Below are 56,550 nucleotides of genomic sequence, written 5' to 3'. Positions count from 1 at the left end.
GACTGTTTTACTGCGCGATAGTTTTCACCGAAACGCCACGTTCAACCGGCGTCGAGCGCCCGTAGATGTCTTCGAAACGTTCGATATCGTCTTCGCCCAGGTAGCTGCCCGATTGCACTTCGATGATCTCCAACGGGATCTTGCCCGGGTTGCGCAGGCGGTGCACCGAGGCGATCGGGATGTAGGTGGATTGGTTCTCGCAGAGCAGGAACACGTTCTCGTCACAGGTGACTTCGGCGGTGCCGCTGACCACGATCCAGTGTTCGGCGCGGTGGTGGTGCATTTGCAGCGACAGGCACGCGCCCGGCTTGACCGAGATGTGCTTGACCTGGAAGCGGCCGCCCATGTCCACCGAGTCGTAGGAGCCCCACGGACGATAGACTTCGCAGTGGTTCTGGGTTTCGCTGCGGCCCTGTTCGTTGAGGGTGTTGACCATCTGCTTGACGCCCTGGACCTTGTCCTTGTGGGCAATCATCATCGCGTCCTTGGTTTCCACCACCACGATGTTTTCCAGGCCGATCACCGACACCAGTTTGCCGTTGCCGTGGATCATGCAGTTCTTGCTGTCCTGGATCACCACGTCGCCCTTGGTGACGTTGCCGTTGGCGTCTTTATCGTTGACCGCCCACAGCGAGGCCCAGCAACCCACGTCGCTCCAACCGGCGCTCAACGGCACCACGCAGGCGCGCTGGGTTTTTTCCATCACGGCGTAGTCGATGGAGTTGTCCGGGCAGCAGGCGAAGGTGGCTTCGTCGAAGGTCACGGTGTCGGCATCTTGCACGCTGCGCTCCAGGGTCAGCACACAGGTGTCGTAGATGTCCGGATCGTGCTTTTTCAGCTCTTCCAGGAAGCGGCTGGCGCGGAACAGGAACATGCCGCTGTTCCAGAAATAACCGCCGCTTTTGACGAACTCGACGGCGCGTTTTTCATCGGGTTTTTCCACGAACTGCTGCACGCGGCTTACGCCTTCGGGCAGCAGCGAATCGTTGGTGGACTTGATGTAGCCATAACCGGTTTCCGGACGGGTGGCCGGCACGCCGAACAGCACCATCTCGCCACGCTCGGCGGCCACGGTGGCCAGGGCCAGGGCGCGTTGCAGGGCTTTCTGGTCGTCGATCACGTGGTCGGCCGGCAGTACCAGCATCAGTTCGTCACGACCTTCGTTGACCAGCATCATCGCGGTCAGGGCCACGGCCGGCGCGGTGTTGCGGCCGAAGGGTTCCATCAGGATGCGCTGGCACTCCAGCTTACGGGTGCTCAGTTGCTCATTGACGATGAAGCGATGGTCCTTGTTGCAGACCACGATCGGGGAGTCCATGCCTTCGAATACCAGGCGTTCCAGGGTTTGCTGGAACAGCGTGTGCTCGCCGGTCAGGGCCAGGAATTGTTTGGGGAACTGTTTACGGGAAAGCGGCCAAAGACGTGAGCCGCTACCACCGGAAAGGATTACTGGGATCATGTGTTTCTCCTTGAATCAATTTGGGTCAGAGCTACGAAGGTTTGTCGTTTCACTCTTGTTTTTGTCTCGTGTCCGGGCCGGCCGCAGCCGACCCGGAAAATTCATTCAGCGGGTCGACACCGGGCGTTTTACCCAGACTGGCGAAATGCTCGAACCCGAACCGGTGACGTACAGCACCGCTGCTTCACCGCGCTCGAGGGCCACTGGCTTGACGTCGCCGACTTTCTTGTCGCCGTCATACAGCGCCAGGCTGACCTTCACCGGGTTGATTTCGCGCTCGCCACGGCCTTTGGCGGCCACCGACTTGACCACGTCGGTCTTGCCGTCGGCGGTTTTCAGGGTCAGGGCCTTGTCGCTGAGGTTCTGCACGCGCACCAGGGATTTCTGCTTGTTCTTGAACGGCGGTTCTTCGATCAGTTGTGGCTGGCCGCTGTTGTTGTTGACCAGGGTGTAGTAGTGATCCGGCGCGAGTTTGACCGGCACGGTCTGGCTGCCGATCTTGGCGCTGTAGTCGCCGCCGGGCATGAAGCTGAAGTCACTGCTGGCCAGCGGGGCCACTTCGCTGAGGTTGGTGCTGCCGACTGTCGCGCTGACTTCCTGGTTGGAGGCGTTGTAGACACGCACGAAACTTGAGCCTTTCGGTGCGACTGGGCCGTACAAGGCAGCGTCACCGGCGAAGGCGGACAGGGATACCAAGCTCATACCGGCAGCCAGGGCCAGAGTCTTAGCGAGACGACGCGGAGTAGTAGTGAAAGTCATGTGAGTTACCTCTCTTTCAGTTTTGCGCCCGGTCGGGCGTCTCGGATTTTGGGTTTTTAGCTGGGGTGTTCAGTGCCATGTTTTGTTGGCGCGAACCGGCTTGTTTAAGTTGCGCAACCCACGATGGGTCGGCATCACCGATTTCGTTGTTCACGGGCAGATAGCGTTCAGGAAACTCCCAGATCAGCACCTGTGGCGGGCTGTTCTTGAAGTCGTCACTTTTCAGGTAGCTGAGCATCGGCAGGATCGGGCCGTGGCCGTCTTCGGCGTAGCTGACCACGTCGCTGCCCAGGGCTTGCTTGAGGGCGCCGACGAAGTTCCAGTTGGGGTTGGCGCTGTAGCTGGTGCCCACCAGTGCCACCGGGGTTTCGCTGTCGCTGAACAGCGCGTCGTCGCCTTTGGTTTCGGCCAGGTGCGTGACGCGCTTTTCCAGCGGCTCTTTCGGCGGCATCAGGTTTTCGAACAGCGGGTCCAGGGGCAGGAACAGACGCAGGTCGCCTTTATGCGGCTCGGTCTTCTCGGCCTCGGTGACAAAGCGCTGCGGCTCGCCATGGAGCGGGGTCTTGGCGGCGATGGTTTTAGCCAACTGCTTGGCAGCGATTTCGGCGCCGTCCGGGGTCCAGTGGGTGTCGGTGCGCAGGAACACCTGCTTGCCGCCCAGCTTGGCCTGTTGCAGCGGGCCGAGCAGGTCAGGAGCGATGATCTTGTCGGCAGCGACACGGGCGTGGAAGTCCTGGTACAGGTTGGCGTGGATGCTCGCCGGTTTCACTTCACCCAGGTGTTCCGGGTACAGGCGCACCTTGGCCGGCACGATCGCCATCACCAACTGGATGCCCTGGGCCTTGAGCTTCTGGCGTACGCCTTCGACCAGCGCGTAGTTGCCCTCAAGGTTCTGGTCTTCGTTGACGGCGGGGTTGAACTCTTCGTCGCTGTACAACCAGTGATCGCGGCCCAGCACCACGCCAGGGCGGCCTTCATTGAACAGCTTGTAGTCCAGCGCAGCCCAGAGGTTGGTGCCCAATCGCTTGATCGGGAACTCCTCGTCGTAATGGGTCTCGACGGCCTTGGTCCAGCGACCGTTGAGCACGGTCGCGTCGGCGTTGGTGCTGAAGCCCAGAAAACTGCGCAGCGACCAAGCGCCCAGGGCCAGCAACACCACCAGAAACAGGCCGATATAGAGGACGCGTAATGAACGGGTCATGGTCGGCTCCCTCAGAATTGGAAGTAAAGGAACGGCGAGAAACTCTGCGCCGACAGTTTGAGAATCGACGCCACGAACAGCAGCAGCACCGCAGCGCGCATGGCGTAGCGTGGCCAGTCAGCGGTCCAGTAGGCCGGTTGCACGGCAGCGTCACGGCCAACGGTGAAACCTGGCTCGTGGATGCTGCCCGGGTTGTCGCCCGGCACGGCCTTGATCAGGCTCGGGTCGGCCGGCTTGGTTTTTTCCGCAGGGCGGTTGGTGTAGAAGTCGCGCAGGCCGAAGAACGCCAACGTTGCGTACGCCACCACCAGGGTTGCCACTTGCAGGCCGGTGAGGTTGGCGCGATTGAGTTCCGACAGCGACCACTCGCCAAAGCTGAACATCGCACCGTACATACGGCCGGCGACGTGCAGGTTTTCGGAGCGGAAGATCACCCAGCCCATCACCACCAGCAGGAACGTGAAGGCCCAGCGCAGGACGTTGAAACTGCGTGGCGCGGTGTTGAGGCCGATGGCTTTTTCAATCGCCAGCCACATGCCGTGCCAGGCACCCCACACGATGTAGGTGATGTTCGCACCGTGCCACAGGCCACCGAGCAGCATGGTCAGGAACAGGTTGCGGTAGGTGGTCAGCGTGCCTTTACGGTTGCCGCCCAACGTGATGTACAGGTAGTCACGCAGCCAGGTGGACAGGCTGATGTGCCAGCGGCGCCAGAACTCGGTGATCGACTGGCTGATATACGGCTGCTTGAAGTTTTCCATGAAGCGGAAACCCATCATCAAGCCCAGGCCGATGGCCATGTCGCTGTAGCCGGAGAAGTCGAAGTACAACTGCGCGGTGTAGGCCAGCGCCCCCAGCCAGGCATCGCCGGTGGTGGGGTTTTGCAGGGCGAAGCAGTGGTCGGCCACCACCGCCAGGGTGTCGGCGATGAAGACCTTCTTGATGAAACCCTGCATGAACCGCGTGCAGCCCTCGGAGAACTTGTCGAGGGTGTGGGTGCGGTTATTGAACTGGTCGGCCAGGTCGCGGAAACGCAACACCGGGCCGGCGATCAAGTGCGGGAAGATCGCCACGAACGCTGCGAAGTCGATGAGGTTGCGGGTCGCCGGGGTATCGCCACGGTACACGTCGATGATGTAGCTGATGGACTCGAAGATGTAGAACGAGATCCCGATCGGCAGCAGCACGTGGGTGAGGATAAACGGCTCCAGGCCCGCCGACTTCATCATCACGTTGATGCTGTCGACACCGAAGTTGGCGTACTTGAAGTAGCCGAGGATGCACAGGTCGACCACCACGCCGAGCAGCAGCCAGCGCTGGGCCGGTTTGGTACGCACGCCGGCGGCACCGACCTTGAGGCCGATCCAGTAGTTCCACAGCGTGACGGCGGCGAACAGCGCCAGGAAGTCCACTCGCCACCAGGCGTAGAACACATAGCTGGCCAACAGCAGCAGCAGATTGCGATAGCGTTGCCCGCTCAAATAGTACAAGCCGAGAAAGATCGGCAAGAACAGAAACAGGAACACATTGGACGAGAAAACCATCCCGATCTCTCCATGTTTAACCAACAGTCAAGGGCCAGAGCCCCCCCAAACCCCCCACGAAAAGACGGGGAGGGCGGTACAACATTCCTACTGACGAAACCGGCTCAAACTGTGGGAGGGGGCTTGCCTCCTCCCACATTTCTAACCGAGTTTGCTCAGGAACCTTTGTTGCCTTTTTCATGCGTCGGGTCGTAGACCTTGGTCAGGTCACCCCCGAGGCGGAAGGTCTTGAACGGCTGCATGCCATGCTTGCGCTCGATCACATCCGGGGCGCAGGTGTAGAGGGTGCAGAAGGGTTCGAGCCAGGCGAATTTCATGTCCTGCTTCAAGTCCTTCATGTCCTGCTCCTTGCCGTTCTTCTGTTCGAAGATCTCCGGGTCCTTGACCCCAGCCAGCACTTTGTCGCCCAGGCGCTTGAGCGCACCGTTGTTTTCCTGGCGCAGATCAACCCCGTTGACCAGGGCAAAACTGGCGATCATCGCCAGCGGCGGCAACGCGTAGTTGTGGTACGACAGGGCACGTTGTTGACGCTTCAGTTCGTTAGGCAGGAAGCCTTGGTCGTCGACCTGGTTGGCGCCGACCTTGTATTCCTTCACGGCCCAATCAAACAGGTCGCGACGGTTGGTGGCGATGGAGGTTGCCATTACCGACCAGGCGGCCCAGTAGGAGTGGTTGTTGGTTTTTTCCAGCGGCAGGTTGTCCCAATCGCTGACGACCTGATCAGCCAGTTTGTTGAACCAGGCTTCGATCAGTTGCGATTCCTGCTGGTGATTGGCCAGCGGGCGGGACTCGGAAAACTTCAGGCGTACATAGGCCGAGGCCATGCTGCCCAGTGCCCATTTGCGCATGGACTTGCCGGTGTGGTTGAAGTCCTTGGACATCAATGCATCGGCCTTGGCCCAGCTGGTCAGCCAGTTGAGCGTGCATTCCAATTGTTCCGGACGACCGTCGCGCATGAACTGCATCACGCGCTTGCTGGTGTCTTTTTCCAGCTTGGTGATGTCGGCGGTGCTGTCGCGAAAGGCTTTTTCCGACTGAACATTCAGGGTGGAGCGGGCCTTGTCCGAACCTTCGTACTTGCTGCGAAATTGCAGCGAGCCGGTGTACGGCGCGGGCATGGCATCGCAGTCATTCTTGAAGTCGCCGGTCTTGAACGCTTCAATCGGTGCGAAGTAGCCCTGGGGCGGACGCAGCGGGGCGGCGGCGTTGGCTGCACCGGCGAAGATCGCCAGGCCCAGCAACGATGGAATCAATAACTTCTGCATAAGTAACCTCATTGCCCTGTCGAGGCGGTCTGTTGACCACCCGCTGGGAATACGTTGCGTGTGCAAATTTTCGCTTCGACCTTCTGCGCAGCAGCGCCCGCTTCGGGGCCCTGCACTTCCACGGCCAGCAAGTTCTGCGAGGCCCAGTCTTCATCGGTGCGCAGTTCAAAGGCGAAACGCCCGTCTGTATCGGATGTTTCGGGTTTCTCGATCTTGATGTCCTCGTGGCGCCCGTTCATGTACCAGAGGGTGGCTTGCAAGGTTTTCACCGAGGGGTCGGCGAAGCGGATATCAACCTGATGGTTGGCGTTGCGCAGGTCTTTATTCGAACTGTTAACCATCAATTCGTTCTTGCCGGGTTTCAACGTGGTGCTGGCGCTCATCTGCGCGCTCTTGCCTTCGCAGCCGTTGTCGAGCAGCGACATCATCTGGCGGTAGATGGTCTCCTGGTCCAGGCGATACAGCGGCGAGAATTCCCAGATCAGGATTTTCGGCGGGCTCTTCTGGAATTCGTCGCTGCCCAGGTACTGGATCATCGAGCCTTCCAGGCCGCCGCCGGGGAAGGCGACGTTGAGGATGTCGGCACCGATTTCCTGTTCCAGGAAGCCGGCGAAGTTGTAGTTCTTGCCGCTGTGGCTGGTGCCCACCAGGGTGATCTGCGGGTTGCCCGAATCGCCGAACAGGTCGCCGTCACCGGCTTCGCCTTTCGGCTCGGTGGTGAACTGGTCCATGTACTGGATGGCGTAGCTGGTGCCACACAATTGCCCGGCCATGTTGTGCAGGGTGCCGGTCTTGCCCATGCGCCCGGAGCGTTTGGTCTCGAATTCGCGCTTGGGAATATCGGCGAACTCAGGCATTGCACGCACCTTGGCACCGACGATTTTCGCCGTGCGCTGGGCGCCGTACGGGGTCCAGTGTTGGTCACCGCGGAAGTAGAAGTCGTGGGCCGGCAATTCGTCCGGCAGTTGTTCGTTGGTCAACGGCGACAGGTCCGGCACTACGTAGCCCATCTTGGCGAAACGGCCGAGCATGGTCTTGTAGTTGCCCAGGGCCTTGTCGAAATCGAACTTGGCTTTCTCTTCCGGGTTGAGCTTGTTGCGGTTCACCAGGCCACGGGTCGGCTGGTAGACCACCACCAGTTCCACGCCCTTGGCCTTGAACGCATCGTGTAGCTGCTGCATGCGCTTGTAGCCGGCCGGGGTGGTGTCGAATTCGGTGCGCAGGTCTTCCTGGGTACGGAACAGCCAGTCGCCCTGGGCTTGGACCAGGGTGGTGAAGTTCTGCTGGTAGCGCGTGGTGTAGTTCTTCGCGTCGTGGGCGGCCGGGCACAGGCTGCAGCACGGTTCGGCGGTGAAGGTCGGGGCCTTGATTTCGTCGGCGCGCACGCCCTGGCTGGCTGCGAGCAGGCCGAGGGTCAGACCCGAGAGGCTCAGCAGTTTGATCATGTGTGGGTGCATAAGGGTCATCCTCAGTCCTGCATTTCGGTCTGGCGTTCGACAGGGTCGATCAGCACGGCTTTCTGCTGGCGCACCAGCAGGTCGAGAATTTCTTCCTGACGATCGCCCAACACGCCGGAGAAGCTGATGCCGCTGGATTTGGTCGGCGCCAGCATCGATACGCGGTACAGCTCGATACTCAATGGCGAGTCGATGGACAGCGGCCCGCTGCCGTTACCCGCCAGTTCACCGCCGACCACGATCAGCGAGACCTTGGCGTCGAAGGGGTCGAGGGCGATGTCGCGGTCGGTGTCGGTCAAATCCTTGATGTGGCCGTACACGCCGGTCAGGCCGTTGGCCATGGCGGTGTTCTCGTACAGCTTGATGTTCACGCTGTTACGTATGCGGATGCCGTGGCGACGGTTGCTGATCACTTTGTTGCCCCACAGCAGGTTGTCGCCGCTCTCATAGAGGGTGATGCCGTCGGTGTGATTGCGGTAGATCTCGTTGTCGGCGATCAGGTTGTTCACGCTGTTACGGTCGATCACCAGGCCCGAAAGCTTGTTGTCGTAGCTGCGGTTGTTGAAGATGAAGCTGTCGTTGACCTCACGGGAAATGATGATGCCGTGCTTCTTCTTGGTGCCGTAGACGGTGTTGTCCGCGATGATCAGGCCGTGGGAACGGTCATGGGGGTCAATGCCGTAGACGATGTTGTCTTTGTAGGTATTGCCCTTGATCACGAAGCCCGTGGTCTCGTAGCAGTAGAAGCCGTACCACATGTCCGAGAACTCGGAATCGATGATCCAGCCGGTCGGCTCAGGGCGCTTGAGCACCTTGGCCATGTTCGGCGTGTACTGGGAAATACTCACCCCGTACGACTTACTGTTGGCATAGCCGAAGCTGGCCATCTTGGTCTTGGAGACGTAAGTCTCGGTGCCGCCCCAGGCCAGCAGGAACGGGCGGAATTCCTTGGGCGACTTGAACAGCGCCGGGCCGTTGGCTTTTTCGTCCCAACCGGTGATCTTGGTGTCACGCACAAACAGCTGGCCGTCGTTGATCAGGAACGAACCGGCTTGCTGGGACAGGCGCAGTTCCTGGGTGTTTTTATCGATGTCCAGTATGCCCTTGCGGCCGACCACGATCGGCAACTTGGCCAGGAACACGCCCGGCGAGGTTTCGCTGAAGTACTGCTTGGGCACTTTGCCGAGCAGGTCCTTGAGGTTCATGTAACCGTCGTCGACAAAGATCGCCTGGGGAATACCGTGCTGACGCACCACCCATTCGGCCATCTTGTTGTCGCCGCCGATAAAGTCCTTCAGGGCGTCTTCCTGCATCATGCGGCGGATGCTGATCTTGCCGGGCTTGGTGCGTACGATCTTCTTTTCCATGGCTGCGGCGGTGTAGCCCGACAGGTCCGGCAGGGCTGGCTTGGCCATTTCCAGCGGCGCGGTCGGCGGGCTGGAAATGGTGTAGGTCTTGGCCTGTTGCAGTTCCTTGGCGATGGTCGGCGCCTTGGCCGCCGTATCGGCAAACGCTGTGGCACTGGCCATCAGCATTGCCGCGACGAGTAGGCTTTGAGCATTCATTGCGCAGGCTCCCATCAGAATTTCCAGATCACGTCGACAAACGCGCGGTGCATGTACGAGTCGACCTGGCTGCCGTAGGCATCACCTGGCTTGAACACACCGGCACGGAAACGCACCAGGGCCGACGGCTCGTCGATCGACTGGCTGAGTGCGGCTGGCAGCAGGCCGGTCTTGAAGTACTTGGTGACGACCAGGTCCATCTCCTGGCCCAGGTCTTTCTTGCCGTCTTCAAGGGGCAGGGAAGTGCTGGACAGGATCGCGCCGGTGACGTCATCGGTGTTGTTCTGCACGGCGTCGATGCCGTTGCTGCCGACTGGCTTGTTGCCGTCGACGCGCCAGAACTTGTGGTACACCAGGCTGGCGTCGTAGTCCTCGCGCAGCTGCCAGGAACCGAACAGGCTCATGGACTGCATGTTGTTCATCTCGCCACGAAACGCTTCGCCGAAACGGTGCACGCGGGACTGGGTGCCGGTGAAGTTCGAACGGTTGCTTTGCAGGCCGTTCTGCTCGTACTCGGCACTGGCGCGGGCATAGGCCGCACCCACTTGCCATTGCGGGTCCAGACGCAGGCGGATACCCAGGTCGGTCGCCCAGCCACTGACGTCATCGCTGCGCTTGGCCTCTGTCGGGCGGGTGCCGTCGGCGTTCAAGGCATTGACCGAGTCGCGGTCGCCTTTCATGCCGGTGACGCTGGCCCAGTAGTTGACGGTGTTGGTGTTGCGCCAGTTGTAGGCGTCGCTGTTGGCTTCGATGCCGAGCCAGGTCAGGTCACCGTTCTCGCGCTTGTCCAGGGAGTCGGTGGCCACGCCCGGTTCCGGGTAGTCGAGCTTGCCGTTGTCATGGGTGTGGTGGCCGCGCAGGCCAATCCACTGGCCTGGCGTCCACTGGTAGGACGCGTCGGCGTAGAGGTGCTGACGGTCCTTGTCCTTGGGCGACAGTTCCTTGAGGTCGGTGCGGTATTCGCTGAAACGTTCGGCGACGCCGACGTTGGCCTTGAGCAGGGTGGTGTCGAAGGTCCAGTTCAGCGCTTCGATGTTGGTGTCGCGCCATTGGCCATCGTCGTTGCGCAGGCGTTGGCGACCGAGCTTGAGGATCTCGCCGGGGTAGGGCGTGAAGCCGCTGTAGCCAACCCAGAACTCACGCATGGCCAGGTAGTTTTTCTTGGTCTTGCGGTCGTTGTTGGTGGTTTGCTGGTTTTCGTCATCCGCCGACTGTTGCAGGGTGTCGGTCTCGATGATGTCGCTCGAAGCCACCGCCTGGCCCATGGCATAGGCGCTCCAGTTGCCGCTTTCGCCGTAGATCCACGGGCGCAGGTCGAGGCCGATGCCGTTGACGTCGCCGCCTTTCTGGGTGCCGAGGTCGCGGTCATCTTCGGACTGCGCGGTGGCTTTGACTTCCAGGCCGAAGTTCTTGGCTTCGGTCAGCGCGGCCAGGGTCGGGCACGACCACAGCAGGGCGAAGGTCAGGCCGATGCCGGCCTGCACGAATGGATTGAGCTTCATAGGGATTCCTCGCCGTCTTCTTCTTCCAGGGCGTGCAGTTGCAGTGCGCTCTGGGCCAGGGTGCCGCGCGCGGCCAGTTCCTGTTGCACCAGGCGTTGGCCTTGGGCGCGTTGTTCTGGTGTGAGCGGGGCTTCGAGCTGCGTGGCCAGGTCATTGGCCTCTGGCGTGTCCTGGGCTTTCGCCAATTGGCTGAAGACATAGGCATTCAATGGGTCGGGCTTGGTGCCCTTGCCTTGGGAAAACAATTGGGCGATGGCGAAGTCGGCGCTGTTCTGGCCGTTGCGCGCAGCGGTCAGCAGGTGGTCCAGGGCCTTCTGGGAATAGACCTGGCCCAGGTAACCACGGCGGTAGATCTGGCCGAGGTAGTAGTCGGCAGCCACTTCGCGGCCCACGGCTTTCTGGAAGTGCGCTTCGGCCGCCTTGGCGTCCGCCGGCACCCACTTGCCTTCGTAGTAGAGCTTGCCCAGCAACAGCTCGGCGCGCGGCTGGTCGGCGGCGCGGCCGTTGTCCAGGTACTTCATCATCTGGTCGACGTCGCCCAGTTCGGGGAAGTCGTAGAGCAGTTGTGCCAGGCTGACCCAGGAAGCGGGGTAGCCGGGGGCGATTTTTTCCAGCAGGGCCTGGGCGGTTTTCTCGTCGGTCTTGCCCAGTGTGGCGTCGCCCAATACGCGGGCTACGCTGTCGACGCGTTGGGCGGTGACGGTGCCGCGGCTGTAGCCGGCTTCCATCTGCTTGAGCAGTTCGGCCTGTTTTTCCGGCTCGGCTTTTTTCTGGTAGACCGTGGCCAACTCGACATAGCAGATGTCGGTGGTGTTCAGCGCGGCCTTGCAGATGCGCTCAACGTCATCCAGATGCTGGTCGTAGGTGTCCTGGGTGCGATACAGCAGCACCTGGGCCAGGCCGGCTTCCGGGTAACCGGCCGCCTGCCACTTGCTGATCTGTTGCTGGGCATTCACGTTGGGGAAGCTGTGCGGGTATTGCAGGTACAGCATCGCCAGCGGGATCAGGGTGTTGCCTTCGCCATTGGCAAAGGCTTTTTTCAGCAGGCCTTCGGCTTCATGGTGTTCGGCTTCAGTGGAGCCTGGCTTGGCCACCAGCAGGCGACCAAGACGGGCCTGGGCGCGCGGCGAGGTATCCGCCGCAGCGCGGTAGGTGGCCTCGGCCTGTTTGATTTGCGCCGGATCGCGGGTGCCTACCTGGATATCGGCCAGGCCCACTTGGGCCTCGCTGTAGCCCAGGTCTGCCAGTTGCTGGTAATTCTGCTGCGCGGTGACGGTATCGCCACGCTTGAGCGCTTCATTGGCCAGGCGTTGGTCGGGCAGGCCGGCGCAACCGGCGAGGGCGATGGCCAGCGCCAGGGGCACCGGCAGGGTTCGAAGGGCGCTCATGATTAAAGACCTGCAGCCATGGCTTTATCGATCAGCCAGTTCAGGGATGGGCCACGGTCGCTGGTCACTTCCACCGGGCGACCGGCGTAGGCGCTGTCCAGCGGGGCGTCAGGCTTGATCTGGACGCGGATGTCGGAGGACAGGTCGGCGCTGTTCAGGCTGGTGCTGCTGACGATGGTGCCGGTGCGCACTTGTTCTTCGTCGGCCACCTGGAAGCTCACCGGGGTACCTGGGCGCACGTCACCGAACTGGCGATAGGTAAAGCGAGCTTCGACGTTAGCCTGGCTGCCGCGTGGCACCAGTTGGAAGATCACATCGCCTTTGCTGGCGTACTGGCCGTCGGCGACCAGTTGCTGCGCCACCACGCAATCGCATGGGGAGGTGAGCGTGCCGGTCATTTGCTTGCCGAACAGTTCTTCGACCTTGGCCGGTTGCAGTTGGTCTTCGTCCAGATGGCCCTTGAGCACATCCAGCATGCTGGTGCTGAAGGTCGCCAGTGGCGCGCCTTTGGCTGCAATCGCGTCACCCTTGAGCAGGCTTTGCACGGTGCCGTCGCGCGGCATGGTCACGTTCATGCCAGGCACGCTCACCAGGCCGGCCTGGGCGTGGCTGACGAAGTACATGCCATACACCGACTTGAAGACAAACCCGAACGCGGCGAGGCCGACCAGGAAGATCGCCAGGCTGAACGTCACGGCGCGCAGGCGGCCGAAGGCGCTCATGTTGCTGCCGCCGTCCTTGACCTTGCGCGCCTTGGTGAAGTTGTCGCGTTGCAGGGTCGCCAGCACGTCACCCATGGTCACGATGTCGCCCGACAAGTGCGAGGTGATCAGGTGGCGCAGGGTGGAAATATCCTGGGCGTCGAGGTTCTGGAACTGGCAACCGGTGCGGCCGCTCTGGCGGTCGTAGGAGCGGATCTGCAGCTCCACATCCATGGCCAGGCCGAGGTTATCGATGACGAATTGCAGGCGACCCTTGTGCACTTCACCCACGGTCAACGGCTGGGTGGCGGTGAACGCCAGGCCGCCGGCCGAGAGGTCGATCACCCGTGCTTCGGTCTGGGTGCGGTCGGTGTTGAAGAAGCGCAGCTTGGCCGGGATTTTGACCCGGGCATGTTGGCGCTGTGCTTCGGATTCGTGGACAACGTTGGCGTTTACTTGACTGTTTATGCTCATTAGGGATAGCTCCTTGGTTAATTCAGGCTTGGCTGTCAGACCATCATCAGCAACACGGCAACGAAGATGCTGCCGGCGGAGAAGGTCATGGTCCGAGACGACCAGGTGTTGAACCAACGTTGAAAGCTGGCCAAATCGCGGGTCAGTTTGGTGTCCTGGCGGGTCCAGGACTGTTGATCAAGGCGGAAGAACACGTAGATCTTCACCAGCGCGCCCATGATCTGGTTGTAATAGAGAATCACCGGGTACGCCGGGCCGATCTTGTGGCCGGAGCACGACAGCAGCAGGGTCAGGATCAGGCGGGTGATGCCGATCCACAGCAGGTACGCGAGGATGAACGCGCCGCCGTACTTGAAGGTGGCGATGATGGCCACGGTCAGGCCGAGCAGGGAGGTCCACATCGACACGCGCTGGTCGAACAACACGATGCTGGTGAACAGGCCGAGGCGGCGTACACCCAGGCCGAGGGCGCGGGAGTTCTGGCGTAGGTTGTTGCCGTACCAGCGGAACATCAGCTTGCGGCTGGCCTTGATAAAGCTCTTTTCCGGCGGGTGTTCCACGGTGTGGATCGCCGCGTCAGGCACGTAGAAGGTGTCGTAGCCCAGGCGCATCAGGCTGAACCAGCTGGACTTGTCGTCACCGGTGAGGAACTTGAAGCGGCCCAGGCGCCAGTGTTGCAGCGAGTCGCTTTCCACGTCGGCGATAAAGCCGGGGTCAGTCACGACGTTGGCACGGAACACCGACATGCGACCGGTCATGGTCAGTACGCGCTTGGACAGGGCCATCGAGCACATGTTGATGTGGCGCTGGGCGAAGCGCAGTTTGTGCCACTCGCTCATGATGTAGCCGCCGCGCACTTCGCAGAACTCGTTGGTGGTCAGGCCGCCGACGTTGCCGAACAGCTGGAACCACGGCACGGTCTTGCGCACGACGCCTTCGGCGAGCACGGTGTCGCCATCGATCACGGCAACCACGGCACGGTCGTCCGGCAGGTGGCGCGAGATGGCGCGGAAACCGAAGGCCAGGCCGTCGCGCTTGCCGGTACCGGCGATCCGCACGAAGTCGAGCTTGACGTGGTCCGGCGGGTTCATGCGTTCCCACAGGCTCTTGACCAGCAGCTCATCGGACATTTCCACCAGCGAGCAGACCACGGTGGTGGGGAAGCCGCATTCGATGGCCTCGCGAATCACCGAGCTGTAGACCTGCGCGGTGGTCAGCGCATCGATACGGAAGCTGGTGACCATCAGGAACACATGGGACGGGTCGGCAGCCTTGCCCAGCTTGCGCACTTTACGGCGCAGGTGGGGGTAGACCACGTACAGGAACAGCATGCCGCGAAAGAAATGCGTAGCACCCATCGAGTAGCGCCAGATACCGACGGCGCCAATCAGGAAAATAAAATTCTTCGACTCGGAGTCGAACGTACTCGCCGGCAACAGCAGGGCGAGACCCATCAGCAGGCTCAGGAAGAACAGCCAGCCGGCGGAGTGGAGCAGTACGTGTTTTAACTTGGACATAAGCGTCATCCGAAGGTGAAGAAGGCTTCGAGCTGCAAGCGCTGGGGATTGGTACGCCTGCAGCCCGAAACTTGCCGTTGCTGTTACCAGCAAATGCCTTCGGTACGGCCGGTCGCACAGGTGGCCTTGGACATGAAGCCCACCAGGTCGATCACTTGCTTGCCGTGCGGTGCGTTCTGCGCCAGGGCACGGAACTTCTCATCGCGGTTGCCGAGGATGATCACGTCGGAGTTGTTGATCACTTCGTCGAAGTCCGAGTTGAGCAGGGACGACACGTGGGGGATCTTGCCTTCGATGTAGTCCTTGTTCGCGCCGTGGACACGGGCGTATTCGACGTTGCTGTCGTAGATGCTCAGGTCGAAGCCCTTGCCGATCAGCATTTCCGCCAGCTCTACCAGCGGGCTTTCGCGCAGGTCATCGGTACCGGCCTTGAAGCTCAGGCCCAGCAGCGCGACTTTGCGTTTGTCGTGGCCGGCGACGATGTCGAAGGCGTTCTGCACCTGGGATTCGTTGCTGCGCATCAGCGAGTTGAGCAGCGGCGCTTCCACGTCCAGGGAGCTGGCGCGGTAGGTCAGGGCGCGTACGTCCTTCGGCAGGCACGAGCCGCCGAAGGCGAAGCCTGGGCGCATGTAGTACTGGGACAGGTTGAGGGTCTTGTCCTGGCAGACCACTTCCATCACTTCGCGACCGTCGACGCCGACGGCCTTGGCAATGTTGCCGATCTCGTTGGCGAAGGTCACTTTGGTGGCGTGCCACACGTTGCAGGTGTACTTGATCATCTCGGCAACGGCGATGTCCTTGCGGATGATCGGTGCGTCGAGCTCTTCGTACAGGGACTGCAGGACATCGCCGGAGGCTTTGTCGAATTCGCCGATGACGGTCATCGGTGGCAGGTCGTAGTCGGCAATGGCGGTGGATTCGCGCAGGAATTCCGGGTTGACCGCAACACCGAAATCGACGCCGGCTTTCTTGCCGGAGCAGTCTTCGAGGATTGGGATGACCACGTTGGCCACGGTGCCTGGCAACACGGTGCTACGTACGACGACGGTATGGCGGGTGGCTTTGTCACGCAGGACAAAACCGATCTCGCGGCACACGGCTTCGATGTAGTCGAGTTCCAGGTCGCCATTTTTCTTGCTTGGCGTGCCGACGCAGATCATCGACAAGTCGGTATCGCGGATGGCGTCGGCGAAGTTGGTGGTGCCGCGCAGCCGACCGGTCTCGATACCCTGGCTCAACAGCTCGCCCAGACCTGGCTCAACGATTGGCGATTTGCCTGCATTGATCAGGTCGATCTTATCCTTGGAGATGTCTACGCCGACCACTTCGTGGCCACGGGCAGACAGGCAACCGGCACACACTGCGCCAACGTAACCCAAACCAAATATGCTGATGCGCATCGCAATTACCTCTGTATTTAAATCATGCCATTAGATGGCTGGAGTTCATGTTTGCAAACGTCACAAATGCCGCGAAAGTTGGGCGAATAGACGCCGACTTGCCGCGTACAGGCATGTTGAATAACGAGTGACTAACTATTGCACTCAAGTTGTGCGCAACTTGGCCTTGTTATTGGGGCCTGCCCTGAAATGCAGCCAGCCTTCCTGGGAGAAGGGCCTGGCGCCAGTGCCGCAGGGCTTTGATAGAGGCCGTAAGCCTTTAAGTATCAATGCCTTGGGTTGTCTCACTGACCCATTAGGGTAAGCACAGCCTTGGCCTTATAGTTCGTGGCAATTAATCCTTATCGCCGCTCTCAACTAATCGGTTGGTGATGTGACCACTGAGTCAAAGTTCAATGTGACAACTTTGCTACTTCCGTTGGTCCGCCTTGTAAGTCATCTCCTACAGAAACAGAGAATTTCGTTACCGGTGGTATGAGCGGTGCTTTAGGACGAAGTTCCTGGCCGCTCATCCTGTTTGCGGAAATTTCTTGAAATATTAGCGAAGATGGCACTAGTACTATATTGATAGCACTTGCTATTTGGGCCAGTAGTTGTGGGGAGTTGGCGCGCAGGGATAGTTTTGTGCCACTACTGATTTAAAAAAGTGGTGCCACTACGAAAAAAAATCGGAAATGTCGAGTGAAAAAAATGTTAGGGATGCGCGTGTGTGTTTTTTGACGTCAAATAATTGGCTTATCTTGGTTTGAAGCGCGGGCAAATGTGGGAGGGGGCTTGTCCCCTCCCACAGTTGGATTTCATCGTCTGAAAGAGGCTGGTACGGCCTTATTCCGGTGTGTGATCGCGCAAAAACACCAGATTATCCGGCTTGGACTGCTCCGCATTGAAGCGATAGCCCTGCACATCGAACTGCTTGAGCTTGGCCGGATCGTTGATGCGCTCTTCGATCACGAAGCGGCTCATCATGCCCCGGGCCTTTTTGGCGTAGAAGCTGATGATCTTGTACTGGCCGTTCTTCAGGTCCTTGAACTCGGTGTTGATGATCCGCGCGTTCAGGACCGTGCGCTTGACCGCCGAGAAGTACTCGTTGGAGGCAAGGTTGAGCAGTACGTCGTCGCCTTGTTCGGCCAGGGCTTCGTTCAGCCATTCGCTGATGCGCGTGCCCCAGAAGGCGTACAGGTCCTTGCCACGGGCGTTGGCGAGTTTGGTGCCCATCTCCAGGCGGTACGGCATCATCAGGTCCAGGGGGCGCAGCAGGCCGTACAGGCCCGAGAGCATGCGCAGGTGGTCCTGGGCGTAGCTGAAGTCGGCATCGGTGAAGGTGTCGGCGTTGAGGCCGGTGTACACGTCGCCCTTGAACGCCAGCAAGGCCTGCTTGGCATTCTCTGGGGTGAAGGCCGGGGTCCAGCTGCCGAAGCGGGCGGCGTTGAGGCCGCCGATCTTGTCGGATACGTGCATCAATTCGCTGATCTGCGCCGGGCTCAGCTCGCGCAGTTGCTCGATCAGCACCTGGGAATGGTCCAGGTACTGTGGCTGGGTAAAGCGCTGGGTCGCCGGCTTTGACTCGAAGTCGAGGGTTTTGGCGGGGGAAATCACCATCAGCATGAAGTCGTCTCCTGTAATCGTGCGGGGATTCTAGGGGTTGGGGCGTTTTGACTCCACCTATGATGGCGATAGGCGCGATCCGCTATGATGGCCGGTGACTCTGGAGAGGGAGACCCTGCGTGCGAATAGCGCTTTTGTTGTCGGCTTGCCTGCTGTGCCTGAATGCCCAGGCGGCGCCGGTGGATGTAGCCAGCCTGGACCGTGGCACCTGGCCGGAAAAACTCAGCAGCCCGGCGCTGTTCGATGTGGCCTCGCGCGCGGAAATCCTGATGTTCGCCCACAGCCTGCTGGCCAGTGAAGCCCTGGATGAAGCCGCACTCAAGCAGCGCCTGGGCTTGAAGATCATCAACCTGGCCGCCATCGACGACCTGCGTCGCGAGCTTTGGCAGCGGTTGTTGGAGAACTACACCTTCGCCCAGCAGAGTTGCGAAGTTGACGCTTCGTTCTGCTACCTGGTGGAGAGCATGGACGACCTGCGGGAGCAGGCCGGCAAGTTGGCGATCAGCGAAGACTCTTTCTATATAGGCTGGGCAGCCCCCAGCCATGCCTTCCATGAGCGTTACCTGGACGAACTGCTGCGCAAGGCCGCGCTGTTTCCGCAGATCAGCAGCGAAGTTGCACGCTTTGGCGACCATGAGCGTAATGGCGACGAGTTCAACGACCGTCTCTTCCTGCTGACCTTCGACGGCGGTCCGGCGCCGGTCAGCGGCAATACCGACTGGCTCGCCGACTACCTGCGCAAGCAGAAGATGAACGCCACCTTCTTTTCCCTCGGCAGCAGCCTGCAAACCCGCGTGGAGCGCAGTTCCGCCGCTGAGGTGGAGGCGTTGTACCAGGGGCAGTGCGTCGGCACCCAGGGCTGGCAGTACCGTTCCCATAGCCATTGGGTCGACTGGCAAGGCTCCATTACCCGCAGCGCGCAGTTGGTGCAGAACCTGATGCCGGAAAACTACGTGCCGCTGTTCCGTCCGCCTTACGGGCAACGTCGCGCGGACAGCCAGGGGTTTTTCCAGTCCCAGGGCTTGCAGGTGGCGTTATGGGACATCGATTCCCAGGACGAGCCGGGCAAGCTCAAGGCGGATGAGTCTGCGCAGCGGGTGCTGACGTTGATGCTGTTGTGGCGCAAAGGCGTGATTGTGTTTCACGACACCCAGGACAAGGCGCGGGTGGCATTGCCGATGTTGCTGCAAGCAACGGCGCAAAGTGGGCTGGGTTGGCAGGACTGCCGGGAAGCATTTCGTTAAAAAGATGAAGTGCCCGGCCCTGTTGGGTGCGAGGCATTTTTGCGCTGATTTTTTGCAACATTTCGATGCAGGCGGACTTCCGACTTTAACGGTGCATCGGGCACTCGGCTAGTGCTATTCGTCATCCTGAAAAATAAACTTCAAAAAAGCGTCAAAGTGCTTTTTCCTGTCATGGGTTTTGCGGTATTACGAAGTCAGATCGCCGAAACCTGCAACACAGGTGGCGTCTTCCAAGACTCCTCATGTGGGCACTGCGCTTGACGTCACTCAGGTGCAGTCGGTGGTCGAATCGAGGCGCAGCACTGTCGTGGTATTGCGTCGACTGGCTCCCACAAAGGTGACCGAGTATGGATGATCATGGACGCACCCCTTCTTCCGACCAGCCAATCCTTTATGTGCTTGATACCAATGTATTGATCCACGATCCAAACGCACTGCTTAACTTCGAAGAACACCACGTCGCCATTCCGATGATCGTGCTTGAGGAGCTCGACAAACTCAAAAGCGGGCACCACAGCGTGGCTGCCGAATGCCGCCAGGCCATCCGCCTGATCGACAAGACCCTGGGCGAAGCGTCACCCGAGGACGTGGAAGTCGGCGTGCCGATCCAACGCGGCAAAAGCGGGCCCAAGGGCTTGCTGTCGATTCTGATGAGCAAGCGCAGCGAGCCCAACAGCCTGCTGCCGGAAAACCTCAACGACAACAAAATCATCAACCAATTGATCGACCTGCATGCGCGCGACAAGGACCTGCGCGTGGTGCTGGTGACCAAAGACATCAATATGCGCCTCAAGGCACGAGCGTGTGGGATCGCTGCCGAGGACTACAGTACCGACCAACTGGTCGATGACGTGTCGATGCTGTCCCGTGGTTATCACATGATGACCGGCTCGTTCTGGGACCGTGTCAGCAAGGTCGAAACCCGTCAGGATCACGGCCGCACCTGGCACCAGGTACAACTGATCGACAACCTGCCGGCCGTGCATATCAATGAATTCATCGTCGACGAACAGGGCTTCGTGGGCTGGATCAAAGAGATCCAGGTCGACAAGCTGCTGATTCTCGACCTGCATCAGGAACCCCTGTTGCACCAGGAAGCCTGGGGCCTGAAACCGCGTGACATCTACCAGAGCCTGGCGCTGTATGCGCTGCTCGACCCGGATATCCACCTGGTCAACCTGACGGGCGCTGCCGGTTCCGGTAAAACCATCCTCGCCCTGGCCGCCGCCATCGAGCAGACCATGGTGACCAAGCGCTATCGCCGCATCATCGCCACCCGCTCCGTGCAGGGTCTGGACCAGGAAATCGGTTTCCTGCCCGGCACCGAGGCGGAAAAAATGGAGCCGTGGCTGGGGGCGATCACCGACAACCTCGAAGCCTTGCACATGGATGACGAAAACACCCATGGCAGCGTCGACTACATCCTCAGCAAAGTGCCGTTGCAGTTCAAATCCCTCAACTACATCCGAGGTCGCAGCTTCCAGCAGAGCCTGATTTTGATCGATGAATGCCAGAACCTGACCCCGCACCAGATGAAAACCATCATCACCCGTGCCGGCGCCGGTTCCAAAGTGGTGTGCCTGGGCAACCTGGCACAGATCGACACCCCTTACCTGTCCGCGACCAGCTCCGGGCTGACTTACCTGACGGAACGCTTCAAGGATTTCCCGAACGGCGTGCACATTGCGCTGCAAGGGGTGCCTCGCTCGATTCTGGCCGAATACGCCGAATCGCATTTGTAAACGCGGTCAGTGTGGGAGGGGGCTTGCTCCCTCCCACATTTGTTATGCATTGGGTTTACAATCGCTGCTCCTGATCAGGAGTATCCCTGTGCTGACTCATCTCGATTCCCAAGGTCGCGCCCATATGGTCGACGTCACTGACAAGTCCGTGACGTTCCGTGAGGCGGTGGCTGAAGCGCGGGTGCGCATGCTGCCCGAGACCCTGAAAATGATTGTCGACGGCGCCCATCCCAAGGGCGACGTGTTTGCCGTGGCTCGCATTGCCGGGATCCAGGCCGCGAAAAAAACCAGTGATTTGATCCCCTTGTGTCACCCGCTGATGTTGACCGGGGTCAAGGTCGAACTGAGTCCCGATGGCGCAGACTCGGTGCACATCGTCGCGCGCTGCAAGCTGTCCGGGCAGACCGGCGTGGAGATGGAAGCATTGACGGCGGCCAGCGTCGCCGCGCTGACCATCTATGACATGTGCAAGGCCGTGGATCGCGGCATGACCATCGAAACCATTCGCCTGCTGGAAAAGCTTGGCGGTAAAAGCGGGCATTTCAAGGCGGATGAACAATGAGCATCAACGTACTGTTTTTCGCGCGTTACAGCGAAGCAGTGGGCCTGGATTCACTTGAGATGGAAGGCGACTTCGCCACTGTCGATGCCGTGCGCCAGGCGTTGGCCGGTGATCCGGGCTTTGAAGTGCTCAACGAAACCAGCTTGATGTGTGCTCGCAACCAGGAGTTGTGCGGTCTCGACGAGCCGTTGCAGGCCGGTGATGAAGTCGCGTTCTTCCCGCCCGTGACCGGAGGCTGAACATGGCCATTCGTGTACAGGTCGAGCCGTTTGACCCCGGTGCCGAGGTCAACGCGATGCACGCGGCGAATGTGGGCGTGGGCGCGGTGGTGAGTTTTGTCGGCTATGTGCGCGACTTCAATGACGGTCGCGAGGTGGCGGGGATGTTCCTGGAACACTACCCCGGCATGACGGAAAAAGCCTTGGCCAAGATCGCCGTCGAAGCCGAGCAACGCTGGCCGCTGCTCAAGCTCGAAGTGCTGCATCGTATCGGTGCGCTGCAGCCGGGTGAGCCGATTGTGTTTGTGGCGGCCGCCAGTGCCCATCGCCAGGCGGCGTTCGATGCCTGTGCGTTTGTGATGGATTACCTGAAAACCCGTGCGCCGTTCTGGAAGAAGGAAAATACCAGCGAAGGTGCGCGTTGGGTGGAAGGTCGGGGCAGCGACCACGCAGCTGCTGATCGCTGGAAATAGCCAGCCGAACACAGAACCAAATGTGGGAGGGGGCTTGCTCCCGATAGCAGTGGGTCAGTCACAGATAAAGTGACTGACACCCTGCTATCGGGAGCAAGCCCCCTCCCACATTTTTATTGCATTTCAGCTTACGGGCGTTTGCGTTCTACAGCCCGCAGCAAGTGCGTCGGCGGTGTCTCGCAACTGATCTTGCGCCCCAGCAACGTCTCGATCGACGGCAACTGATACGAGTCATCTTCCCCGGCAAAGCTGATCGACACACCCGCAGCGCCCGCCCGGCCGGTGCGGCCAATGCGGTGCACGTAGTCGTCCGGCACTTCCGGCAGGGTGAAGTTGATCACGTGGCTGATGCCGTCGATGTGAATCCCGCGCCCGGCCACGTCGGTGGCCACCAGCACGCGAATCTTGCCTTCGCGGAAGCCTTCCAGGGTCTTGATGCGCTTGTGCTGCGGCACGTCGCCGGACAGTTGCGCGGCATTCACGCCATCGCGCACCAGGCGTTCTTCGATGCGACGCACCTCGTCCTTGCGGTTGGCGAACACCATCACGCGCTCCCAACCGTTGTCGTTGACCAGGTTGTAGAGCAGCTTGTACTTGTCGGCACCGGCCACGGCGTAGATGTGCTGTTCGACGTTTTCGCTGGCGACGTTCAGCACTTCGATTTCGACGATGGAGGGCTCAGTGGTCCACTGCTTGGCGAGGTTCATCACGTCTTCGGTGAAGGTCGCGGAGAACAGCAGGGTCTGACGTTCGTTTTTCGGCGGGGTCTGGCGAATGATCTGGCGCACTTGCGGGATGAAACCCATGTCGAGCATGCGGTCGGCTTCGTCCAGCACCATCACTTCGACCATGTCCAGGTGCACGTCGCCGCGCTGGTTGAAGTCCAGCAGGCGGCCAGGAGTCGCCACCAGGATGTCGCAGTGGCGGGCTTCGAGGTGCTTGAGCTGCTTGTCGAAGTCCATGCCGCCCACGAACGTCATCACATTGAGGCCGGTGTACTTGGTCAGGTCGGCGGCGTCCTTGGCGATCTGCACCACCAGCTCCCGGGTAGGGGCGATGATCAGCGCGCGCGGTTCACCCATGTAGCGTTCTTTCGGCGGCGGCGTTTGCAGCAGCTGGGTGATGATCGAGATCAGGAACGCGGCAGTCTTGCCGGTACCGGTCTGGGCGCGACCGATGGCGTCTTTGCCGGCGAGGGTGAAGCCCAGGACCTGCGCCTGGATCGGCGTGCAGTACGGGAAACCCAGGTCCTGGATGGCGTGCATCAGTTCCGGGGCGAGTTTGAAATCGTGGAAGCGGGTCTTGCCTTCCTGGGGCTCGACGACGAAGTCTTCGAGTTTCCACGGGATCACCGGCGGTTTTGGCGCGCGTTCGCGGCGAGGCTTGGGGGCGGGTGCGGCTTCAGCCTCAGGTTTTGCCTGTTCGGGCGGTGTCACCGTCGGTGTCTGCGGCTGGGCGACAGGTGCAGTCCGGCCGGGCTGTTGACCGTCATTGCGGCTGCCGGAGGAGGGCACAGGAGCACTGGGAACAGGCGCGAGCGGCTCAGCCTCGCTTTTGCCGAACATCTTCTTGAGTGCTTTGAGCACGGTGATCTCATTAATTGGTTAAGGAATGTACGCCGGCCAGTGTAATGCAAGAATCGGGCGCGGCGTAGTGCGTCTGTCATACGGCTACATAAACACGGGTTTTCAGCCCAGGCGCGCCGTCAGCCAGGTACCTATGTCGTGTATCTCCTGGGGTAACACTTCGTGGCCCATTGGGTATTCCTGCCATGTCACGGTGACACCACGGCTCTTCAGATGCTCATACGCCGTGCGCCCCATGGCGTTCTGCACCACCTCGTCGTACTGGCCGTGCAGGCAGAGGGCGGGAATGCGTTGCTGGCTGGCGGACAATTCCAGTTCATCACTGAAGGTGGGCGCATAGGTGGAGAGGGCGATCACGCCACCCAGCGCGCCCTGCCATTTGGTAAACGCGGTGTGGAATACCACCGCGCCACCTTGGGAAAAGCCTGCGAGGAAAATTCGCGAAGCGTCTATTCCGTCGCTTTTTTGCGCCTTGATCAGGTCGGTGACCATTTTCGACGACTCATCCAGTTCTTCCAGGCTGATCGAACGCGCCGGGCTCATGGCCTTTATGTCGTACCAGCTGGGCATCTCGTAGCCGCCGTTGATCGTCACCGGACGCGTAGGCGCCTGGGGCAACACAAAGCGGGTGGACAGCAGGCTTTCCTGCAGCGCCTCGGCCACCGGTAGGAAGTCGTAGCGATCGGCACCCAGGCCATGCAACCAGATTACGCAGGCGTCTGCGGGCTTGGCGGGCTGAAGAATCAAGGGTTCGGTCATGTCTGCTCCATAAATGTGCGTGCGCTCCGATTAAGTGCGACGGAACGGTGCGCGACAGGTTGATCTGTTAAGAGAATGTCGCAAGGTTGAATCTTTTTCTATTGACCATGGGCTGAAACGACTCAGCGACCACTCTGGTACGCGCCTTGCTATGTGTAGGTCGATGTCAGAACTTTCCTGAGACGGTAACACTATCAGTGACTGCCGCTTTCGGGATAGCAGCTGGAATTACCGCGAAAGCCTCATGCCGCTTGACCCTAAAAAAAGCCAACACGGGTCGATATCGCCTCATAAGGGTGCGCTGAGGTTGGAGCTTCGACACAACAAGAGCAACTGGAGGTTTGAATGAAGGTATTGAAATCCACCCTGGCCATCGTTTGCGCGGCGGCTGTACTGGGTGTCAGCGGTTTCGCCCAAGCCGGCGCTACTCTGGACGCTGTGCAGAAGAAAGGCTTTGTGCAATGTGGCGTGAGTGACGGCTTGCCGGGTTTCTCGGTACCGGATGCCAGCGGCAAGATCCTCGGGATCGATGCTGACGTTTGCCGTGCCGTGGCCGCTGCTGTTTTCGGCGATGCCACCAAGGTCAAATTCAGCCAGTTGAACGCCAAGGAGCGTTTCACCGCGCTTCAGTCCGGCGAAGTCGACATCCTGTCGCGTAACACCACCATGACCAGCTCCCGCGATGCGGGCATGGGTCTGAAATTCCCGGGCTTCATTACTTACTACGACGGCATCGGCTTCCTGGTTAACAACAAGCTGGGCGTCAAAAGTGCCAAGGAACTGGACGGTGCAACCATCTGCATCCAGGCCGGTACCACCACCGAGCTGAACGTTTCCGACTACTTCCGTGGCAACAACCTCAAATACACCCCGATCACCTTCGACACCTCCGATGAAAGCGCCAAGTCGCTGGAATCCGGCCGTTGCGACGTACTGACCTCCGACAAGTCCCAACTGTTCGCCCAGCGCAGCAAGCTGGCCGCGCCGAAGGACTACGTGGTTCTGCCGGAAACCATTTCCAAGGAACCGCTGGGCCCGGTCGTGCGTAACGGCGACGACGAGTGGCTGGCCATCGTGCGCTGGGTTGGCTACGCCATGCTCAACGCTGAAGAAGCCGGTATCACCTCCAAAAACGTTGAAGCTGAAGCCAAGTCCACCAAGAACCCGGACGTTGCACGTCTGCTCGGTGCTGACGGCGAATACGGCAAAGACCTGAAAGTGAAGAAAGATTGGGTTGTACAGATCGTCAAGCAAGTCGGTAACTACGGTGAAGTGTTCGAGCGCAACCTGGGCAAGAGCACCCCACTGGAAATCGACCGTGGCCTGAACGCGCTGTGGAACAACGGCGGCATTCAATACGCACCACCTGTGCGCTGATCGCTGATGGTTCTGTCACCCGGTGGGCCAACCGCCGGGTGATGTTCTGTTCCATTCTCTCCGGGGCACTTCATGCAAAATCAAATCGGCGCACCAAAGCAGAAGCTCAGCTTCAGCGATCCCAAAGTGCGTGCGTGGCTCTTCCAGATCATCACGATTGTGGCGGTGGTCTCGCTGGGCTGGTACCTCTTCAATAACACCCAGACCAACCTTCAACACCGGGGCATTACCTCGGGTTTCGACTTTCTTGAGCGCAGTGCCGGCTTCGGCATCGCGCAGCATCTGATCGACTACACCGAATCGGACAGCTACGCCCGCGTCTTTGTCATCGGCTTGCTCAACACCTTGCTGGTGACCGTGATCGGTGTGGTCCTGGCGACGCTGCTCGGCTTCATCATCGGCGTGGCACGTCTGTCCCCGAACTGGATGATCAACAAGCTGGCGACCGTGTATGTGGAAGTGTTCCGCAACATTCCACCGCTGCTGCAGATCCTGTTCTGGTACTTCGCGGTGTTCCTGACCATGCCGGGGCCGCGCAACAGCCATAACTTCGGCGATACCTTCTTTGTCAGCAGCCGTGGCCTGAACATGCCGGCAGCGCTGGCCGCTGACGGCTTCTGGCCGTTTGTGGCGAGCATCGTGGTTGCCATCGTGGCAATCGTGCTGATGGCGCGTTGGGCCAACAAGCGCTTCGAGGCGACCGGTGTACCGTTCCATAAGTTCTGGGCGGGCCTGGCGCTGTTTATCCTGATCCCGGCGTTGTGTGCCTTGATCTTCGGCGCGCCGCTGCACTGGGAAATGCCAAAGCTTTCAGGTTTCAACTTTGTCGGCGGCTGGGTACTGATCCCTGAACTGCTGGCGTTGACCCTGGCGCTTACCGTGTACACGGCAGCGTTTATCGCCGAGATCGTGCGTTCGGGCATCAAGTCCGTCAGCCACGGCCAGACCGAAGCCGCGCGCTCCCTGGGCCTGCGCCCTGGGCCGACGCTGCGCAAGGTCATCATCCCGCAAGCCCTGCGGGTGATCATTCCGCCGCTGACCAGCCAGTACCTGAACCTGGCGAAAAACTCGTCGTTGGCCGCCGGTATCGGTTACCCGGAAATGGTTTCGTTGTTTGCCGGCACGGTGCTCAACCAGACCGGCCAGGCGATCGAAGTCATTGCCATCACCATGAGCGTGTACCTGGCGATCAGCATCAGCATTTCCCTGCTGATGAACTGGTACAACAAGCGCATTGCGCTGATCGAGCGGTGAGGAAACGCACATGAGTTCGCATACTTTCAAACCTGATATGCCGCCGCCGAGCAAAGTCTTCGGACCGGTGGCCTGGATGCGCGCCAATCTGTTTTCCAGTTGGCTCAATACCCTGCTGACGCTGTTGGCGTTTTACCTGATCTACCTGGTGGTGCCGCCGATCCTGCATTGGGCCATCCTCGATGCCAATTGGGTCGGCACCACGCGCGCCGATTGCACCAAAGAGGGCGCGTGCTGGGTGTTTATCCAACAGCGCTTCGGGCAGTTCATGTACGGCTACTACCCCGGCGACCTGCGCTGGCGTGTGGACCTGACCGTGTGGCTGGCCATCGTTGGCGTGGCGCCGTTGTTCATCTCGCGTTTCCCACGCAAGGCGATCTACGGCCTGAGCTTCCTGGTGCTGTACCCGATCATCGCCTACTTCCTGCTGCACGGCGGGATCTTCGGCTTGACCAACGTGGCCACCAGCCAATGGGGCGGCCTGATGCTGACCCTGGTCATCGCCACCGTCGGCATCGCCGGTGCCTTGCCACTGGGCATTGTGCTGGCGTTGGGCCGGCGCTCGAACATGCCGGCGATTCGTGTGGTCTGCGTGACCTTCATCGAGTTCTGGCGCGGGGTGCCGCTGATCACCGTGCTGTTCATGTCCTCGGTGATGCTGCCGTTGTTCCTGCCTGAAGGCATGGGTATCGACAAGCTGCTGCGGGCGTTGATCGGCGTGATTCTGTTCCAGTCGGCCTACGTGGCCGAGGTGGTGCGTGGCGGTTTGCAGGCGATCCCTAAAGGTCAGTACGAAGCGGCCGCGGCGATGGGCCTGGGTTACTGGCGCAGCATGGGCCTGGTGATTCTGCCGCAAGCCCTGAAGATGGTAATCCCCGGCATCGTCAACACGTTTATCGCGTTGTTCAAGGACACCAGCCTGGTGATCATCATCGGCCTGTTCGACCTGCTCAACAGCGTCAAGCAAGCCGCCGCCGACCCTAAATGGTTGGGTATGGCCACCGAAGGCTATGTGTTTGCCGCCCTGGTGTTCTGGATTTTCTGTTTTGGTATGTCGCGCTATTCCATTCATTTGGAACACAAGCTCGACACAGGCCACAAGCGTTAGGAGTTGATGTTATGAGCGAAGCGATCAAACAGCCTGTGAGCCCTGAAGGCATTATCCAGATGCAGGGCGTCAACAAGTGGTACGGCCAGTTCCACGTGTTGAAAGACATCAACCTCAACGTCAAGCAGGGCGAGCGTATCGTGCTGTGCGGCCCGTCGGGTTCGGGCAAGTCCACCACCATCCGCTGCCTCAACCGTCTGGAAGAGCACCAGCAGGGCCGCATCGTGGTCGATGGCGTGGAGCTGACCAACGACCTCAAGCAGATCGAAGCGATCCGCCGTGAAGTCGGCATGGTGTTCCAGCACTTCAACCTGTTCCCGCACCTGACCATCCTGCAGAACTGCACGCTGGCGCCGATGTGGGTGCGCAAGATGCCCAAGCGCAAGGCCGAGGAAATCGCCATGCATTACCTGGAGCGTGTGCGCATCCCGGAGCAGGCCCACAAGTTTCCGGGGCAGCTGTCCGGCGGCCAGCAACAGCGTGTGGCGATTGCCCGTGCCTTGTGCATGAAGCCGAAAATCATGCTGTTCGACGAACCGACCTCGGCCCTCGACCCGGAAATGGTCAAGGAAGTACTCGACACCATGATCGGCCTGGCCGAAGACGGCATGACCATGTTGTGCGTGACCCACGAAATGGGTTTTGCCCGCACCGTGGCCAACCGCGTGATCTTCATGGACAAGGGCGAGATTGTCGAACAGGCGGCGCCGAATGACTTCTTCGACAACCCGCAGAATGACCGGACCAAGTTGTTCTTGAGCCAGATTTTGCATTGATCGATGTTTGAAAAAATAAACCCGGCCTGGCCGGGTTTATTTTTGTCTGTTCAGGAGGCCTTGAGCGCCTCCTGCCCTGTGTTCACGGTATGAGTGAAGCCCCGCAGGTCAGCGCCTTCGGCCAATATCCTGGCGTCGGCGAGCAAATGAGGGTAACGGTCCAACAATCGCATTAACAGAACCAGTGGCTTCGGTGGCAGAAGCTCACCGCGTTCATAACGTGAAAAAGCGTTGTGACCGCCACCGGACAGCAGTTGCACGGTTTCTTTTTGCGTAAGGTGCAGCTTGCGACGGATGCGTTTCATCTCGTTGCCGATCATTGTCCGCGCAGTGCGGACCAGTTCATCGCTGGCGGCGCTATAGCGGTCGGAGCTGTCAGGGTCATGCATGCCGTCGCCGCACAGTTGGCATTCCCAGCCAGACAGGTCGTCGACACGCCGTTCCATACCGTTGACACGGAGGGTTTCGCTGCGGCTTTCGAAGCGCCTCATGGCGTCGGGTGCACCGCAAATGAAGCAATGTTGAGTGTTCATGAGCTCTTCTTCTTGAAGGAGATCACTGGAGGGTTACCGGCTGTGCAGTAAGTGACCTTGATGTAAATCTCCAGACCGTGTGAATTGATGTGGTACACGTCCTGCCACACCCGGTGATCCGCATACGTGGTCATCGATTTGTACAACATCCTGTTTTGTAGTTCGAAAACGACCTCTTGCATCTCCTTGATATTCAGGCCGAGCCGCGCGCCTGTTTCCTTTGCTGCGAGCGTAAATGCCCGGCCTCCAAGCCGCCTGACATCCGCCTTGATCACCGCCAGATCGTAATGAGGTGTGTACTTTTCCATAAGACACCTGAGGCGAATAATTACCCTCTAAGGGTAATTTTACCAATCGAAAATACTGCTCCTTTTGCTGCCTAAGAACCCTAGTGCGTTGCCTTTGTGGGCAACTCTGAATAGGCTGTAGGAAAATTCATCCTATGATTGGACGAAAGCCTGCATCCCATGACAGACATCGCCCCCCTGATCAAACGCTCCCTGGTGGACCAGGCTCTGGAGCAGTTGCGCTGGCGCATTACCGAAGGCAAGTGGGCCATCGGCGAACGCTTGCCCACCGAGCCGGAGCTGTCCGCCGAGCTGGGCATCAGCCGTAATACCGTGCGTGAGGCCATGCGCGTACTGGCGTTTTCCGGATTGATTGAAATCCGCCAGGGCGACGGCAGTTACCTGCGCTCGATGACCGACCCGCTGGGCGCTATGCGCGCGTTATCCCACTGCAGCCTGGAGCAGGCGCAGGAGACGCGGCAGATCCTGGAAGTGGAGGCCGTCGGGCTTGCGGCGATGCGCCGTACCGAAGCCGACCTCACCGCTTTGCATGAGGCACTCAAGGCCAGCGCGGTGCTGTACCACGGTGACCTGGAGGCCTATATCAGCGCCGACCTGGTATTCCATAAACGCCTGGTGGATGCCGCGCACAATCCGGCATTGAGCGAGCTGTACCAGTATTTTTCCGCGATTGTCGGCGCTCAGTTGCGCCAGACCCTGAACATCTCGCCGCGCCGCCAGGCGGTGTTCGACCTGCATATCGCCCTGCTTGAAGCCGTGGAACACCAAGACCCGGAACGCGCCAAATCCCTTTGCCGGCAGTTGATCAATGAGCCCTGAAACCAAACGTACGACCGAGTTGGAAGAACTGTTGATTGACGCCGAAGCCGACGACGAAGTGGTGCAAGCCAGTCACCCGCTGGTAAGCCGCCCTTGGCTGTTGCTGCTGGGCCTGATCCTGGTGGCCTTGAACCTGCGCCCGGCGTTGTCGAGCGTGGCGCCGTTGCTGGCCGAGGTTTCCAGCAGTCTGGGATTGTCGGCGGCCCAGGCCGGTTTGCTGACCACCTTGCCGGTGTTGTGCCTCGGCTTGTTCGCGCCAATGGCACCGGTCCTGGCCCGGCGTTTTGGCGCCGAGCGGGTGGTGCTGGGAATCCTGCTGACCCTGGCCGCCGGCATCATCCTGCGCAGTTCGTTTGGCGAAGTGGGGTTGTTCGCCGGCAGCCTGATTGCCGGTGCGAGCATCGGCATCATCGGCGTATTGCTGCCGGGCATCATCAAGCGTGATTTCGCCAGACAAGCCGGCGCCATGACCGGTGTCTACACCATGGCCCTGTGCCTGGGCGCAGCGTTGGCGGCGGGCGCCACGGTGCCGCTGAGTCATTACTTCGGCGACCGCTGGACCATTGGCCTGGGTTTCTGGGTGCTGCCGGCGTTGGTGGCAGCGTTGTTCTGGTTACCCCAGGTCGGCCAGAAACACGGCGCCCACCAGGTCGCCTACCGGGTCAAGGGCCTGTTGCGTGACCCGTTGGCCTGGCAAGTCACCGTGTACATGGGCTTGCAATCGTCCCTGTCGTACATCGTGTTTGGCTGGCTGCCGTCGATTTTGATCGGCCGCGGCCTGAGCGCGACCGAAGCCGGGTTGGCATTGTCCGGCTCCATCGTCATGCAATTGTTCAGTTCCCTCGCAGCGCCCTGGCTCGCAACCCGTGGCAAAGACCAGCGCCTGGCGATTGTGGTGGTGATGCTGCTGACCCTCGGCGGCCTGTTCGGTTGCCTGTATGCGCCGCTGGACGGCCTGTGGGGTTGGGCGATCCTGCTCGGCCTGGGCCAGGGCGGCACGTTCAGCCTGGCGCTGACCTTGATCGTGCTGCGCTCGCGCGACTCCCATGTGGCAGCCAACCTGTCGAGCATGGCCCAGGGCATTGGTTACACGCTGGCGTCCGTAGGCCCATTGGCGGTAGGCCTGGTGCACGACTGGACCGGCGGCTGGTCGGCCATCGGCTGGATTTTCGCGGTGATCGGCCTGGGCGCGATCGTCGCCGGGCTGGGCGCGGGGCGGGCGCTGTATGTGCAGGTCAGCAGCGAAAGGCTCTAGAGGTACAGCACTTCCAGGGTTGCCGAGCCGTCGAGCCAGGTGTCGCTGCTCAGGTCCAGGTTCTGCTTGGCGTTGATCACCGCCTCGACCTTGACGGTGCTGGTCAACGCCTGGATCGCCGAAGGTCCGCTGGTACTGCCTTGGGTGTCGGTGAACCCCAGGTAACTGTTGGCGCCGATGTCGATCGGGTTGAGGTTGGCGGTGCGCCAGGCCAGGCCGCCGGTGGTGGATTCGGTACCGTAGGCGGTCGCGAGGCTGTCTACCTGGGTCTGGCGAGGGTCGAAACTCAGGGAATACAGGCCAATACGGTTGCCACTGTTGTCCAGACCCAGCCCGTAGTAAATCTCGCTGTTGACCGTGGCCGTGCCGTCGCGGTTGTCACGCATGCGCAGGGCAAAGCGGTTCGGCGCGTTACAGCCGATACTGACTTGCAGGTGCTTGACCGGTAATCGAGTGCCCTTTTCGACGTTGAGGTCCTGCTGGGAAATCTTGCCGTAGTCGATCAGTCCGTTGCTCGACAGCAGGGGTGTGCAGGCGGTGGGCGTCAGCCGGCCTTTGACACTCAGGTCCACGCTGGAGGCGGCCAGGGTGTGGGGGGCTGTGGTGAGTACCGCCAGGGCGCAAACGACAGTGCAATACGTGTTCATAAAGGGAGCTCCAGAGGTCAGGGGTAGATGATTTCAAGGGTGCCCGAACCGTTGATGTACACCACGTTGCGCAGGTCCAGTGATTGGGTCGGGGCCAGGTAGGCCTTGATGCGCACCGTACCGACGAGGTGCTGGATCGGCACCGGCCCACGGGTATTGCCGACGCTATCGGTAAACCCCATCAGGCTGTTGGCGGCGATGGGGATCTGCCGGGCACTGGAACTGCTCCACGCCGCCCCGCCACTGGTGGAGTCGGTGCGATACAGGGTGCCGAGTGCGTCGGCGCTGAACTCGGCCGGGTCGATGTTCAAGTAGAAGCGCCCAATCTTGTTCTGGCTGCCGTCCAGATCCAGGCCGTAGGCGGTTTCATCGATACCGCCGGTGGCAGAGCCTTTGCGGTTGTCATGCATCTTCAGCGCGAAAGACGTCGCCGCGTCGCAACTCACGGAGAGTTGCAAGGTGCGGGTCGGCAGCGGGGTTTCATTGCTGGTATTGAGGTCCTTGGCCAGCAGCGTGCCGTAATCCACCAGCCCGCCGTTGGACAACTGCGGTGTGCACGCGATGGGGGCGAAGTGGGCGCGCAGGGTGAGTTCCCGCGAGCGGTCGCCCTGGCGGGTATCGAACGTCCCGGACACTTCCCAGGTGGTCGCCTCGCGGACCCGGGTCGCGGCGACGTCGGCCCAGGCGCTGAGGCTCACTTGCAGCGCGAAGTGCTTGCCCTGTACGACGCGGGTGCCTTGCACGGGGGCCACGCCGTGGCCTGGCAGCCAGCTCAACGTCGTACCGACCGCGGCCGGTGCCTGGCCGGCTGCCGGCAGCAAGCCCAGCTCCACCGCCTGGCCGTCCAGCACGCCGTCGCTGACCTGCAGAGCGTAGGTGCCGTGCTCGGTAAATTGCAGGCGTTGGGCACTGGCCGCGAGGGCGCGATAGAACACACTCATGTCTGTCGATTGCGGGCAGTTGAGGTTCACGCTCAAGCGGCGTTCGCCGAGCAGGCGCTGCGGCGCGGCGTCGTGTTGTGCAAGGCGCTTCATCAGGCCGAAGTCGAGCACCGGTTCGCTGATGTTTATCCGGCACTCATCGTCGGCCCACACGTTTGCGACGAGGCCGACGCTCATCAATGCAGCCGTCAGCCAGGGGGCGCGGAAAAGGAGCATGGTGATCGTCCTCATAGGGGGTTGCAGCGCGCGGGCGCGGTTTCGAAATACACCTGGGGATCGCCTTTGGCCGGCACCTCGAAGTGCAACCGGCAGCGCGTCATGCCGGGCGCGCTGACCCACAGTGCGGATTGCTCCAGCACATTGGGCAGGAACACCTGGCCGCCGTCCTGCACCAGGGTCACGAACTCGCCGTCGGCGGTGCTGACGGAGGCGCCACGGGGCAGCAGTGCGCCTTGTTCGGTACGTGCGGTGAGCAACACTCGGCGAGTCAACGTCACCCCGAACTCGACCCGATCCACCGCGCCACGCCCGGCCGAGATCATTGCCAGGCCGTTGTTGATATCGGCATTGCGCGGCAGCGAGCGGGTCTGCACTTCCACCGGGCTGCGGCCATAGGCGTTCACTTGGGGCACCACGGCCTGGCCTTGCCAGTCGGTCCACACCGGCCCGCTGGGGGTGCTCAACTTGATGCCGCCCATATCGCCCACCGAGACCACGGCGAAGGTGTCGCGCACCGGGTAGGGCGAAAAGGTCACTCCGTCGCCATGCACCACCACGCCACCCCGGGCACTGCCTTGATAGCTCGATCGCTCGGCATCGGAGCGGCTGTAGCTGACGTCGAGTTGGCTGTAGCGCGGCAGGGCCGAGAGCCCGAGGGTGGTTTCCACCTGTTGGTCGCGGGTGTCGTGTTCGGCGCTGACGCGATAGCTCAATTGATCATCGATCTGTTCGTTCAGCCCCAGGCCGGTGCGATGTTCGCCGCCCGAGTTACGCACCCAGGCGCGCACGCGACGACTTTCGCCCAGGGGCAGGCTGACATTCAGGTACACCGCGTTGTCCTGTTGCTGGCGCCCGCCTATCTGCCATTCCGCACTGGCCGACAACGACACGCCACCGACGCTGGTGCCCCACGCCGCCAGGCCTCGGCTGCTGCTGTCGCCATCAAAGCTGCTGGAGCGCGACAGCCCGGCACTGAATGCCCCCAGCCACGGGTGCGACCAACCGACCGTGGCGCTTTGTTGATCGCGATAACGTGAGCGCCGTTGCTGAGTGATTTCGGCTTCGTAAGTGGCTTCTTCCAGTTCCCGATAGCCGGATGTGCGCCAGGAGTTGGCGACGCTGAATGACCATTGGTCATTCAGGCGCTGAGACCATCCCAGGTCGGTCTGCACACCACGCACCTTGTGCCGTGCCTGGGTATCGGCAAGCTGAGTGGTCAACTGCACCTGACTGTCCAGCCATGGCAGCCACCCCAGGCTCACGCCCGCCGCACGGTATTCGCTGGACGCCAGCACCCCGCTGCCCAAGGACAGTTGCGGGTGCACGGCGCCGGTCCAGCCTGCGCTGACCACCCAAGGATCGTCACCCTGGGCATCGCCGATAGTGCGCACGCGGCCCGCTGCCACCGAGTACCCCGGCGCCGCGAGCCCGAGGCCGAGCATGGCGGCGGGAACGGTGAAACGGCGCTCGCCGCCGCTGCTTTCCTTGACCGTGACTTCGACGTCCGAGCGAGAGTTCAGGCGCCGCACATCCGTCAGGGAAAACGGCCCGGCCGGCACCACGGTGGAGTGAATCAACGCGCCGTTCTGCCGCACCTCGACCTGGGCCGGGCTGTTGGCGATACCGTCGATGGTCGCGCCCTGGCCTTGCTCTTGAAGCGCCTGTTCGGTCAGTACCTGCATCCCGGTGATCTGTGCACCCGACAACACCGGGTTGTAGAGATTGATCTGCCCGGCTTGCAGGACTGCCTGAAGGCTGGCAAAGGTGCGTTGGGCATACGCCTCAAGGTGGGTGCTGCGCGACAGGCCATCCTGCCAGGTCTGTACCTGGCGGCTGCGCACGATCCAGTCGCCCGCGTTGAAGCCCACCTCGGTATTCGCCGAGCCAAAGCGGCTGTCGTCATCGCTGAAGCGGTTATAGAAACCCGTGAGGTCGTAATTGAGCAGGGCGGCGACACCACCGGTTTGATAGCCGGAGATGTCCTGTTGCAGCGGTCGCAGCGCTTCGCTGGGCACCACCAGCGATACGGTGAGGCTGGCCGGGTCCTGCTCCACCAGACTTTGGGGGTACTGCGCGAACAGGTCATGGCAGGGACCGCTGTCGCCGGGCACCCTCAGGTTGGCGGCGTCCAGCAGGGCCTGGTCAAAACAGAGTTGGCCGTGTTGATCGAAACCGACTTCCAAGCGCCCCCTGGGCTGGCCGTTGACCCGCAGGCTCACCGCGTGCCGGCCAGCGGCAAAGCGCGGTGCGTCCAGCAGCAGGCTGGCCAACTGCGGGTCGATGCCGCGTTGGTGCAGGGTGGTCGCATCAAAGCTGGTGCGTTCTTGGGCCCAGGCTTCGGCGGGCAGCAGGGTGCACGCCAGCAACAGCGCTGGGAAGGCGCTGCGGGCGGGTATGTCGGGCACGGCATCGCCGTCACGGTAGCTCAATACTGTTTTCACGAAAGGCACTCGAATGATGGGCGTCTGCGCGCCCCGATGACGGTCTTGGCGCCGTCACTTCGTGATGCAGGCGTTGGTCAGGTGAGGGGGGCTTCGTAGGCGGCCACGGCAAAGCCATACACCGTGGCCGGTTGCAGCCGCACTTTAGTGGCGGCGCCACCGGTGGCGGGTACGCTCAAGGTTTCCCCCGGCAACACGTAGGTGCGCGGCAGCATGGCCTTGCCGTCGCCAGGCAGCAGGCGCAGCTCCTGGGCCAGGCGCACCACATACGGGCTGTCGTTGCGTACCTGCAAAGTGCTGCCGTGTTGTGACCAGGTCAGGCGGGTCCAGGGCGTGCGATTAAGCGCCAGGCCCTTGGGATGAATGATCACCGGCAGGTTCTGGCGCACGGTCACGCCCACCCGGGCATGCCCGGCTTCGGTGGCGGGACGGCCCTGGGGCATGCCTTCGAAGATCGCGCGCTTGAGCCGCTGTGTTTGCAGTGGTTGCTGGCGTTGCAGGATGAACCGCACCAGTTGTGATTTGGACGCTTCCACCCGCGACAGGGGCGGGGTGACCACCAGCAACGGCTCGCGGTCTTCGGGAATGTCTTCCAGGGTGACGTGCAGCAGGGCCAGTTGGGCGTCGGTGTTAGTGACCGAAACGGCCGCCTCCCCTTCGGCTTCGTAGACGATGACCACGGAGGTGTCCGGGATCATGCCGTCGGCCTGCGCGCCTGTGCCAAACAGCAGGGTCAGGGCAAGCAGGCAGGTGGAGGGTTTGAACGATGTCGTCAGCATGACGGGGTTTTCCATTGGGGCAGCGTGAAGAGGTCAGAGGTAGCGCAGGTCCAGCACGATGGAGCCGTCCAGCGGTACCTCCTGATTCAGGGTCAGGTACTCGGCGAAATTGATGGAGGTGTCGATGCGCAGTTGGGTGCTCAACTGACCGATGAAGTCGGGCTGGCGATCACCGGGAGGCGCAAAGCCCACATAGGACTTGGGGTACGCATTCGGTTCCGGCGACCAGGTTTCACCGTTGTCACTGGAGGCCATGACCTGCATGGGCTGCGCATCACCGATGGGGTTGCGGTAGGACAAGGCTACGGATCCCAGGCGCTCGGCCGGCACATGAATGTTCCTGCCCAGGCCATAGAAAAAACCGGGGGCCAGTGACGACTCGGCACGGTTGTCGAGCCCCACCAGGGCAAACAGCATCGGCCTGCTGCATTGCACATTCAGTTGCAGCAACTGGCTGGGCAGTACCGTGAATTTGTTGGCATTCAAGCTGTGCGAGGGGATTTTTCCGTGATCGACCGTGCCTTCGTCTGAGAGCATGACGTGACAGGCGTCCGGCGTCAGCCGCCCGGTCACCGTAAGGTCGACGAAGGATGCGGCGAACACCGCAGGGATAATCGTCAGCAAGAGCAATACAGCCAAGCGTTGAGTGAGCGTGTTCATGGGGAGCGCCACGGGTCGAGTTGAATACGGGCGGTACAAAAACAACGCCCATGCCCGTGAGGGATTGCCAGGCATGGGCGCTCGGGGTGTTACAGGTACTTCACTTCCAGGGTGGCCGAGCCGTCGAGGGTGACCTCGTTGCTCAGGTCCAGGCCGTCGGTGCGGGCGATGTAGGTTTCAACCATTACGTCCAGCGACAAGTCCTTGACCGGTACCGGTTGAGTGTCGTCGGCCATGCTGGCCACCGACATGTACAGGCCCGGGTCCCAGAATTTTTCGCGGTACCAATTGTCCCGTCCGTTGAAGGACGCTATTGACTGCACTGCGACACTGTCGGCGACCGGGTTGTCGAGTGTCAGGCCAAACCAGCCGAGCTTCTGGTTGCCGTTGATCAGGCCCAGGCCGTAGTAGGAGGGGGTGATGGACGAACCGGCCCGGTTGTCGACCGAGTGCAGTGCAAAGCTGATCGCGCTGTCGCAGCTGACGACCATGGTCAAGGTGTGGGTCCCGATATGCGTTGGGTTGTTTATGTTCAGGTCCTTGGCGGAAATCTTGCCGTGGTCGATCACGCCTCCGCTGGACAGCACGGGGGTGCAGGCGCTCGGTACGATCAGTCCCTTGACGGTCAGGTCGACGGTGGACGCGGCGTAGCTGGTGGCAGAACCGAGCAGCATCAGGCCGGTGGCGAGTACGGTAAACAGGGGCTTCATGGGCGACGAGTTCCTTTCGATTGAGTCTGAGTGGCGCATTACAGGTAGTTGACTTGGACCGTGGCGTGCCCGTCGACGGGGACTTCGTCGGTCAGGGTCAGGCCGTTGGCGGGGGCGATGTGGGTGAACAGGCGGATTTCGGCATCGAAGTCCTGCACCGCAATGGGCACCAGTTGGCTGCCCCTGGCGATTGCCGTCAGCGTGGAGTGGGTGAGCATGCTGGTGGGCAGCCATGTAACGCCGCCATCGACAGATGTGATGGCGCGTGCAGCGACGCCGTCCGCCACTGGGGCATATAGGTGGAAGGCGGCGCCGCCAAGTTTTTCACCGTCCGATGTCATGCCCAGGCCATGCCAGTTGGCGTGGTTGGCCGAGGAACCGGCGCGGTTGTCGATGGTGCTCAGGGTGAAGAAGGTCGGCGCCTCACAGCGCACACTCAACTGCATGGTTTGGTGGGGCAGTGAGGTGTACTGCTCGGCCTCGAGATCCTTGGCTGCCATTTTTCCGAAGTCCACCGTGCCACCGCCGGAAATCAGCGGCGCACAGGCACTCGGGGTGATGGTGCCTTTGACGGCGAGGTCGGTGGTGCTGGCGGCCAGTGCCAGTGGCGAGGCCGCGAGTAACAACACTGCCAACGGGATTGCGTTGCAAACGTGCATGGCTGGAACCTTCCGTGTGAACGGGGTGGGAGTTACAGGTACATCACTTCCAGGGTCGCGGAGCCGTCGATGGGCGCCTCGTCACTGAAATCGAACTGGTCTGCACGGGCGATGCTGGTATTGACGCCCAGGTCCATCACCAGGTTTTTGATCGGCAGCAGTGTGGTTGCGTCATCCACGGCCCCGGCACCCCATAGGGTTTGCAGTTCCCAGTTACGTTCGCCGTACCAGGTGCGGCCGCCGTCACTGGAGGCAATCGGCTGGGCACTGACGCCGTCGGCGCGCATGTTCAAGGGGGTCAGGTAAAACCGGCCCAGTCGCTTGTTGCCGTTGATCAGGCCCAGGCCGAAGTCCATGGTGCCGGTAGAGGTGCCGCTGCGGTTATCGATGGGCTTGATCGCGAAGGGAATGCTTGCATCGCAGGCGATGCTCAACTGCAGCGTCACTCGGGGCAATGAAGTCGGGTTGTTCTGGACCAGGTCCTTGGAGGCCATTTTTCCGTGATCCACCATGCCGCCGGCCGAGACCGTCGGGGTGCAGGCATTCGGGGTGATCAGGCCTTTGACGGTCAGGTCGACGTTGCTGGCAGCAAAGGCGGGTGCAGCACTGGCGAGTAAAAGGGCGATGCTCGACAGCGTCAGGGACTTGCTCATTTCAATACGTTCCACTACAGGGCTGGCTGATAGAAGCGCGCCCGGCATCATCCGGCCTTTCTGTAAGGGCGGCGAGCAAGGCGGCAGGTTGTATTTGGCTGGGATCGCTGAAGATCGCGAGCCCGTTCCGTCTTTGCGGAGTGGCGGCAATTTAGCCGGGGGGTGGGGCGGGGGAAATACAACTATTACGACAATCGAGGTGACAAGTATTTGGGCTTGAGAACGTCAGAATTTATGTTCTTGTTATGTAAGAAAGTTGGGTTTTTCGTAGTTGTTGTATCGTCATTTTTATATCCAGAGGGATATTCATGGTTGCTTGTGGACAGTCTGTGAGTGCCTTGGAGTTTCGATGAACTCACGGGCTGAACAATCACTGTAAGCGCAATGAGGTGACCATGGTGACAAAGGTATTTTTCGATCAAGTACCTGTCCTGAAGTTGGCACCCTCGCCCCCGCCGCCCTGGGTGGCAGAGCCGGTTCATGATGCGGCGGGGATTACGTGGCCGACTCGCGCCAGACTGATCGAAATTTTCGGCAGTGATGAGCTGGTGAGCCGGATACTGGTCAGCCTGATGAATGAAGCCCGGGAGGACAATGCCTTGCTGGACCAGGCGCGGGCCAGTGCCGATGTGCCCCTGGTGGTGGAGCGACTGCATCGTCTGGTGGGCAGCCTGGCGTTCGTCGGTGGCGTCGACCTGGAGCGTGGCGGCGAGCAATTGATTGCTCGGGTCCAAGCCCTTGGGGTGGTGGAAACGGCCCCGCAGTTGCAGGCGTTTCAGCGTAATTTGCGGGTGTATATTGATTATTTGAGTCGGTTGTAAACCCTTTGAATGGAGAGGTTTGTAGGATGTTTTTCCATTGAATTGGAGGTTTTGGATGTAGGTAATTTCTTTTTGTTTTGTAGGTATAAATTTGTTGGCTATCAATTACTGGGCGCGGTGCTGAACAGGCCGCCTCGGGTGGTTGTTGAGGCTTGAGGACAAAGGTATTTTTGCGCCAATTCCAATTGCCATCATTCGTGGGTCTTTATGCTTCGTGTAATTATTGCCGACGATCACCCCATTGTGCGCATCGGTCAGCGCGTGGTGATTGAGGCGGGCGGCAGGTGCAAAGTGGTCGGCGAGGCCGATGGCCCCGATGAGTTACTGCGGTTATTGAGCACGGTGGCCTGTGATGTCCTGGTGACTGACTTCGCCATGCCGGGGGGGCAGCAGGCCGACGGGTATGGATTACTGGGCCTGTTGCGCCGCCAGTACCCGGCATTGCCGGTGATCCTGGTGACCATGTTTGCCAACGTGGCAACGCTGCGTGCGTCGTTTGCCCACGGGGCGCGGGCGATTGTCGCCAAGAGCGCTTCGGCCCGGGAGTTGCCCATTGCGATCAACGCGGTGGTCAAGGGCGAGACGTTTGCCAGTGAGTGCCTGCGGGCGCAACTGGTGGAGGCAGGCACCGGCGACCAGTCGCAACAGCCGCAGTTGTCCGATAAGGAGCGGGAGGTGGTGAGGATGCTGGCCAGCGGCATGACCGTCAGCCAGATTGCGGCACGGGTCAATCGCAGTATTTCCACGATCAGTAAGCAAAAAAGTACCGCCATGAGCCGGCTGTGCATTTCCACCGATGTGGACCTGTTTGCCTACGCGCGCAGCTGCGGCATGGTGCCCTAGGGTTTGTCCGGGCATTGCCACTGTGAATGCCGATAGAGTTTTGCCCGCGCGCAGACTATCTTTGACGGCTTACAACCCCCTGGTTTGGAACCTGCCCATGAGCGACGCACACAACGCCCTGATCACCGAGTTCTACAGCGCTTTCCAACGGCTGGACGCCGAGGCCATGGCGGCCTGCTACACCGACGATGTGCTGTTCAGCGACCCGGCGTTCGGTGAACTGCGCGGCCGCGACGCCGGCGATATGTGGCGCATGCTCACCACGCGGGCCAAGGATTTCTCCCTGACGTTCGACCATGTGCGCAGCGATGAAACTACCGGCAGCGCGCATTGGGTCGCGACCTATTTGTTCAGCGCCACCGGTAACACGGTAGTCAACGACATCGGTGCGCGGTTTGTGTTTCGCGATGGCAAGATCTGCGAACACCACGACCACTTCGATCTGTGGCGTTGGTCGCGCCAGGCACTGGGCTTGAAGGGGCTGCTGCTGGGTTGGTCGCCGGCGCTGAAAAACGCCGTGCGTGCCCAGGCGCGCAAAGGCCTGAAGGCATTTCAGGCCGGTCGTTGATAAACTTGGCATCCCCCTGGTTTGCCGAATTGACCTGTGACTGACCTTCCTGAATCCAAACCCTGGTTCGTCTACCTGGTGCGCGCCGCCAATGGCTCCTTGTATTGCGGCATCAGCAATGACCCGGTGCGCCGCTTTGCCTCCCATCAACGTGGCAAGGGCGCGCGGTTCTTTTTATCCAGCCCCGCAGTGGCGTTGGTGTACACCGAGCAATGCGCGAGCAAGGGCGAGGCGCTGCGCCAGGAGCGGCTGATCAAGAAACTCAAGAAGAGCGCCAAGGAATGCCTGGCAGCCAGTGGTTCATTGATCTGACTGATAGGGTCCCATAGTGCCCACATGCGGTTTGGCGGGCTAAGCTAGCCGCTCACCTATCGAGCGGAGCCTGGCATGTCTGAGTTGATTCTCCACCATTACCCGCAGTCCCCTTTTGCTGAAAAAGCCCGCCTGATGCTGGGCTTCAAGGGCTTGTCCTGGCACTCCGTGCGCATCTCGCCGGTGATGCCCAAGCCTGACCTTACGGCCCTGACCGGCGGCTATCGCAAGACGCCGGTGCTGCAGGTCGGTGCCGACATCTACTGTGACACCGCCTTGATCGCCCGACGCCTGGAGCAGGAAAAGTCCGCCCCGGCGCTGTTCCCCCAAGGCCTGGAACTGGTTACCCAAGGCTTCGCCGCCTGGGCCGACTCGGTGGTGTTTTCCCAAACCGTGGCGCTGGTGTTCCAGCCGGAATCCCTGGCGGTCAAATTTGCCCAGGTGCCGCCGCAAATGCTCCAGGTGCTGGTGGCTGACCGCAGCAAATTGTTCAGCGGTGGCACCGCCGCCCGCGTGCAACTGGACCAGGCCAGGCATCAATGGCCGGCGATCGTCAGCCGCATCGATCAACAATTGCAGCATCCCCCGGGGGACTTCCTGTTCGGTGAACCGTCGATTGCCGACTTTGCCCTGGCCCATCCGCTGTGGTTCCTTAAAGGCTCGTCGGTGACGGCGCCGTTGGTGGATGGGTATCCCGCTGTCGCGGCGTGGTTGGACCGGGTGCTGAGCTTTGGCCATGGCACTGCCAGTGAGATCAGCGCCGAGCAAGCGCTGGAGGTGGCGCGTAACGCAACGCCCGCTGCGCTGCCCGATGAGGTTTTCGAGGACTTGAACGGCTTCAGGGCCGGCCAGCAGGTGACCATCTCGGCCACTGACTACGGCACCGACCCCGTGGCCGGTGAGCTGCTGTTTGCCGGGCGCGAAGAGCTGATCCTGCGCCGTACCGATGAGCGCGCCGGCACCGTGCATGTGCATTTCCCACGCTTGGGTTTTTGCATTCAGGCGCAATAAATAAAAATATTTGCAAATAAAGGTGAGGTAAACCGTCAGCCCATCCGTGTAGTGCTTGAAACTGCGATCTATTCGCATTAACAGCGTTTTCTACACGGGTTCTCACAGCATGAAGTCGACGGCGGGCGGTTGGGTTAAACAGTGGCTGGGAGCCTCGGTATTGGCGGTGTCGGGGTTGGCGTTGCTGCCCCTCAGCGTGGCGCAGGCGCAGGAGCAGCAAAGCGCCCAGTTCACCTTTGCCCAGGCTGCCAAGCCGCTGCCTCAGGCCTTGAGTGATTTCAGCCGGGTCACCGGGATCAGCGTGATCTACACCGATGAGGCGCCCTATGGCCTCAGTGCCCCGGCGGTCAGCGGGCAAATGAGTGCGACCCAGGCCCTGCAACGCTTGCTGGCGAACAGCGGCTTTACCTTCCGCCAGATCGACGCCCGCACCCTGGCCCTGGAACCGGTGCCCACCGATGGCGCGCTGAACCTCGGCGCCACCACCATCAGCGGTGTCGGCCAAACCGAGGACAGCACCAGCTACCAGCCCCCGCCCACCAGTTCGGTGATGCGCTCCCGTGCTTTGTTGCTGGAAACCCCGCAAACCGTCAACGTGGTACCCGCCCAAGTGCTGCGCGACCAGACCCCGCGCAACCTGGATGATGCCCTGGCCAACGTCAGCGGCATCACCCAGGCCAACACCTTGGCCAGCACCCAGGACGCGGTGATGCTGCGCGGCTTTGGCGACAACCGTAACGGCTCGATCATGCGCGATGGCATGCCGGTGGTGCAGGGGCGCGCATTGAACTCAACCGCAGAACGGGTCGAAGTGCTCAAGGGCCCGTCGTCGCTGCTGTATGGCATCCAGGACCCGGGCGGCGTGGTCAATATCGTCAGCAAAAAGCCGCAACTGACCCAGGCTACGTCCCTGACCGTGCGCGGCTCGACCTTCGGAGATGGCAAGAACGGCAGCGGCGGCAACCTCGACACCACCGGGCCGATTGGTGATTCGGGCTTGGCCTATCGCCTGATCGTCGACCATGAAGACGAAGACTACTGGCGCAATTTCGGCACCCACCGCGAGACGCTGGTGGCGCCGTCCCTGGCCTGGTTTGGCGATACCACCAAGCTGCTGTTTGCCTACGAACACCGCGAATTTCTCTCGCCGTTCGACCGCGGCACGGCCATCGACAAGTCCAACCACCCGCTGGACATCCCGGCCTCCCGCCGTCTGGATGAGCCATTCAATAACATGGAAGGGCGTTCTGACCTGTACCGCTTTGAAGCCGACCACGACTTGAACGACGACTGGAAAGCCCATTTCGGCTACAGCTGGAACCGTGAGACCTACGACGCCAGCCAGGTGCGCGTCAGCGCGGTGAACACCAACGGCACACTGACCCGCAAGATGGACGGTACCAAGGGGGCGATCACCACTGACCGTTTCGCCACGGCCAGCCTGGAAGGCAAGGTCAATGTGCTGGGCATGCAGCATGACCTGGTGTTCGGCCTGGACGACGAGTACCGCAAGATCTACCGCGCCGACCTGATTCGCCAGAACTCGCGCGGCACCTTCAACTACAACAATCCGGTGTACGGCAACGAAGTCGCGGGCACCAGCGTCAGTGCGGCCGACAGCGCCCAGACCGACCTGCTGCGCAGCGATTCGCTGTTCTTCCAGGACGCGATTCACCTGACTGACCAGTGGATCTTCGTGGCCGGTGCGCGCTATCAGATGTATGACCAGTACGCCGGCAAAGGCGTGCCGTTCAAGGCCAACACCAACGGCAATGGCCAGGCCTGGGTGCCACGTGCCGGTCTGGTGTATCGCTACACCGACGAGTTGTCGTTCTATGGCAGCTATACCGAGTCATTCAAACCCAACTCCACCATCGCTGCCTTGGCCGATGGCAGCACGCTGACCGGCGACCTCACGCCTGAGGAATCCAAGTCCTGGGAACTGGGCGCCAAGCTCGACATCCCGGGGCGCATCACCGCCAGTGCGGCGTTGTTCAATATCGACAAGCGCAATGTGCTGGTGTCGGTGGGCTCCGGTGCCAACACCATCTACAGCATCGCGGGGCAGGTACGCTCCCGTGGCCTGGAACTGGACGCCACCGGCCAGTTGACCGACCAGTGGAGCCTGATCGGCAGCTACGCCTATACCGACGCCGAAGACATCAAGGACAACGACCCGACGCTTGAAGGCAACCGCCTGCAAAACGTGGCCAAGCACACCGGCTCGCTGTCGGTGGCCTACGACTTCGGCAACATTTTCGGCGGCGATCAGTTGCGTGTGGGCACCGGTGCGCGGTATGTCGGCGAGCGCGCAGGCGACGCCGCCAACGACTTCACCCTGCCGGGCTACACCGTGGCGGATGCCTTCGCCACCTACGACACCAAGATCGACGGGCAGAAGGTCAAGTTCCAGGTCAACGTGAAGAACCTGTTCGACCGCGTTTACTACACCTCTGCGGCCAGCCGGTTGTTTGTGTCCATGGGCGATGCGCGGCAGGTGTCGGTGTCCAGTACCCTGGAGTTCTAAAACCTGACGGGCTCCCTATGGCAAGCCCGCTCGCCACAAAGGTACGGAGCTGTTAGCGTTGCGGCCATTAATGGCTTTGCGGAACACAGTACTGATGCACTTTGGAAGATGGCTACACCTGCTGTGCCTGAGCGTTTTACTGGGCGGCTGTGCGAGTGTTTCGCCGCCGTCCACGCCTTCAACACTGGATCACCTGCTGGCCGATCCTGCCCTCAACGGCGCCACGGTTTCCGTCATGGTGCGCGACGCCCGCAGTGGCAGCACCCTCTATCAACACAACCCGCGCACGCGCCTGATCCCGGCCTCCAACCTCAAGTTGCTGACCACCGCTGCGGCGATGGATGTGCTGGGGCCGCAATACCGCTTCTCCACCCAACTGTTGAGCAACGGCACCCTGCAAGGTGGGCGCCTGGCCGGCAACCTGTACCTGCGCGGTCTCGGCGACCCGACCACGCAGTTCGCCGACTACCAGGCACTGGCTGCCCAACTGGCGAGCCAGGGCGTGCGCCAGGTGCAAGGCGACCTGGTGTTCGACGACACGTGGTTCGACGCCGAGCGCTTGGGCGTGGACTGGGCCCAGGACGACGAGAGCACTTACTACGGCGCACAGATTTCGGCGCTGACGGTGTCGCCCAACACGGATTTTGATGCAGGCACCTTACTCGTCACGGCAAAGGCTCCCGTCGCCCTCGGCCAGCCAGTGAACGTGGTGGTGAGCCCGTCCACCGACTACGTGCAACTGAGCAACCGCGCCGTCAGCGGCCCCGGCAACAGCTACGCGATTACCCGCCAGCACGGCACCAACCTGCTGCAACTCAGCGGCGCGCTGGCGCCGGGCAAGCAAAGCCGGCAGTGGGTGAGTGTGTGGGAACCGACGCAATTGGTGGCCAATCTGTTTGAGCAGGCGCTGGCGCAGCAGGGTATCCAGGTGCTCGGGCGGCGCGTGATCGGGGGGGCCAGCCCTGCGACGGCGACGGTGTTGGCCGAGCATCAATCGGCGCCGTTGCAGGACTTGATCACGCCGCTGCTCAAGCTTTCGAACAACAACATGTCCGAAGCCCTGCTCAAGGCCATGGGCCGCAAAACGGCCAATGCGGGCACTGCGGCAGCGGGCGTGGCGGCGGTGGCGGCGTTCATGCAGCGCCAGGGCCTGGACCCGGCGACGCTCAGCCAGGTAGATGGCTCAGGTTTGTCGCGACGCAACCTGGTGTCGGCGCAAAATCTCACGGATCTGCTGCTGGCCGCTTCAAAACAACCCTGGTTCGACGCCTGGTACAGCGCCTTGCCGATTGCCGGCAATGCCGACCGTATGACCGGCGGCAGCCTGCGTTATCGCCTGCGCGGGACGGCTGCCGAAAACAACCTGCACGCCAAGACCGGCTCCATGGCCGGCGTGTCATCGCTGAGCGGCTACATCACCGACGCTGAGGGAAGGCGCCTGGTGTTTTCGATGATCAGCAATAACTACGTCAGCGACGCCGCCCCTATCCGCGCCCTGGAGAACCGCCTGGCGCTGGCCCTGGCCCAGTGGCACGACTAGTTCAGGGCTGGTAACCCATCCGCCAACTCACGGCCTGGGTCGCCGCCAGCAAGCGCCGCGCCGCCGGGCCATCTTCGTCGGCATGGAACAACGAGGTGGGGCCCACCACGGTCATCACCGCCGCCACGTGCCCGACCGCGTTGAATACCGGTGCCGACAACGCATCTACCCCCGGCATCAGCAGGCCATGCACAAAGTGCAGGCCGCGCTGGCGGATTTGTTCGCAGGTGGTGGCGTAGGCCTGATCGTCCGCGAGGGCATGGGCGATACCGGCCGCGATCTCACGCTCACGCAACTCGACGGTTTCCCGCGACGGCAGGAAGGCACTGAACACCAGCCCGGTCGATGAGCTGAGCAGCGGCAACACTGAGCCCAATTGCGTCACCACCGTGACTGCGCGTACCGCCGGTTCGATCTGCACCACGGTCGCGCCCTGATTGCCCCATACCGCGAGAAAGCAGGTTTCATTCAGTTCGTCGCGCAGCTCGGCCAGGGGCAGGGCACCGACTTTCAGCACATCGATGCTGCCCAGCGCGGCCAGGCCCACGCGCAATGCTTCGCGGCCCAGGCCGTAATGGTTGGTGGCGGTGTTCTGTTCGGCAAAACCCGAAGCGATCAGCGCCTGCAAATAACGATGCACCTTGCTCGCCGGCATCTGCACATGGTCGGCCAGACGCGACAACGACGTGGCCGGCGACAGTTCGGCCAGGGCCTTGAGGATATCGGTGCCCACTTCGGCCGAGCGGACTTTCTGTTTACCGGTGTCGCGGGGCTTTTCCATGGAAGGGCGAGAATCCGAGAGATGAATGGGCGTCTTTATAGCTTGACGGTCGATAGTGATCAAATTACGTTATGCGTAACTGGATTACGATAAAAACAACTTCCGTCAGAGGATGATCCATGAACCTCGAATACCTGTCGGGCTTCGGCAATGAATTCGCCAGCGAAGCCCTGCCCGGCGCGCTGCCGGTCGGCCAGAACTCCCCGCAAAAAGCGCCCTACGGGCTGTACACCGAACTGTTCTCCGGCACGGCGTTCACCATGGCGCGCAGCGAGGCCCGCCGCACTTGGCTGTACCGTATCCAGCCGTCGGCCAATCACCCGGCGTTTATCAAGCTGGAGCGACAGCTGGCCGGTGGCCCTCTGGGCGCGGTGACGCCCAATCGCCTGCGCTGGAACCCGTTGGATATTCCGACTGAGCCGACGGACTTTGTCGACGGCCTGGTCGCCATGGTCGCCAACTCAGGGTCAGAGAAACCCTCAGGCATCAGCGTCTACAACTACTGCGCCAACCGCTCGATGGACCGCGTGTTCTTCAATGCCGACGGCGAGCTGTTGATCGTCCCCGAGCAGGGCCGCCTGCGCATTGCCACCGAATTGGGCGTGCTGGACGTCGAGCCGCTGGACATTGTGGTGTTGCCCCGTGGCCTCAAATTTCGCGTGGAGCTGCTGGATGCACAAGCGCGCGGTTACGTCGCCGAAAACCATGGCGCGCCGCTGCGCCTGCCGGACCTGGGGCCTATCGGCAGCAACGGCCTGGCCAACCCGCGTGACTTCCTCACGCCGGTGGCCCACTACGAAGACCTCAAGCAACCGACCACGCTGGTGCAGAAATTCCTCGGTGAACTGTGGGCCTGTGAGCTGGACCATTCACCGCTGAACGTGGTGGCCTGGCACGGCAACAACGTGCCGTACAAATACGACCTGCGCCGCTTCAACACCCTCGGCACCGTGAGCTTCGATCACCCGGACCCGTCGATCTTCACCGTATTGACCTCGCCCACCAGCGTGCACGGCCTGGCCAACCTCGACTTTGTGATTTTTCCGCCGCGCTGGATGGTGGCCGAGAACACCTTTCGTCCGCCATGGTTCCACCGCAACCTGATGAACGAGTACATGGGCCTGATCCAGGGCGCCTACGATGCCAAGGCCGAAGGCTTCGTGCCCGGCGGTGCCTCGCTGCACAGCTGCATGAGCGCCCACGGCCCGGACGGCGAGACCTGCACCAAGGCCATCAACGTGGACCTCGCGCCGCACAAGATCGATAACACCATGGCCTTCATGTTCGAGACCAGCCAGGTGCTGCGTCCCACCCGGTTCGCCCTGGAGTGCCCGCAACTGCAACCTTCTTATGACGCGTGCTGGGCTTCGCTGCCCGCCACCTTCAACCCGAATCGGAGATAACCCATGACACAGCCAACTCCTATCCGCAGCTGGGTAGCCTCTGCCAACGGCCACCGCGATTTCCCCCTGCAAAACCTGCCGCTGGGGGTGTTCAGCATCAACGGCTCGGCACCGCGCAGTGGCGTGGCGATTGGCGATTCCATCCTTGACCTGCATGCCGCCCTGGATGAGTTTGAAGGCGAAGCCCGCCGCGCCGTTGAAGCCACTGCCGGCGGCCAGTTGAACGCCTTCTTCGAATTGGGCCGTGGTCCGCGCGTGGCCTTGCGCGAGCGCCTGCTGGAACTGTTGGCGGAGGGCAGCAAACTGCAGACCCGTGAAGCGCAGGTGCTGCACCGCGCCGCCGATTGCCAGATGCACGTGCCGGCGAAGATCAACGACTACACCGACTTCTACGTCGGCATCGAGCACGCGCAGAACGTCGGCAAACTGTTCCGCCCGGATAACCCGCTGCTGCCGAACTACAAGTATGTGCCGATCGGTTATCACGGCCGCGCCTCGACCATTCGCACCTCGGGTGCCGACGTCCGTCGTCCCAAAGGCCAGACCTTGCCGGCTGGCCAGACCGAACCAACCTTCGGCCCCTGCGCACGCCTGGACTATGAGCTGGAGTTGGGCATCTGGATTGGCCAGGGCAACGCCATCGGCGACTCGATTGCCATCGGCGATGCAGCTGAGCATATCGCCGGTTTCTGCCTGCTCAATGACTGGTCGGCGCGGGACATCCAGGCCTGGGAATACCAGCCGCTGGGCCCGTTCCTGTCGAAGAGCTTCATCACCAGCATCTCACCGTGGGTGGTCACGGCCGAAGCCCTGGAACCGTTTCGCAAAGCGCAGCCGTCGCGGCCCGAAGGCGATCCGCAACCGCTGCCGTACCTGCTGGATAACCGCGATCAGGCGGCCGGCGCGCTCGATATTGAGCTGGAAGTACTGATCACCACCGCTTCGATGCGCGAGCAAAACCTGCCGGCTCATCGCCTCGCCCTGAGCAACAGCCTGCATATGTACTGGACCGTCGCGCAGTTGGTGGCGCACCACAGCGTCAACGGTTGCCAACTGCAGGCCGGTGACCTGTTTGGTTCGGGCACCTTGTCCGGCCCTGAAGCCGGGCAGTTCGGCAGTCTGCTGGAGATGACCGAAGGTGGTAAGAAGGTCATCGAACTGCCTTGCGGCGAAGTGCGCAGATTCCTTGAAGACGGCGACGAAATCATCCTGCGCGCCCGTTGCAGTCGTGAAGGCTTCGTCTCCATCGGCTTCGGCGAATGCCGTGGCACTGTGGTCGCGGCGCGCTAAGAGGGCAGGGCGATGGAACTCTATACCTACTACCGCTCAACGTCGTCGTACCGGGTTCGCATCGCCCTGGCGCTCAAGGGCCTGGATTTCACCGCCGTGCCGGTCAACCTGCTGGTGCCGGCGGGCGGCGCCAATCGCCAGCCGGAGTACCTGGCCATCAACCCCCAAGGTCGGGTGCCGGCCTTGCGTACCGATGACGGTGAACTGTTGATTCAGTCGCCGGCGATCATCGAGTACCTCGAAGAACGTTATCCACAGGCACCGCTGCTTTCCAAGGACCTGGCCACCCGTGCCCACGAACGCGCGGTCGCCTCGATCATCGGCTGCGATATCCACCCGTTGCACAACTCCAGCACCCAGAACCTGTTGCGCCAGTGGGGGCATGATGAGGTGCAGGTGCTGGAGTGGATCGGGCATTGGATCAGCCAGGGGCTGGGCGCGGTGGAGCAGTTGATTGGCGATAAGGGCTATTGCTTTGGCGAGCAGCCGGGGATGGCGGATGCATTCCTGATTCCCCAGTTGTATGCGGCAGAGCGCTTCAAGGTGCCGTTGGTGGCGTATCCGCGCATTGCCAGGGTGGCGGCGTTGGCGGCGCAGCATCCGGCATTCGTCCAGGCTCACCCTGCCAACCAACCCGACACCCCCTGAGTGATCATTCCCACGCTCTGCGCGGGAACAATAATAAAAACAGGTACCTTGCGATGCACAACCAGATTGCCAGCTTTCGCGCGGCACTCGATGCCCGTCCGGTGTCGCGCTATCAGTGGTTGATTCTCCTGTTATTGGCGTTGCTGCTGGTGACCGATGGCTACGATGCCCAGGTGCTGGGCTATGTAGTGCCGGCCTTGGCCAAGGATTGGGGCTTGGAGAAGGCCGTGTTCGGCCCGGTGTTCAGTGCCAACCTGCTGGGGCTGACCTTGGGCTCGCTGCTCGTGACCCCCTTGGCGGACCGGTTTGGCGTACGCCGCATCTTGTTGAGCTGCGTGCTGATCTACGCCAGCCTCACGCTCTTGATGGTGTTCGCCAACTCGCTCACCACCCTGATGGCCGCACGGTTTATCTGCGGCATCGGCATGGGCGGTGCGATGCCCTGTGCGATGGCGTTGATGTCGGACTATTCCCCGCCCCGTTTGCGTACGTTGATGGTGACGTTGGCCGCGTGTGGCTTTTCGTTCGGCGGGGCGGCCGGTGGGTTTGTGGCGGCGGGATTTATCGACGGCTTCGGCTGGCAGGCGGTGTTTCTTGCCGGCGGCGTGACACCGTTGCTGCTGTTCCCTTTCCTGGTATGGCGGCTGCCGGAATCCCTGCCGCGCCTGTTACGCGATGCGCCGCCGTATGCACGCTTGCACAAGGTCACCGCGCGCATGTTGCCGCAATGGCGTGCGCCTCTGGCGAGGGAGGAAGAAAACCGCCGCGAACAGGGTAGCCAACTGACGGTGGTGGAGCTGTTTCGCCATGGCTATGCACGCCCGACCGTGCTGATCTGGGCGACCTTTTTTGTCAGCCTGATCCTGTTGTATTTCATGATCAGCTGGTTGCCGTCGCTGCTGCTGGAAAGTGGCCTGGCGCTGAATGAAGCCAACCTGGTGACCTCAATGTTCCTGTTCGCCGGCACCTTGGGCGCCATCGGCATGGCCTGGTTTGCCGACCGCTTGCAGCGCAAGGTGCGGCTGTTGTCCGGCGTGCTGGCGGCGGCTGCGGTGTGTACTGTGCTGCTGGGTCTGAACCACGACAACCCGCGTTACCTGGTGGCCTGTGTGTTTGCCGCCGGGTTTTGCATCATCGGCGGGCAACTGACCCTTAATGCATTCGCCAGCAATTTCTATCCACCCCACGTGCGGGCGACCGGCACGGGCTGGGCGCTGGGTGTGGGGCGCTTTGGCTCAATCCTGGGGCCGCTGTTTGGCAGCATGCTGCTGGCGATGCAGATTCCGGTGCAGCAGATTTTCTTTTTCTGCGCGATTCCGGCGGTGATCGCGGCGTTGTTGATTATCCAAGTGCGCTCGCCCGCGACTGACGCGCCGAAGAGCCCTTTGCATGGCGATATCCTCAAGGTGCCGGCCAATCACTGACAATACTGCATCTACATCGAGCAGGATCACTGTGGCGAGCGGGCTTCTGTGGCGAGCGGGCCTCTGTGGTGAACGGGCTTCTGTGGCGAGCGGGCTTGCCCCGCGTTGGAGTGCGAAGCGCTCCCAAGATTTCTGGGGCCGCTACGCAGCTCAACGCGGGGCAAGCCCGCTCGCCACAGGGAAATATGCGCCTGAAAATAGGTTGTTCAATGCACCACGGTGTTGGGCGGCAGGTGTCCCAGACGTTCAGTCAGGCGCAGTCGCTGGATCGGGTCTTCGCTGAGCATCAGCGCGTGTTCCAGGTCGAAACGCTCGGCGTTGGGGCAGTCCAGGCGTTGATACAGGCTGGCTCGTGCGAGGTAATCGGCAGCGCTGGCATTGCCCAGTTCCAGCACGCGTTCGGCGTCGATCAGGGCGGCCAAGGGGTTGTCATTGGCCAGGTGCAACTGGCGCAGGTTGCGCGACAGCCGTTGCAGGATCGAACGGGGTTCGGCGGTGTGCAGGTGGTCGGCCTGCAGCTTGAGGTTGGGGCCGTATTGGCGTTGCAGCAGTTCGCGGCAATCGTTGGGGTACAGGCGTCGTCCGCCGCAAGGGTCCAGCAGGTGATCAGCGCCGGGCACTCGTAGCAGGAAATGACCCGGGAAGTTGACGCCGACCATGGGGATCCCCAGGCGTCGAGCCAGCTCCATGGCAATCAACCCCATCGCCAGGGGCTGCCCGCGCTTGCGTTGCAACACCTTGTCCAGCAGGGCGGCGGCGGGGCGCAGTGGTGTGAAGTCATCCTGGGCGAAGCCGAGGTCATTCATGCGTCGCAGCAAGGGTTGGCCCAGCTCGTCCGCCGGCAGCAGGGGCATGCCCAGGCTGACCTGTTGCTCAAGCAATTTCAGGTCCTGCAGGACCACCAGCGGTTGCACCGTTGGGTCATGCTCGGCAGCCATCCACAGCGCGGCCTCAAACAGCGCAGGGGGCGAACGTTCCAGGCAGGCGAAAAAGGCTTGGCGGGGATTCATTGCTTTCTCCGGCGGATGCCCCCGTTTTAGCCTTGCTGGGAAATTTCGTCCAGTGTCTTAAGAGATATCCTACGTGCTTATGTCGCAGGGCCCGCAAAACCGGGCGGCTTATTCCAGCGCACTTCGGCAGTTTTCTGCCGCAAGCCTATACTTGGCGACACAAGAAGTGATTCGGGAGCTTGACGATGTTTGCTCTCATGCACAGCACCCGCCTTGAATCGCTGCACCTGAGCATCGACCCGGTGACGGGGTTGAAGGCGGTCATAGCCATCCACAACAGCCGTCTGGGTCCTGCCTTGGGCGGTTGTCGCTACCTTGCTTACCCCGACGACGAAAGCGCCGTGGCAGATGCTGCGCGCCTGGCCCAAGGCATGAGCTACAAGGCTGCCCTGGCGGGGTTGCCGGTGGGGGGCGGTACGGCGGTGATCCTGCGCCCCGCCCATGTGGAAAACCGTGCGGCGCTGTTTGAAGCCTTTGGTCGTTGCATCGAGCAACTCGACGGTCGCTACATCACCGCCACCGACAGCGGCACCTCGGTCGCCGACATGGACTGCATCGCCCAACACACCCGTTTCGTCACCAGTACCACCGCTGCCGGCGATCCCTCGCCCCATGCGGCCATGGGCGTGTTCGCCGGTATCCGTACCACCGCCATGGCCCGACTGGGCAGCGACAACCTGGAAGGCTTGCGCGTGGCAATCCAGGGCCTGGGCAACGTAGGGTTCGCCCTGGCCGAACAACTGCATGCCGCCGGCGCCGAACTGCTGGTCAGCGATATCGACCACGGCAAGGTGCAACTGGCCATGGAACAACTCGGCGCGCACCCCATCGCCAACGACGCGTTGCTCAGCACCCCGTGCGACATCCTCGCGCCCTGTGGCCTGGGCGCCGTGTTCAACCGCCAGAGCGTCGGTCAGCTACGCTGCGCCGCTGTGGCAGGTTCCGCCAGCGCACAACTGACCAACCTGCAAGTGGCCGACCAGCTCGAAGGCCGCGGCATCCTCTACGCCCCGGACTACGTGATCAACTCCGGCGGCCTGATCTATGTCGCCCTCAAACACAGCGGCGCCGAACTGCCGACCATCACCGCGCACCTATCGAACATCGGCACGCGACTGACCGAAATCTTCGCCCACGCCCAAGCCGAAAAACGCTCCCCTGCACGGGTCGCGGACGAACTGGCCGAGCGTTTGCTCTACAAATAGACCAGACATTAAAAAGGCCCTGAATCCAAGATTCAGGGCCTGTTCAATTCGGGCTTTATTCCGCCGGCGCGTTCAGCAGCTCGGACAATGCGTCCGGCTGGCTCTTGAACGCCTTGGCAAACACATCGCGATTCTTCGCCATGTAGATCCCGGCTTCTTCCACCTGCTGCTCGCTCAGGGACGGCACGGCTTTTTGCAACACTTCTGCGAGCAACTCAGCGAGTTCAAGCATCTTGTCATGACGGTCAGCTTCGGCTTTATCCATGAACAAACGCTCCAGATCTCGGCTGCTGCGGTATACCACTTCGACGGCCATTCACCACCTCACATGCCTTCACGATAGTTGTCTTTTGCGACTACTGTATTTATATACAGCTAAAAGGGTAAGCCAAACCGTGGGGTTTGGGTAGCAGTTTTTTAATGTAGCCCGTAAATACCGGTTCGGCGTGCCTTATGTCACCCCGCCATCATCTTATACCCGCCTCTGGCCTTTTTTCTGCATGCAGAACAACCGTCACGTCCAACCCGCATTATCCGGTCGAACCGACCTAAGGAAGCACCATCGTGAAATTTAATTGGGCCGAAAAGCTGCGCCATCAAGTCCATGGGCTGGCCGAGTCCCTGGGTAACCTGTTTGTCGAGTCGTTCCACTACCTGGCGTTGTTCGCCATCGGTGCGGTGACCGCCTGGGCAGCGGTGATGGAGTTTCTGGGGATGCTGGAGAACGGGCATATCAAGATCGATGACATCTTGTTGCTGTTCATCTACCTGGAATTGGGCGCCATGGTCGGGATTTACTTCAAGACCAACCACATGCCGGTGCGCTTCCTGATCTACGTGGCGATCACCGCGCTCACGCGGCTGTTGATCTCCAACGTGTCCCACCACAACCCGCCCGACATCGGCATCATCTACCTGTGCGGTGGGATTCTGCTGTTGGCGTTTGCGATTCTGGTGGTGCGCTACGCGTCGTCGGCGTTCCCGTCGGTGAAGGTCGAAGGCCCGCGTCGCAAGGGCGAGGCGAGCCTGGAGACCGAGAAGGGTGAGCTTTAAAGCCCGACGCTGAAGGGCAGGGCGCGGGTCGGTGGCCGCTGCAGCAATTTGTGGCTGTCGCCGTCCGTCATCACCGCCAGGATCTCCATGGCGCTGTGGCCCTGCTCGATGGCGATGCCGAATTGAATGCTTTGCACCAAGCGTTTGAGCCGTTGCGGATCGTTGCGTTGTTCGGCGCTGATCATGCGTTTGGCCACTACGCCAGTGTCATCCGAGAGGGTCAACATGATGCTGCCATCCAGCCGCTGGATGCTCAGGTTGACACGGTATTTTGGGGTGAAGGTGTCGGTGATGATCTGAAAAGGGTTGTCCATGGTGCGTTACCGCCTGATAAGAACATGCAGTCATTGACGACCGGTATCGGGATTAGTTCGCGTTGCCTGACCACCGGCCACTCCGTCGCTGAGGTTGTACAAATTCCGTTTACCTCATGGGCTGTACAGCAAAGGGCGTGCCGTACAGCGATCTGTCGAACAATGAGCTCCTTATGTGGAAGGGGGCTTGCTCCCGATAGCGGTGCATCAGTCAATGAATACTTGGCTGATGCACCGCTA

Annotated in this window: 53 protein-coding genes; 24 read left to right on the top strand and 29 right to left on the bottom strand. The window is 61.3% G+C overall.

The features are described from left to right. Positions 1-7 precede the first annotated feature (7 nt). The 13 genes from AD670_RS10370 to yaaA all read right to left on the bottom strand — a co-directional run bounded on the left by AD670_RS10370 (position 8) and on the right by yaaA (position 17,837). Positions 8-1,459, bottom strand: coding sequence for a mannose-1-phosphate guanylyltransferase/mannose-6-phosphate isomerase (locus AD670_RS10370; RefSeq protein ID WP_053131371.1), 1,452 nt, complete (start codon positions 1,457-1,459; stop codon positions 8-10). Positions 1,460-1,564: 105 nt separating this feature from the next. Beyond that, positions 1,565-2,218, bottom strand: coding sequence for an alginate O-acetyltransferase AlgF (locus tag AD670_RS10365; RefSeq protein ID WP_053131368.1), 654 nt, complete (start codon positions 2,216-2,218; stop codon positions 1,565-1,567). A 16-nt stretch (positions 2,219-2,234) separates the two neighbouring features. Continuing rightward, positions 2,235-3,419 (bottom strand): alginate O-acetyltransferase, encoded by a 1,185-nt coding sequence (locus AD670_RS10360; RefSeq protein WP_053131365.1) that lies wholly within the window; start codon positions 3,417-3,419, stop codon positions 2,235-2,237. A gap of 11 nt (positions 3,420-3,430) precedes the next feature. After that, complete coding sequence (locus tag AD670_RS10355) at positions 3,431-4,963, bottom strand: MBOAT family protein (protein ID WP_053131362.1); 1,533 nt, start codon at positions 4,961-4,963, stop codon at positions 3,431-3,433. Between the two features lie 155 nt (positions 4,964-5,118). After that, entirely contained in the window at positions 5,119-6,228 is a 1,110-nt protein-coding gene (locus tag AD670_RS10350) for a mannuronate-specific alginate lyase (protein WP_082340950.1), read from the bottom strand. Positions 6,229-6,236: 8 nt separating this feature from the next. Next, entirely contained in the window at positions 6,237-7,685 is a 1,449-nt protein-coding gene (locus AD670_RS10345; RefSeq protein ID WP_053131930.1) for an alginate O-acetyltransferase, read from the bottom strand. 11 nt (positions 7,686-7,696) lie between these two features. Further along, positions 7,697-9,265, bottom strand: coding sequence for a mannuronan 5-epimerase AlgG (gene algG / locus AD670_RS10340; RefSeq protein WP_053131355.1), 1,569 nt, complete (start codon positions 9,263-9,265; stop codon positions 7,697-7,699). Further along, entirely contained in the window at positions 9,265-10,752 is a 1,488-nt protein-coding gene (locus AD670_RS10335; protein ID WP_053131352.1) for an alginate export family protein, read from the bottom strand. Before AD670_RS10335 ends, algG begins: the two co-directional genes overlap by 1 nt. After that, positions 10,749-12,140 (bottom strand): alginate biosynthesis TPR repeat lipoprotein AlgK, encoded by a 1,392-nt coding sequence (gene algK, locus AD670_RS10330; protein ID WP_053131350.1) that lies wholly within the window; start codon positions 12,138-12,140, stop codon positions 10,749-10,751. Before algK ends, AD670_RS10335 begins: the two co-directional genes overlap by 4 nt. Positions 12,141-12,142: 2 nt before the next feature. Then, positions 12,143-13,309 (bottom strand): alginate biosynthesis protein Alg44, encoded by a 1,167-nt coding sequence (locus tag AD670_RS10325; protein WP_053131927.1) that lies wholly within the window; start codon positions 13,307-13,309, stop codon positions 12,143-12,145. A 41-nt stretch (positions 13,310-13,350) separates the two neighbouring features. After that, entirely contained in the window at positions 13,351-14,832 is a 1,482-nt protein-coding gene (alg8, locus tag AD670_RS10320; RefSeq protein ID WP_053131348.1) for a mannuronan synthase, read from the bottom strand. Between the two features lie 83 nt (positions 14,833-14,915). Next, complete coding sequence (locus AD670_RS10315; RefSeq protein ID WP_053131345.1) at positions 14,916-16,232, bottom strand: nucleotide sugar dehydrogenase; 1,317 nt, start codon at positions 16,230-16,232, stop codon at positions 14,916-14,918. Between the two features lie 825 nt (positions 16,233-17,057). Further along, on the bottom strand, positions 17,058-17,837 hold the full coding sequence (gene yaaA, locus AD670_RS10310; RefSeq protein ID WP_053131342.1) for a peroxide stress protein YaaA: 780 nt from the start codon (positions 17,835-17,837) through the stop codon (positions 17,058-17,060). Between the two features lie 119 nt (positions 17,838-17,956). Here yaaA and AD670_RS10305 point away from each other — a divergent pair, with 119 nt between their 5' ends. The 5 genes from AD670_RS10305 (at position 17,957) to moaE (ending at position 22,076) form a co-directional block, all read left to right on the top strand. Continuing rightward, complete coding sequence (locus AD670_RS10305; RefSeq protein ID WP_053131340.1) at positions 17,957-19,081, top strand: polysaccharide deacetylase family protein; 1,125 nt, start codon at positions 17,957-17,959, stop codon at positions 19,079-19,081. A gap of 347 nt (positions 19,082-19,428) precedes the next feature. Further along, complete coding sequence (locus AD670_RS10300; protein ID WP_032877681.1) at positions 19,429-20,823, top strand: PhoH family protein; 1,395 nt, start codon at positions 19,429-19,431, stop codon at positions 20,821-20,823. 88 nt (positions 20,824-20,911) lie between these two features. After that, positions 20,912-21,385, top strand: coding sequence for a cyclic pyranopterin monophosphate synthase MoaC (gene moaC, locus AD670_RS10295; RefSeq protein ID WP_053131337.1), 474 nt, complete (start codon positions 20,912-20,914; stop codon positions 21,383-21,385). After that, positions 21,382-21,624 carry a molybdopterin converting factor subunit 1 gene (moaD, locus tag AD670_RS10290; RefSeq protein ID WP_053131334.1) on the top strand — a complete coding sequence of 81 codons (243 nt, stop codon included), beginning with the start codon at positions 21,382-21,384 and terminating at the stop codon, positions 21,622-21,624. The genes moaC and moaD overlap by 4 nt, the downstream gene beginning before the upstream one ends. A 2-nt stretch (positions 21,625-21,626) precedes the next feature. Next, on the top strand, positions 21,627-22,076 hold the full coding sequence (moaE, locus tag AD670_RS10285; RefSeq protein WP_053131330.1) for a molybdopterin synthase catalytic subunit MoaE: 450 nt from the start codon (positions 21,627-21,629) through the stop codon (positions 22,074-22,076). Between the two features lie 128 nt (positions 22,077-22,204). Here the strand turns inward: moaE and rhlB are convergent, their stop codons facing one another. Further along, the gene (gene rhlB / locus AD670_RS10280) at positions 22,205-23,668 is read right to left on the bottom strand and encodes an ATP-dependent RNA helicase RhlB (RefSeq protein ID WP_172681464.1); all 1,464 of its coding nucleotides are present in this window, start codon (positions 23,666-23,668) and stop codon (positions 22,205-22,207) included. A 96-nt stretch (positions 23,669-23,764) separates the two neighbouring features. Further along, entirely contained in the window at positions 23,765-24,421 is a 657-nt protein-coding gene (locus AD670_RS10275; RefSeq protein ID WP_053131324.1) for an alpha/beta hydrolase, read from the bottom strand. Positions 24,422-24,766: 345 nt separating this feature from the next. Between AD670_RS10275 and AD670_RS10270 the strand changes: the two genes are divergently transcribed. The 4 genes from AD670_RS10270 to AD670_RS10255 all read left to right on the top strand — a co-directional run bounded on the left by AD670_RS10270 (position 24,767) and on the right by AD670_RS10255 (position 28,936). Beyond that, on the top strand, positions 24,767-25,798 hold the full coding sequence (locus tag AD670_RS10270) for an amino acid ABC transporter substrate-binding protein (RefSeq protein WP_053131322.1): 1,032 nt from the start codon (positions 24,767-24,769) through the stop codon (positions 25,796-25,798). A 72-nt stretch (positions 25,799-25,870) separates the two neighbouring features. Then, positions 25,871-27,052 carry an amino acid ABC transporter permease gene (locus tag AD670_RS10265; protein WP_053131320.1) on the top strand — a complete coding sequence of 394 codons (1,182 nt, stop codon included), beginning with the start codon at positions 25,871-25,873 and terminating at the stop codon, positions 27,050-27,052. Between the two features lie 10 nt (positions 27,053-27,062). Further along, positions 27,063-28,160: an amino acid ABC transporter permease gene (locus AD670_RS10260; RefSeq protein WP_053131318.1), complete on the top strand. Its 1,098-nt coding sequence runs from the start codon at positions 27,063-27,065 to the stop codon at positions 28,158-28,160. An 11-nt stretch (positions 28,161-28,171) separates the two neighbouring features. Further along, positions 28,172-28,936, top strand: coding sequence for an amino acid ABC transporter ATP-binding protein (locus AD670_RS10255; protein WP_003171943.1), 765 nt, complete (start codon positions 28,172-28,174; stop codon positions 28,934-28,936). Positions 28,937-28,986: 50 nt separating this feature from the next. Here AD670_RS10255 and AD670_RS10250 read toward each other — a convergent pair whose 3' ends face one another. Next, a complete protein-coding gene (locus AD670_RS10250) occupies positions 28,987-29,469 on the bottom strand; it encodes a type II toxin-antitoxin system MqsA family antitoxin (RefSeq protein ID WP_053131316.1) in 483 nt (160 codons plus the stop codon). Next, positions 29,466-29,777: a type II toxin-antitoxin system MqsR family toxin gene (locus tag AD670_RS10245; protein WP_053131314.1), complete on the bottom strand. Its 312-nt coding sequence runs from the start codon at positions 29,775-29,777 to the stop codon at positions 29,466-29,468. The genes AD670_RS10250 and AD670_RS10245 overlap by 4 nt, the downstream gene beginning before the upstream one ends. Positions 29,778-29,936: 159 nt before the next feature. Here AD670_RS10245 and AD670_RS10240 point away from each other — a divergent pair, with 159 nt between their 5' ends. Then, complete coding sequence (locus tag AD670_RS10240; protein ID WP_053131924.1) at positions 29,937-30,596, top strand: FadR/GntR family transcriptional regulator; 660 nt, start codon at positions 29,937-29,939, stop codon at positions 30,594-30,596. Then, on the top strand, positions 30,586-31,851 hold the full coding sequence (locus AD670_RS10235; protein WP_053131309.1) for a CynX/NimT family MFS transporter: 1,266 nt from the start codon (positions 30,586-30,588) through the stop codon (positions 31,849-31,851). Before AD670_RS10240 ends, AD670_RS10235 begins: the two co-directional genes overlap by 11 nt. Here AD670_RS10235 and AD670_RS10230 read toward each other — a convergent pair. The 8 genes from AD670_RS10230 to AD670_RS10195 all read right to left on the bottom strand — a co-directional run bounded on the left by AD670_RS10230 (position 31,848) and on the right by AD670_RS10195 (position 39,560). Then, positions 31,848-32,498: a DUF1120 domain-containing protein gene (locus AD670_RS10230; protein ID WP_053131307.1), complete on the bottom strand. Its 651-nt coding sequence runs from the start codon at positions 32,496-32,498 to the stop codon at positions 31,848-31,850. The two genes, AD670_RS10235 and AD670_RS10230, sit on opposite strands and share 4 nt — an antisense overlap. A gap of 17 nt (positions 32,499-32,515) precedes the next feature. Further along, entirely contained in the window at positions 32,516-33,655 is a 1,140-nt protein-coding gene (locus AD670_RS10225) for a DUF1120 domain-containing protein (protein ID WP_082340949.1), read from the bottom strand. Positions 33,656-33,666: 11 nt separating this feature from the next. Continuing rightward, complete coding sequence (locus AD670_RS10220) at positions 33,667-36,099, bottom strand: fimbria/pilus outer membrane usher protein (RefSeq protein WP_172681462.1); 2,433 nt, start codon at positions 36,097-36,099, stop codon at positions 33,667-33,669. 77 nt (positions 36,100-36,176) lie between these two features. Beyond that, positions 36,177-36,878, bottom strand: coding sequence for a fimbria/pilus chaperone family protein (locus tag AD670_RS10215; RefSeq protein ID WP_053131301.1), 702 nt, complete (start codon positions 36,876-36,878; stop codon positions 36,177-36,179). 33 nt (positions 36,879-36,911) lie between these two features. Next, positions 36,912-37,538, bottom strand: coding sequence for a DUF1120 domain-containing protein (locus AD670_RS10210; protein WP_053131298.1), 627 nt, complete (start codon positions 37,536-37,538; stop codon positions 36,912-36,914). Between the two features lie 89 nt (positions 37,539-37,627). Further along, a complete protein-coding gene (locus AD670_RS10205; protein ID WP_053131295.1) occupies positions 37,628-38,248 on the bottom strand; it encodes a DUF1120 domain-containing protein in 621 nt (206 codons plus the stop codon). 38 nt (positions 38,249-38,286) lie between these two features. Continuing rightward, complete coding sequence (locus tag AD670_RS10200) at positions 38,287-38,907, bottom strand: DUF1120 domain-containing protein (protein ID WP_053131293.1); 621 nt, start codon at positions 38,905-38,907, stop codon at positions 38,287-38,289. A gap of 32 nt (positions 38,908-38,939) precedes the next feature. After that, entirely contained in the window at positions 38,940-39,560 is a 621-nt protein-coding gene (locus tag AD670_RS10195; RefSeq protein ID WP_053131286.1) for a DUF1120 domain-containing protein, read from the bottom strand. A gap of 395 nt (positions 39,561-39,955) precedes the next feature. Here AD670_RS10195 and AD670_RS10190 point away from each other — a divergent pair, with 395 nt between their 5' ends. The 7 genes from AD670_RS10190 (at position 39,956) to dacB (ending at position 47,182) form a co-directional block, all read left to right on the top strand. After that, entirely contained in the window at positions 39,956-40,381 is a 426-nt protein-coding gene (locus AD670_RS10190; RefSeq protein WP_053131283.1) for an Hpt domain-containing protein, read from the top strand. A 207-nt stretch (positions 40,382-40,588) separates the two neighbouring features. Continuing rightward, a complete protein-coding gene (locus tag AD670_RS10185) occupies positions 40,589-41,224 on the top strand; it encodes a response regulator transcription factor (protein WP_053131280.1) in 636 nt (211 codons plus the stop codon). A gap of 97 nt (positions 41,225-41,321) precedes the next feature. Further along, positions 41,322-41,792: a nuclear transport factor 2 family protein gene (locus tag AD670_RS10180; protein WP_053131277.1), complete on the top strand. Its 471-nt coding sequence runs from the start codon at positions 41,322-41,324 to the stop codon at positions 41,790-41,792. 36 nt (positions 41,793-41,828) lie between these two features. Next, positions 41,829-42,104: a GIY-YIG nuclease family protein gene (locus AD670_RS10175; RefSeq protein ID WP_053131273.1), complete on the top strand. Its 276-nt coding sequence runs from the start codon at positions 41,829-41,831 to the stop codon at positions 42,102-42,104. A gap of 75 nt (positions 42,105-42,179) precedes the next feature. Next, on the top strand, positions 42,180-43,115 hold the full coding sequence (locus AD670_RS10170) for a glutathione S-transferase family protein (RefSeq protein WP_053131270.1): 936 nt from the start codon (positions 42,180-42,182) through the stop codon (positions 43,113-43,115). 109 nt (positions 43,116-43,224) lie between these two features. Beyond that, complete coding sequence (locus AD670_RS10165) at positions 43,225-45,642, top strand: TonB-dependent receptor (protein ID WP_053131267.1); 2,418 nt, start codon at positions 43,225-43,227, stop codon at positions 45,640-45,642. Between the two features lie 94 nt (positions 45,643-45,736). Beyond that, positions 45,737-47,182 (top strand): D-alanyl-D-alanine carboxypeptidase/D-alanyl-D-alanine-endopeptidase, encoded by a 1,446-nt coding sequence (gene dacB / locus AD670_RS10160; RefSeq protein ID WP_053131921.1) that lies wholly within the window; start codon positions 45,737-45,739, stop codon positions 47,180-47,182. Between the two features lies 1 nt (position 47,183). On the opposite strand, the gene AD670_RS10155 is transcribed toward dacB, so the two are convergent. Then, entirely contained in the window at positions 47,184-47,963 is a 780-nt protein-coding gene (locus tag AD670_RS10155; RefSeq protein WP_053131264.1) for an IclR family transcriptional regulator, read from the bottom strand. Positions 47,964-48,082: 119 nt separating this feature from the next. Here AD670_RS10155 and hmgA point away from each other — a divergent pair, with 119 nt between their 5' ends. Genes hmgA through AD670_RS10135 form a run of 4 tightly spaced genes read left to right on the top strand, consistent with a single transcriptional unit; the run spans position 48,083 to position 52,728 of the window. Next, positions 48,083-49,366 carry a homogentisate 1,2-dioxygenase gene (gene hmgA / locus AD670_RS10150; protein ID WP_053131261.1) on the top strand — a complete coding sequence of 428 codons (1,284 nt, stop codon included), beginning with the start codon at positions 48,083-48,085 and terminating at the stop codon, positions 49,364-49,366. A gap of 3 nt (positions 49,367-49,369) precedes the next feature. Next, positions 49,370-50,656, top strand: a complete 1,287-nt coding sequence (gene fahA, locus AD670_RS10145) for a fumarylacetoacetase (protein ID WP_053131258.1) — start codon at positions 49,370-49,372, stop codon at positions 50,654-50,656. 12 nt (positions 50,657-50,668) lie between these two features. Next, the gene (gene maiA, locus AD670_RS10140) at positions 50,669-51,304 is read left to right on the top strand and encodes a maleylacetoacetate isomerase (protein ID WP_053131255.1); all 636 of its coding nucleotides are present in this window, start codon (positions 50,669-50,671) and stop codon (positions 51,302-51,304) included. Between the two features lie 53 nt (positions 51,305-51,357). Then, positions 51,358-52,728: an aromatic acid/H+ symport family MFS transporter gene (locus AD670_RS10135; RefSeq protein WP_053131252.1), complete on the top strand. Its 1,371-nt coding sequence runs from the start codon at positions 51,358-51,360 to the stop codon at positions 52,726-52,728. 206 nt (positions 52,729-52,934) lie between these two features. Here the strand turns inward: AD670_RS10135 and AD670_RS10130 are convergent, their stop codons facing one another. Continuing rightward, positions 52,935-53,738, bottom strand: coding sequence for a SirB1 family protein (locus tag AD670_RS10130; protein WP_053131248.1), 804 nt, complete (start codon positions 53,736-53,738; stop codon positions 52,935-52,937). A gap of 185 nt (positions 53,739-53,923) precedes the next feature. Between AD670_RS10130 and AD670_RS10125 the strand changes: the two genes are divergently transcribed. Next, a complete protein-coding gene (locus AD670_RS10125; protein WP_027604689.1) occupies positions 53,924-54,943 on the top strand; it encodes a Glu/Leu/Phe/Val dehydrogenase dimerization domain-containing protein in 1,020 nt (339 codons plus the stop codon). Between the two features lie 55 nt (positions 54,944-54,998). On the opposite strand, the gene AD670_RS10120 is transcribed toward AD670_RS10125, so the two are convergent. Beyond that, a complete protein-coding gene (locus AD670_RS10120) occupies positions 54,999-55,259 on the bottom strand; it encodes a YebG family protein (RefSeq protein WP_012722374.1) in 261 nt (86 codons plus the stop codon). A 248-nt stretch (positions 55,260-55,507) separates the two neighbouring features. Here AD670_RS10120 and AD670_RS10115 point away from each other — a divergent pair, with 248 nt between their 5' ends. Beyond that, positions 55,508-55,996 carry a phosphate-starvation-inducible protein PsiE gene (locus tag AD670_RS10115; RefSeq protein ID WP_053131246.1) on the top strand — a complete coding sequence of 163 codons (489 nt, stop codon included), beginning with the start codon at positions 55,508-55,510 and terminating at the stop codon, positions 55,994-55,996. Here the strand turns inward: AD670_RS10115 and AD670_RS10110 are convergent. Then, positions 55,993-56,310 carry a DUF3509 domain-containing protein gene (locus AD670_RS10110; protein WP_053131243.1) on the bottom strand — a complete coding sequence of 106 codons (318 nt, stop codon included), beginning with the start codon at positions 56,308-56,310 and terminating at the stop codon, positions 55,993-55,995. The genes AD670_RS10115 and AD670_RS10110 overlap by 4 nt on opposite strands. Positions 56,311-56,550: the final 240 nt, after the last annotated feature.

The sequence above is a fragment of the Pseudomonas sp. MIACH genome (assembly GCF_001269925.1).
GTDB lineage: Bacteria > Pseudomonadota > Gammaproteobacteria > Pseudomonadales > Pseudomonadaceae > Aquipseudomonas.
Note: the sequence above shows the minus strand (reverse complement) of the source record. Positions and strands in the feature narration are given on the sequence as shown.

What these genes read in the sequence shown, in the direction of transcription:
- AD670_RS10370 (WP_053131371.1), bottom strand. Translation starts at nt 1,459, where the DNA reads ATGATCCCAGTAATCCTTTCCGGTGGTAGCGGCTCACGTCTTTGGCCG.
- AD670_RS10365 (WP_053131368.1), bottom strand. Translation starts at nt 2,218, where the DNA reads ATGACTTTCACTACTACTCCGCGTCGTCTCGCTAAGACTCTGGCCCTG.
- AD670_RS10360 (WP_053131365.1), bottom strand. Translation starts at nt 3,419, where the DNA reads ATGACCCGTTCATTACGCGTCCTCTATATCGGCCTGTTTCTGGTGGTG.
- AD670_RS10355 (WP_053131362.1), bottom strand. Translation starts at nt 4,963, where the DNA reads ATGGTTTTCTCGTCCAATGTGTTCCTGTTTCTGTTCTTGCCGATCTTT.
- AD670_RS10350 (WP_082340950.1), bottom strand. Translation starts at nt 6,228, where the DNA reads ATGCAGAAGTTATTGATTCCATCGTTGCTGGGCCTGGCGATCTTCGCC.
- AD670_RS10345 (WP_053131930.1), bottom strand. Translation starts at nt 7,685, where the DNA reads ATGCACCCACACATGATCAAACTGCTGAGCCTCTCGGGTCTGACCCTC.
- algG (WP_053131355.1), bottom strand. Translation starts at nt 9,265, where the DNA reads ATGGGAGCCTGCGCAATGAATGCTCAAAGCCTACTCGTCGCGGCAATG.
- AD670_RS10335 (WP_053131352.1), bottom strand. Translation starts at nt 10,752, where the DNA reads ATGAAGCTCAATCCATTCGTGCAGGCCGGCATCGGCCTGACCTTCGCC.
- algK (WP_053131350.1), bottom strand. Translation starts at nt 12,140, where the DNA reads ATGAGCGCCCTTCGAACCCTGCCGGTGCCCCTGGCGCTGGCCATCGCC.
- alg8 (WP_053131348.1), bottom strand. Translation starts at nt 14,832, where the DNA reads ATGTCCAAGTTAAAACACGTACTGCTCCACTCCGCCGGCTGGCTGTTC.
- AD670_RS10315 (WP_053131345.1), bottom strand. Translation starts at nt 16,232, where the DNA reads ATGCGCATCAGCATATTTGGTTTGGGTTACGTTGGCGCAGTGTGTGCC.
- yaaA (WP_053131342.1), bottom strand. Translation starts at nt 17,837, where the DNA reads ATGCTGATGGTGATTTCCCCCGCCAAAACCCTCGACTTCGAGTCAAAG.
- AD670_RS10300 (WP_032877681.1), top strand. Translation starts at nt 19,429, where the DNA reads ATGGATGATCATGGACGCACCCCTTCTTCCGACCAGCCAATCCTTTAT.
- moaD (WP_053131334.1), top strand. Translation starts at nt 21,382, where the DNA reads ATGAGCATCAACGTACTGTTTTTCGCGCGTTACAGCGAAGCAGTGGGC.
- moaE (WP_053131330.1), top strand. Translation starts at nt 21,627, where the DNA reads ATGGCCATTCGTGTACAGGTCGAGCCGTTTGACCCCGGTGCCGAGGTC.
- AD670_RS10275 (WP_053131324.1), bottom strand. Translation starts at nt 24,421, where the DNA reads ATGACCGAACCCTTGATTCTTCAGCCCGCCAAGCCCGCAGACGCCTGC.
- AD670_RS10270 (WP_053131322.1), top strand. Translation starts at nt 24,767, where the DNA reads ATGAAGGTATTGAAATCCACCCTGGCCATCGTTTGCGCGGCGGCTGTA.
- AD670_RS10265 (WP_053131320.1), top strand. Translation starts at nt 25,871, where the DNA reads ATGCAAAATCAAATCGGCGCACCAAAGCAGAAGCTCAGCTTCAGCGAT.
- AD670_RS10260 (WP_053131318.1), top strand. Translation starts at nt 27,063, where the DNA reads ATGAGTTCGCATACTTTCAAACCTGATATGCCGCCGCCGAGCAAAGTC.
- AD670_RS10255 (WP_003171943.1), top strand. Translation starts at nt 28,172, where the DNA reads ATGAGCGAAGCGATCAAACAGCCTGTGAGCCCTGAAGGCATTATCCAG.
- AD670_RS10250 (WP_053131316.1), bottom strand. Translation starts at nt 29,469, where the DNA reads ATGAACACTCAACATTGCTTCATTTGCGGTGCACCCGACGCCATGAGG.
- AD670_RS10245 (WP_053131314.1), bottom strand. Translation starts at nt 29,777, where the DNA reads ATGGAAAAGTACACACCTCATTACGATCTGGCGGTGATCAAGGCGGAT.
- AD670_RS10240 (WP_053131924.1), top strand. Translation starts at nt 29,937, where the DNA reads ATGACAGACATCGCCCCCCTGATCAAACGCTCCCTGGTGGACCAGGCT.
- AD670_RS10235 (WP_053131309.1), top strand. Translation starts at nt 30,586, where the DNA reads ATGAGCCCTGAAACCAAACGTACGACCGAGTTGGAAGAACTGTTGATT.
- AD670_RS10230 (WP_053131307.1), bottom strand. Translation starts at nt 32,498, where the DNA reads ATGAACACGTATTGCACTGTCGTTTGCGCCCTGGCGGTACTCACCACA.
- AD670_RS10225 (WP_082340949.1), bottom strand. Translation starts at nt 33,655, where the DNA reads ATGCTCCTTTTCCGCGCCCCCTGGCTGACGGCTGCATTGATGAGCGTC.
- AD670_RS10215 (WP_053131301.1), bottom strand. Translation starts at nt 36,878, where the DNA reads ATGCTGACGACATCGTTCAAACCCTCCACCTGCCTGCTTGCCCTGACC.
- AD670_RS10210 (WP_053131298.1), bottom strand. Translation starts at nt 37,538, where the DNA reads ATGAACACGCTCACTCAACGCTTGGCTGTATTGCTCTTGCTGACGATT.
- AD670_RS10205 (WP_053131295.1), bottom strand. Translation starts at nt 38,248, where the DNA reads ATGAAGCCCCTGTTTACCGTACTCGCCACCGGCCTGATGCTGCTCGGT.
- AD670_RS10200 (WP_053131293.1), bottom strand. Translation starts at nt 38,907, where the DNA reads ATGCACGTTTGCAACGCAATCCCGTTGGCAGTGTTGTTACTCGCGGCC.
- AD670_RS10195 (WP_053131286.1), bottom strand. Translation starts at nt 39,560, where the DNA reads ATGAGCAAGTCCCTGACGCTGTCGAGCATCGCCCTTTTACTCGCCAGT.
- AD670_RS10190 (WP_053131283.1), top strand. Translation starts at nt 39,956, where the DNA reads ATGGTGACAAAGGTATTTTTCGATCAAGTACCTGTCCTGAAGTTGGCA.
- AD670_RS10185 (WP_053131280.1), top strand. Translation starts at nt 40,589, where the DNA reads ATGCTTCGTGTAATTATTGCCGACGATCACCCCATTGTGCGCATCGGT.
- AD670_RS10180 (WP_053131277.1), top strand. Translation starts at nt 41,322, where the DNA reads ATGAGCGACGCACACAACGCCCTGATCACCGAGTTCTACAGCGCTTTC.
- AD670_RS10170 (WP_053131270.1), top strand. Translation starts at nt 42,180, where the DNA reads ATGTCTGAGTTGATTCTCCACCATTACCCGCAGTCCCCTTTTGCTGAA.
- AD670_RS10165 (WP_053131267.1), top strand. Translation starts at nt 43,225, where the DNA reads ATGAAGTCGACGGCGGGCGGTTGGGTTAAACAGTGGCTGGGAGCCTCG.
- dacB (WP_053131921.1), top strand. Translation starts at nt 45,737, where the DNA reads ATGCACTTTGGAAGATGGCTACACCTGCTGTGCCTGAGCGTTTTACTG.
- AD670_RS10155 (WP_053131264.1), bottom strand. Translation starts at nt 47,963, where the DNA reads ATGGAAAAGCCCCGCGACACCGGTAAACAGAAAGTCCGCTCGGCCGAA.
- hmgA (WP_053131261.1), top strand. Translation starts at nt 48,083, where the DNA reads ATGAACCTCGAATACCTGTCGGGCTTCGGCAATGAATTCGCCAGCGAA.
- fahA (WP_053131258.1), top strand. Translation starts at nt 49,370, where the DNA reads ATGACACAGCCAACTCCTATCCGCAGCTGGGTAGCCTCTGCCAACGGC.
- maiA (WP_053131255.1), top strand. Translation starts at nt 50,669, where the DNA reads ATGGAACTCTATACCTACTACCGCTCAACGTCGTCGTACCGGGTTCGC.
- AD670_RS10135 (WP_053131252.1), top strand. Translation starts at nt 51,358, where the DNA reads ATGCACAACCAGATTGCCAGCTTTCGCGCGGCACTCGATGCCCGTCCG.
- AD670_RS10130 (WP_053131248.1), bottom strand. Translation starts at nt 53,738, where the DNA reads ATGAATCCCCGCCAAGCCTTTTTCGCCTGCCTGGAACGTTCGCCCCCT.
- AD670_RS10125 (WP_027604689.1), top strand. Translation starts at nt 53,924, where the DNA reads ATGTTTGCTCTCATGCACAGCACCCGCCTTGAATCGCTGCACCTGAGC.
- AD670_RS10120 (WP_012722374.1), bottom strand. Translation starts at nt 55,259, where the DNA reads ATGGCCGTCGAAGTGGTATACCGCAGCAGCCGAGATCTGGAGCGTTTG.
- AD670_RS10110 (WP_053131243.1), bottom strand. Translation starts at nt 56,310, where the DNA reads ATGGACAACCCTTTTCAGATCATCACCGACACCTTCACCCCAAAATAC.